Below are 57,671 nucleotides of genomic sequence, written 5' to 3'. Positions count from 1 at the left end.
CGGAATGCGCTCTTTCATCGCTTCTATGTGACTGATAACGCCGATCATCTTGCCGGAGGCGTTGAGGTTGTCCAGCGCATCCAGTGCGATATCCAGGGTTTCGCTGTCCAGGGTGCCGAAGCCTTCATCGAGGAACAGGGAATCGATACTGGTTTTATGACTGACCAGATCAGACAGCGCCAACGCCAGCGCCAGACTGACCAGAAAGCTTTCGCCGCCGGAGAGGGTTTTGGTATCCCGTTCGATATCCCCCTGCCAGGTATCCAGCACACTGAGTTCTAAGCCGGCATCCTGTTTTCGTTTCAGCAGGTAGCGCCCATGTAGTCGCTCCAGTTGCTGGTTGGCCAGGTGCACCAGATTGTCCAGCGTCAGGCCCTGGGCGAATTTACGGAACTTATCCCCTTTCTGCGATCCGATCAGTGAGTGCAGATATTGAATATCATCGTAATGCTCGGTGTAGGCGCTGATCTCATTGAACAGCGCCTGCTGATCCTGGCGACGGGTCTGATCTGAGGTTAGCTCGTTGCTGATCTCGCCAACCCGTTTCGCCAACTGCTCCAGGGTGTGATTCAGCTGGCTGATCTGCGCCTCGACTTCCGCCTTCGGGATTTGCTGGTACTGATTAGCATGGGGATGCTTCCGTACAGCGTTGAGCGCCTGTTCGGCATGGTCCAGCAGTGCTTTGGCCCGTTCAAGCTCACTATCCAGTTGTTGTTTCTGCTCAATCAGCCGCTTACGCTCCGGCTCTGACAGCAGTGCCTGCTGGAATGCGGCTTCGGAACCGAAGGGGCTTTCGGACAATGCGGCTGTCCAGCCAGCCTGCCGCTCTGCCAGACGGTTTTGTAACCCTTTAAGCGCTTGTTGCTGGCTGCTCAGCTCTGCCAGCAGCGCTTTATGGTCACCGGATAACTGGTGACGGGTTTCCTGCGCTGTTTTGTAATCGTTCTCGACCAACAGCAGCCAGGCCTGACTCTCTCTGCGTGCCTCGCTCACCAGCCCGTCGCCAAACAGTTCGTGACGCTGGTATTTCAAAAGCTGCAGTGACTGACTCAACTGCTCTCTTTCCTGCTGCCGCTGGGTCAGCTGTTTTTCAAGCTCTGTCAGTGCCTCCTGGCAATGACTCTGCTCGATGCTAAGACGATTGAGATGGGTGCTGAGTTGCTCTTTTTTAACGCTAAACTCGTCCCACTGTTTTGCATCCTGTCCTTTAGCCTCCAGCCACGCCTGCAGGGCTTGCGCTTCTGGTGGCCGGTAGCCCTGTTCGGTTAACTGTGCCGCAAAGGAGTCCCGCTGAGCGGTGAGTTGCTCTGATCGTGTGTTTTTATCCTGCTGAATCTCAAGCAGACTCTTAGACAGATTCGCTATCGCCTGTTCACTCAACTGCAGTTTATTGCTCAGCTGTTCCGTAGTGCGCTGGGCGTTATCCCACTGCTGGCGGGCATCATCGCGCTGTTTGTTAAGGCTTTTCAGCTGCTGGATGGCATCCGCAAGCTGTTGTCGTTTGATCTGTTCAGCCGTCTGATACCGTTGCAGACTGTCATTATCGGTAACCGGAAAATCAAGCGGCAGAGGGGTGGCAGTTTGCTGCCACTGCTGTGCCAGCGCAGACTGTTCTGTCTGGATCGCACTCAGCCGCTGGGCTAACTCCTGCAGATGACGCTCAACTGAGGCCAGTGCCGCGGCGGTCTCCTGCCCCTGCTCTTTAATGGCATTAAGCTCCTGTTCGGCTATCTCTCTGTCTCTGATGGTCTGGGACTGGTCTGCCGTCTCGCCATGCTGCTGAGAGTCGAGCTTTGGATGTTCATGGGAACCACACAGAGGACACTCCTCTCCCGCCTGAAGTTCAGCGCGGAACTGGGCCAGTTGCTCATCCTGAGTGACCAGTTTACTCAGCGCCTTTAGCAGTTGCTCCTGCTTTTTATACTGTTCCCGCAATTGATCGCGGGTCTGTTTCAGCCTTGTTTGACCGGTCTGTTCACTCTTTTCGCTTACCTGCTTTTCCTGTCGCTCTTTTTCCAGCCGCTGCCAACGGAGGCAGAGCTGTTGCAGCTCGAGTAACAGAGTGTAGTCGGTATTCAACCGTTCCCGTTGCTGTTCTAACGTATCAATATCGCCCTGCTCGCTGGCGGCAACCGATGCATTGTTGGCCTGCTGCCACACCTGCTCCAGCTTAGCCGTATCCGCCAGCGCAGTCTGATACTGTGTCTCGTCTGCGACGTATGTGTTCTGTAGTTCAGTAAGCTGTTGCTGCACACCGGTCTGTTTTTCGATCAGCTGAGTCACAACACCCTCTTGCGCTAACACCTGTTCCGCCTGCACCTGCCACTGGCCCAGATACTGTTTCAGTGACCCGTCGGCTTTATGCTGTTGCAGATAGAGATCAACTGTTTCGAGCTCCTGAGTCTGTTTTTTGAGTTGCTCATTAATCGAGCTTAGCTGCTGTTGGCTCGCTTCCCGCTTCGATACAGTCTCCTTAAGGCTGTGATCTTTATCGTTGAGCCTGGTCTGTTCAGCGCTGATCATCTGATCCAGCGGCACCACCTGCTCGTTGATCAACTGCTCCTGCTGTTCGTGCTGCTGTTTCGCGGTGTTCAGCACAACACTTTGCTGCTCGTAGGTTGCAACAGCAGTCTCCATCCGGGTTTTCAGCGCCTGCTCAGATTGCTGTTTTTCAGTTATTGCCTGCTGACTGTTTTCCAGTTGTTTGCGCGCATCCTGCAGCAGCATATATGGGGTTCGCAACTGTTCTGCCGGTTCACTCTGCTGTAAGCGCAGCAGATCGGGTTGCGCCTGATGGTACTGCTCTCTAACGATCTGCAGCCGTTCAGTATTGGTCGTTTGATCCTGCAATGCCTGCTCATACTGCTGCCACCAGTGCAGATGGGCACTGCTGGCTGCCAGCGTGACTTTCAGTTCACTCTGTTGCTGCTGCAGCCGGGTTAACTCATCCTGCAGTGACTGCGTTTGTTCCTCTGTGAGCAGCTGCACCCCTTTCGCCTGAGAGTTTAATTCTGCCAGTTTTTGTTTCGCCTCGGCAAAGTGCAGGTGCACCCGTTCTGAGATCTGCCCATAGATCTCGGTGCCGGTTAACTCCTCTAACAGTTCTGCCCGTTCCGCTTCTTTGGCATTGAGAAAGGCGGCAAACTCCCCCTGGGAGAGCAGCATCGATTTAGTAAAACGGGCAAAATCGAGACCGGTGATCTGTTCAATGGTGTCGCTTTTCTGCTTTATCTGGGTGGCCAGCACTGCGCCCGTCGCCACCTCGGCCAGTTCGACATCCGCCTGTTGCAGATTGCCATCGGCCTTGCCTCTGGAGCGGCGCATACTCCAGTGGGCACGGTAAGCTTTACCTTTGACTTCAAACTGCACTTCAGCAGAGCTCTCGGCGGTGCCCCGGGTCATAATCTCATTGGTAGACGTGGTGATCAGACCTAAACGGGGGGTCTGATGGTAGAGCGCCAGGCAGATTGCATCGAGCAGCGTCGTTTTACCCGCGCCGGTGGGCCCGGTAATAGCAAACAGGCCGTTATCGACAAAGGGGGACTGGGTGAAGTCGATCTTCCACTCCCCTTTCAGCGAGTTCAGGTTTTTAAACTGAAGGCTGAGAATCTTCATGAGTTCGCCTCCGGGTTCTGCTCAGGATTTTCAACCTCAGAGACGATCTGACGAAACTGCTGCCTGATTCTGCCTAAGCGTGCCTGTTCGGCGTCACCTTCAAAGCTTTCCAGCTCCAGTCGCTTGGCAAACACATCCTCGGGGGTTAACTCCGCCAGGGTTTCACGTTCGATCTGATTGAGTGTTTGCCGGGCCGTATTGCGTGAACGTCGCAGCTGTAATACCTCAACGGGCAGACCTTCAGTGAGGGCCTGAATCCGTTGCGGCAGATCCGCCAGATAATCCTGGGTTTCAACCTCAATAGACAACCAGGCCGACTGACCAGAGGGCAGCGTTTCAAACGTTTTCAAACGGGCCTCAATGCTGCTGAGATCCCCTTTGATCACCGCCATGGCCTGAAACAGCGGCACCTCAAGCGGGGTAATTGCCTCTGTTTCAGCAGCATTAAACGACACCAGCACTACCTGTTTAGTGGTTTTCAGTTCATCAAAACTTAAGGGGATCGGCGAGCCGCTATAACGAATATGCTCCGATTTGGCGACCATCTGCGGCCTGTGAATATGTCCCAGGGCGATATAGTCCGCCGGGGGAAAACCATCTGCGGCAAAACCATCCAGCGTGCCGATATAGATATCGCGCACCGAGTCCGACTGACTCACCCCTAACGCGGTCAGATGACCGGTAGCAACAATAGGCACCTCCAGTTGCTTCTCATCCCGCAGCGTCAGCGCGGCCTGGTACAGCTGATGATAGTGCTGCTTTATCGCCTCGCCCAGTGCCTGACGCTTCTCCAGACCGGACTCGCCGGCACGGCTCTGAATCACATCACGGGGGCGGATAAAGGGGATGGCACAGAGAATGGCGCCGGTTTCGCCTGCGCTGTTTTTTAACTCAATAATCTGATTATCGGATTGCTGATCGTCTGCATTGTCACTTGCACCCTCATTCGCAGCCACATTAGCAACTACATGGGTATTCAGGCGGGCCACCAGCTGTTTCGATTCATTCAGGGTGGAGACTGAATCATGATTCCCCCCCAATACAACCAGGGTACAGTTCAGTTGGCTGATCGCCACGATAAAGCGGTTATACATCTCCCGGGCATAACTGGGCGGTGTGCCGGTATCGAATATATCCCCGGCAACAACCACCGCATCGACCTTATAAGCTGCAACCTGCTGCAGCAACCAGTTAAGAAAGGCCTGATGTTCAGCTTTACGGCTTTTGGTAAAAAAACTCTGACCCAGGTGCCAGTCAGAGGTATGCAGGAGCTTCATGCAGATCGTCCTTAACCATCAAAAATAGAGCCATAGACTATCACACTGATCGCACTCACCGGATCGATTTCTTTAATAAAAACAACCCGCTGTTAGATGATATAATCAGCTAAATTGAGACCATAAGTTATAGATTCAGGGAACAGTATAATGCCATTCGATATTACCGCTGTTGTCAATATCATGGGATTGTCCGCGGTAGCCGTGTTTGCCGTGTCAGGCGCGCTGGATGCCGCCCGCCAAAAGATGGATATCCTCGGCTTTATGCTGATCGGCACGGCAACGGGGCTGGGCGGCGGCACCCTGCGCGACGTATTGCTTGGCAATCTGCCAGTGCTGTGGATTCGCGAGCCAATCTGGATCATCGTCTGTCTGATGGCATCCGCTGTCACCTACTTTATCGCCCCTAAACTGGTGTCGCTGTCACGGGCGCTGATCTGGATGGATGCTATCGGTATCGCGCTTTTTGGCGTAGTAGGAACTAAGATCGGACTCGATGTCGGCACCTCACCGCTGATTGCCGTGTGCATGGGGGTGATGACCGGCAGTTTTGGTGGTATCGCCCGGGATCTGCTCTGTGGCAGCAACCTGACCCTGATGAATGAAGAACTTTATATCAGTACCATGCTGGCAGGGTCGGTTACCTACCTGACCCTTAATTCGTTGAACCTGCCCTACAACTACGATCTGGTGGGTGGTTTTCTGATGGCTTTTGTTCTACGGGCACTGGCTATTCTGTTTAGCCTTAAACTGCCCAATATTTATCGGAACAACTGAGCCTGCTTAAAACGTGCTACAAAAATGGCGAACACAGTGTTCGCCATTTTCATCACTTCCTTATGTCACCGTTTACCACCATTCAACACCGCCCCGGGGAAGTGCTCCCGGAGTATGCGGTTCTGAAACTGGTCATTAAAGCGACAGTTAATAATGATGATAAACCGCTCGAATGGCTGTTCGTTATCCAGCGGCTTAACACCGCTGACACTGTGGTAGATCTGATCATCGCGGATATGCAGAATCTCCCCCGGTGCCAGATCAGCGGAGATAATCTCCTGCTCTCCCTGTTTATCGAATGACAGCAGACTGGTTCCGCCACTGACATTTTCCCGGTTGATCACCAACACACTGAGAAACTGGCTGCCATCCTTGTGAATACCCTGCCCCTGCAGCGGGTCAGTTAACGCATTCCCCCGCACGCCGTTTATCTGCATCAGAATCGGCTCACCGGGCTGAATATCCCAAAGCCCGGCCCAGCCTTTGATAAACGCTGAGACATCTGCTCTCTGAATAAAGGCATCTTCCAGCGGTGCGTAATGGCGTACCTTATCCGCCATGGTTACAGCATCGTTAAATGCACCGGCCTGCGCCATTGGACAATCCGGCACCACCACAGGTTCTCCGGCCTGGTTGAGATAAAACCAGGACATCCGCTTCCAGCGGCTATCCACATATGGGTCCCGGGGCAGCTGTTTCAGATAGGGCAACCAGCCCTGCAGATCAATCCGGTTGTGCACATCCGTTCTGCTCCAGTTTCCCGAACGGACCTCTTCATATACCCGATCCTCCCAGTACCTCCCCGAATAGGGTATGGCTGGGTGAACAGGCGGTGGTGCAATATAAGGTTGAGGAAAAACCCTGACTGGGTTATCTGAGACTGATGTTTCCATAGTATTTTCACTCCTGTGAGATAGAAACAGCTGCACAATGCAGCAGGAAAAAACCAAAGGCTCGACCCGCACGGAACCTTCGGTTTCTATTTGTAGCAACTTAAACAGACGTTTAAAAATAACGGACGCATATTTGTGAACAACGATATGGATAGTATTGAAACCCGGAATCCCCAATTTACGCTCAGAGTGGGAACCGCGGATGACGCCACGCAGGTTGTCAGCTATATGAAGAAACTCGGTGAATACCAGAAGATGCTGGATAAGATCACCGCCACCGAAGCAGACATTCGTCGGTTACTCAGTGAGAAAAGGGGAGAGGTTATCTTCGGGGAATATGCTGGCGAGACGGTTGGCTTTATCTATTTCTATCAAAACTCATCGGCGTTCACCGGCCAGACCGGACTCTACATCGATGGCTTTTTTATCGATCAACCGTTTCAGTCCCAGGGGCTGGGTAAGATTATGCTCGCCTATCTCTCTAAACTGGCACTCAAACGGGGTTGCAAGCGATTGGAGTGGGGCTGCCTCGACTGGAACGCCCCGGCTATCCATTTCTATCGTCAGATGGGAGCCAACAGCATCGATGAGATGACGATCTATCGCTTTGGCCCACAGCAGCTGGAGCATAGTGCAGCGCAATTCTGATCTTATTTTCATAACCTGTTTCAAGCTGAACCCTGACGAACCTTTATCATACAGATGAGCTCTTCCCCACCAATACGCCAGGAATTCTCCGTGCAAAACCGCTTTTCGGAGCAGCTTTTGTATAGCAATCCCATGTTTCAAGACACAACTGCTAAACGCTGAGTTATGCAGTTTGTCCAGGCGGCCTGGCCTTTTTTACTCGTGACATACAATAGTGCACATACACTCACCATGAGATTAAATCAGCTCTAGAATTATACAAAATCAAATAATAATCACATTATTATCATTATTATCATTATTATCATTATTATCATTATTATCATTATTATCATTATTATCATTATTTGATAATAATGTATTTCTTGTTGTTTAGGTTATGTTCCTAAATAGATAACCCGGATGATAAAAAGACCAAATCCAAGGCATCTTCATCATCCGGAAACGCCTAACTCCTACTGAAAACGATAATTAGAAGCCTGAGGTAAAACATGAAACGCACAGTTGCAAAGATACTTGTCGGATTATCTGTGATCGCCTTCAGCCAGAGTGTATTTGCTGAAACCCGGCTGACACTCTCCTCCTGGATGCCGAGCCAGCATCCCATGGCAGCTGAGATGATCTTCCCATGGGCCAAAGAGGTGGCCGAAGGCAGGGTAACGGTTGATATTCTGGCTAAAGCGCTGGGCCATCCAAAGATTCATTATGATATTGCCCGTGATGGCCTGGCGGCTATCAACAGACAAAGCCCCTTACGGGGCTTTAAAGTCTTTGTCAAATTACCGAGATCCATGCTAAGAGCCCCCAAACTCTCTCCCTTGCGTTTCATTCGTTAAGCCTACTTGAGGCGCTATCGTATTACGCAAAGATCTAGTCGTCAGGATAACGGCTGGATCACTACACCGATGGGCAGGTATTCAGGGTGTCTGAAAAAATGGATTGAAGGACTACCATCCGCATGCAAATAATAGTGCTATCAATTGAATTACGCTTTAATGCATCATCCAAACCGGCAATCTTGCGTGGCCGACCATATGCTGGGTGACACCACCAAATATCTGTTCATGCACACGGCGATGGGTATAAGCCCCCATTATCAGCAGTTCTGATTTGATCGAATCAGCCAAAGTAAGAATTGCTTCTCCGGTGGATCGGCGTCCAGCATCGAAGTACTTTGATTCCGCTTTGATACCATGACGCCCAAGATATCTGATCAGCTCTTCAGTGTCAGGTTTACATTGAGCTGAGCTGTCGCTGGTGGCGATAATGATCTCTTTTGCTTGCTGTAAAATAGGTATCGCATGAGTAATCGCGCGGCTACCTTCTGTGCTACCGTTCCAGGCGATTAACACACGTTCAGCACTAAACGTCGTCATCGTTCTGGGGACTAATAAAATGGGCTTACCACTGCGCATTAAGGCGGCCTGGAAAGTGGCCGTTGGCTTGCCACTTCTTGGTTGAGGCAGAATGATAAGGTCACTAACCTTACCGCACTCTCCTACAAGCTCGCTGCGCAGGCCGTTAACCTCGCGCCAGAAGGCGCTTGGCTGACCTGTTACTGAGTCATCACTGTGAACAATATCGTTTTGTTCACAAAGCTTTACGAACATAGATTTGAGTTCGCTCGATTCAGTATTGGAATATTTGTCGGCTAACACTTCTAACTCATTTAAGAGTTTCTGGGGCATTGTTCGAGCCACCGCATCGACAGGAATAAATTGTCGTGGGCTGACTTGTGCATGCAATACCTCCAGGTGAGCGCCAAAGAACGCTGTGACTGATAAGGCACCCAGCAGTCTTTCCTGCACCTCACCACTGCTGGAAAGCGGCATCAGTATAGATTTTACTGATAACATGATTCTTCTCCTTATATACCTAATTAATCAGTTCAGAGGCCAAGGCATTTGTACTGCTTCTTGCAAAAACCCGCTTGGAAGATCCAGTACCATCACATGCGCCAGTGTTGCCATAAATACAACAGCTGAACTGGTCAGTACGACAGTGCGGAGTATCGATGCCCGCGCTTTAACTAACAGGAATGCAATGAAGAAAACGGCAATAGATATTAAGAATCCGACAAAGTAACAGCTGACAATGAGTCCGGCTATCCAATAAACATAGTGTAAAAGGCTTGCGATGCTCTGGTCACCCTGATAACCGGCAGCAACTTCGTTATCAAAGTTAACAGCATCATCAACCTGGTTGGTTACAAGCTTGAACAATACGATACCGCTAAGAATAAGCATTACACCACAGACTCCGCCGGTAAAAACGCCTCCTAGCATCGATTGCTGTAATGCATCATAAAGGCCATAAGCAAATGCCAGAAAGATAGCACCGGCAAATAGCTTTTGCGGTCCTAAGTTAGTTGGACGCAGCGGTTTTGCCTGAGTACTGGAGTCAGTGCTGGTTTCAGTACAGGAATCATCTTTACCACTGTTTGTTGCATGACGTGCAGCAAAGTAGATAGAGATAGCAGTAATGGCACCAATGATTAAAACACCCGGTTTCAGCAGGAATCCCAGGCCATCAAACTGAAGCGCCTGATATAAGTATGTTTCCATTCCGCTGGCCAGCACAAATCCGATCAGAAAAGCAGGGCGTGGCCAGTCAAAGCGTTTCATGAGCACACCTAACACGCCAATTCCCAACAGTGTCACAAGATCACTCAGATCACGGGTTGCCTGATAAGCAGCGAAACAGATCACGGTGATCATGAACGGCGCCATCAACGCATAGGGAATCGTCGTTAATTTTGCGACCCATTTTGATAAAAACAAACAGGCAGCAGCGCCCACAACATTGGCAATCGCTAGTGACCAGACGATGGTATAGGTTACGTCCAGGTTAGACGTAACCATCGATGGTCCGGGCTCGATACCAATTAATACCATACCGCCCAGAAATACCGCCATGCTGCCTGACCCCGGAATGCCAAACAAAAGTGTCGGGATAAGTGCCCCACCTTCTTTAGCATTATTAGAGGATTCAGGTGCTATGACACCACGTACATCACCGTTGCCAAAACCATCTTTATCTTTTGTGGTTTGTACTGCATGGCCATAGGCGATCCAGTCCACCACACTCCCACCGAGACCTGGCAGGGCGCCAACTATACAGCCAATAACGGCACATCGCAGGGCCAGCCAACGGTTTTTAATCAGATCTCTGATACCGTTTACCCACCCACGGCCCAGCTCTGCTGCTTCTGAAATAGCGCTGTTCTGGCGAAGCAGATCGATAATTTCCGGAAGTGCAAAAATACCCAGACCGACAACAACCAGCGGAATACCATCCATAAGATAGAAGTTTCCGAAGGTCATTCGGTATTCACCCGTCGCAGGTGCACCACCAACGCTCCCCAGCAGCAGGCCTACACCACAAGCACTCAGGCCTTTTACCAGACTATTACCGCCTAATACACCGACCATGCTCAACCCGAGCAGAGTCAGCATAAAGAGCTCTGCCGACCCGAATGCCAGAATGACTGGACGGGCGATCAGGACGAAACCGGTCAGTACAACAGCACCAAACAGGCCGCCAAATAAAGAGGAGGCAAACGCAGCTGAGAGTGCGCGAGCGGCCTCCCCTCGTTTAGCCATGGGGAATCCGTCCAACACGGTGGCCTGCGAGCCACTGGATCCTGGAATGCCCATCAACACCGATGTAAAGGTATCGGAGGTTGGGATAACAGCAACTAAACCAATCAGCATCGCCAGTGCGGTGGTTGGTTCCATGCCGTATAGAAAAGGAAGTAATAAAGAAAGCCCGGCGATACCGCCAAGACCCGGAAAAATGCCGATAGCAAGTCCCAGCAATACACCACCCGCTAAATAGAGCAGATGGGTACCAGTCATGACAGTCTGTAGGGCGGTTAGGAATGCGTCTAACATGGTTCCTTACCTCATAAAAAGTGAACGACGGGCTCGGATGAGCCCGTGTCAGGGATAGTCAACAGGAATAGTGTTTACCTGATGGATTGACGTGATAAAGGAAACAACTAGCTTATAGTTGCACGTTGTATCGGCTGGTCAGCCAGTCACGAACCCACTGTCGGTCAGCATCTGAGATATCAAGCGCTGCTTTAAATGCTTTAACTGCTTTACCTTTTACGGCCTGAGGGTAGTCACCAAGAACCAGCTCAGAGCGACTCTTGAAGTCATCGGCCTTAACGGTTTTTTCTACTGCATCTCCCCAGGCATCGATGACGTCCTGTGGGGTTCCTTTAGGCAAGAAAATACCTTTTTGTGCGGCAAAGCCTGCCGCGAAGAACGCTTTCCACACTTTAAATGCAGTTCCTTCTGGTTTTTTGCCATGGATCATCTCATAGACTTCAGCAAAGTGAGGAAGATCCGGGAAGTTTGGATCGCGTTGCAGGTTGCCATCCTCATCCAATACGCCCCAGGACATGATAGGCACGACTTTGCCTTCATCTATCAGCGGTACAACTTTTTTCAGGTAGGCTGACGATGTTTGGTAATCAACGTTAACTTCGCCACGCTCAAAAGCCAGACGACCCGCGCCACGGCCTTTCATGCCGAAAATAGCCTGTACATCAATATCCAGAATATCCATCGCTAACAGAGGCACTAAGTCGAGGGAGGTTGCACCCTGACTGGCGTATTTAAGCTCTTTACCGCGTAGTGATGCCAGTTCTGCTGCCGATTTGATGCCGAGTTCAGGGCTGACATAAAAAACCCCACCTGTAGGTGATGCCAGTACTGGCGTCCAGTTCTTGTAATCATAGTTGACGCGTGTATCGCCTAACAGATACGGAAACTGAGTGGAGCCGGAAGTACCTATAATATTTAAACCATTATCTTTGGCTTTTCGCTGAAACTGATTAGCCCCTTTGGTTGAACCGCCTCCCGGAATATTTTTCACCACGATAGCCGGTTTTCCCGGTAGATTTTCAGAGATCAGTGGGGCAAAAAAACGAGCCCAGGTATCTGAACCGCCGCCTTCTTTAAATGGAATGATCCACTCCACGCGTTCGCCATCAAAGTCGACCGCATGTACGGGATTAGCGACTGTCAGACTCGCGATGCAGGCTGCGCTGGCAGCCAGGGCTTTGATTAATTTACCCGCACTTCGCTTATTATTTCTCATAGTGTTCATTCAGGACTCCAGTCATACTTTTTATAATTAGAATAGAGATGACCATTAGAATATTTTTTTTGGTCTTCCCATTGTTTCTACTTCAAGTTACTGCTCAAAACTGTCAGCAACCTGTCATGCAATATTTATTTTGATGTTAAGTGTTTTCTTCAGGATGCTTTTGCTTGCGCGTAAGACCAGATGCGGCTGGGTATATACAGTTCCCCCCGGAAAAGTTTCCGGGCAGTGCGGATAAGCCCGGCCCGATGGACCTGTAAACCTTTATCAGTTTCTTCCAGGTCAAGCACAATATCGATTCTCCCGCTGGGGTGCTCTACACCGATCATCATGGGTTCACCAACGGGACGATCAGCTAAGTCGTAGGCGATTGTCCCGGGCATCATCGCTGCCGTGCTAACGCAGATAGCGCCAGTGACTGCATGAGCGGCGTGACAATCGGTTGGGACAAAGTAGCGAGAACTGATAGTGCCGCCATGCTGAGGCGGTGCCATTAATGACACTTTAGGCAAGACTTTACCTGCGGCATCACCCAGCCCCATCTTTAAAGAAGCCTGTCGCCGGATAGATTCGATGCGGGTCAGAAGTTCGCGATCACTATCTAACTCGGCCTTGCTTTCCCAGCCACTTTTGCCGAGAGAGCTGGCAGGAATAAGCACCATGGGCATTGCAGCATCAACGCAGCTGACCTCAACGCCATCAAAAACGTCACGTAAATTACCGGTTGGGAGCAGATGTCCCGTTTTTGTCCCAGCGACATCAAGAAAGTTAAGCACCACAGGCGCCGCTGTACCTTCAACACCGTTTATGCTGGTATCCCCGTCATACTCAACCTTGCCATTTGGCGTTTGTACGACGACTTCGATAAATGAATCAGTATTGATGTTGTGGACACGGACCAGGGTTTCGCCCTCTTCTGCAGTGACCAGCCCTGACTCAATAGCGAAAGGAGCCACACCCGCCAGCATGTTGCCACAGGAAGGCGAGCAATCTACGATTCGTTCAGTGACGGATACCTGCGCAAACAGGTAGTCAACATCCGCATCGGGGTGCCGGGATACCGAGACGATAGCCACCTTACTGGAGAGGGTGGTTCCGCCACCGATACCGTCAATTTGCTGGGCGTTACCTGATCCCATCGCGGTCAGGAGTACTTCGTCACGTAATACTGGGTCACGTGGGAGGTCATTGGCTAAGAAGTATGGACCCCGTGATGTTCCACCTCGCATCATTGTACAGGGAATGGCTGTTTGTGCTGCCATGATTGGACTCCTCTTATGGTCGGTTGCAGGCCTGCTGCGGAATCTGTTATTAGTTTTGAGAGATAAAAATTAGTTATTGCTAAGCACTGCAACGGTCTCAATATCATCCTCACAACCCGCGGCATCGCCTGCGTCAGGCTGCTTGCCAGCACCTGCGGGTATTGAGTTATCGATCACTAATTTCAAAATTGGATGAATAGATCTCTTTATTATTCTTTGTGTCAGCATCGGTCTTCTCTTAATCTGAACAGGCATCTCTTAATACTTGATAGATCAGCTATCAGGCGCGCTTCAGACGTAAAAATGTGGTATTCAGATGGCAACTCTAACGAGTCAAGCTGTCAGCAACCTGTCATCGATTGCGTGGTGGCTAAAATAGTGCGGTGGCTAAAATAGTGCGGTGGCTAAAATAGTGCGGTGATTAAAATAGTGCGGTGATTAAAATAAGTACCGCTAGCACTCAGTCAGAGTTGATGCTTGAGAAGCGGGAAATACTGGTATTAAAAAGCAGTCGCGGGTGCGACTGCTTTTTCAGGTATCAATTAAAAATTGAAGGCGTGTGTATTAAAGATTAAAGGCGTAAGTATAATCCAGATACAGACGAACATCGGTTTCATCGGCTTTAACACCATCCACCCGACCGACTTCGTTTGAGTTGTAGTCGTGAATAACGCCGGTGAATTTCAATCCTTTTATTGCAGGAACTTTATAGCTGACTGCAAGTTCTTTCCAGTATTCATCAGCTGAACCTAACGAAGGATTGGCGGAGTTTTCTGCATCCCAGCCTTTTGCTGCAGCAATACTGGTCACCAGGCCTGGAGCGTAATCTTTCCAGTCGTACTGCACTGCCAGTTTCAAGACAGTTTCATTCGCATTGGTCATATCGGGACCAACACGAGACCGTGTCGGAAAGGGGTTAGTGCCGTGATCGCCAGCAAAGTTGTCTTCTATCCAGATGTCATCGGTTTTCGATACGGCTGCAGTCAGTTGCGTATTGCCTTTGCTCCATTTCGCTTCAAGGAAGGCCCCCAGACCATCGTTACTGCTTTTAGTGACACCGGCAATGCTGCCTGCAACATCTTCATCGTCCAGCTCCCCGCTTTCTGAACCAGTGACGAACAGATCACCGTTGTCAGATGAGCTGAACACCCCGGCGGTGAACTTCAGGCTGGAATCTTCAAACCGGGTCACATAACTTCCCCGCAAGCCAAGCTTACTGATGTAATCCTTAGCATTGAGGTATTCAGCGTCGACTGTGAAATCATCTTTCTTATATTGAATGCCCATCAAGGACACATACTTGAGATCACCTTCGCCTGATTTGTCAGTTTTAAATCCGATGAAATTATTATCGGCACGCGGTGACCACTTATTGTACACAGCGCCATACAGGTTCAGCCCTTTTACGGGGATATACATGGCGCTGATGCCCTGAAAACTATTAGGAACTGCGCGGCTACCAGAGCTACTCAGGAACATAGACTTATGAGTCTGGCGGCCAATTTTAGCGCTGAAGCCTTCAAGCGGGGTCAGATTTATAAATGCCTGCCCCAGCAAAGCGTAACCCTGAGCCTCACCATCTTTAACGGTCAGTACGTCTGTGGTGATTTTTCCGTCTGAATCAATATCCTGAACAAAATAGGGAGAGATGCCGACACCCAACACCCCTCCATATTGAGGCGTGCTCCAGTCTGCAGTAATGGCAAGCGCTGACTGGGTTCGATCATTCGCTGGGTCTTCATACTCCCGGTCAAAATAAACCAACCGGGTTTTGGTGTTCAGTTTATAGCTGCTGTCGCTTTTATCGGCTGCGATCGCATGTCCGCTGAGTATGGCGGATGCGACGGCGACAGTGAGTACTTTTGTTGTTGTTATTTTTTTCATGAATCTACTTCCCTTCAAGGCGAGTGGTCTTAACCGTTGATAGATAAGCCTGCCGGGGTAAACACTCGTAATGAGCGGTTATCCCGGTTAGCTCATGTACCATAACGGGCTAACCTGTCATAAACCTGTCACAACCTTCTGCGGTTGCCGGAACGGGGAGTTGAGAACAGGAATCAGGCGTTACCCTCAGGCTGTCGGTTGATTGGATAACTCGCCGGTAAGGATTCGGATTCTGGCCTGCTGGGCCTGACGAATATGGTCGCGGGCGGCTTGTTCTGCAGCAACAGAATCGCCCTTTTCTATCGCTTCAAGAATTCGCTGATGTTCGGCCAGGGCCGTTTCACTACGCGAAGGCAGTGTATACGTCGTGGAGCCAAGGAGCGCCATCGCATCACGCAGGCTACTCAGGGATTTCAGTAGATAGCGGTTATGCGCAGCATGATAGATCGCGTTATGAAAAGCACGGTTTATTTCCGCTTGTATCGCGACATTGCCGCTCTGTTGTTTCTCCTGATTAAAAATCTCCCGGAGACTGAAAATCTCTGGCTCAGAGGCGTGTTTCGCGGCGAGGCTGGCTGCAGCAGCTTCCAGTACTTCCCGCATCTGATAGAGTTCTATTACCGCCTGGTAGTCCAGCTCGGCGACGGCCATCCCTTTATGGCCAACAAGACAGATGAGCCCCTCAGACTCCAGTCGCCGAACCGCCTCACGTACCGGCGTACGACTAATTTTCAGCCATTCGGCCAGTTCTACTTCCCGTATCCGGCTGCCAGGCTTTAACTCACCACTGAGAATTGCATTCAGAAGTTGCTGATAGGCGTGTTCAGCCCTGGAGGATTGCGATTTTTTTGAGGACTGTGTAGCCATGGAGAACCTCGGAATCAAATTGAAAAGAGAGCGTTAAATGCCACAGGGGTTTATCAGAAAACCCCTGTGGATCAATGGTCAGCTGGATCGCGACTTTTACTGCAGTTGCTGTTCGCGTAACAGTGCCGCTAACCGATAGAAACCATGTACCATTTTAGAGAACGGCATTAACACAAAGAACGCTAATACTGAGCCAAGATGAAACGCTAACAGTTCGGGTAGCCAGGGGCTGGCAGCCAAAACATAAAGCGCTAATCCTGAAGTGCTGACCAAAAATAGCAAAATGATAAAGCCCATTTCACCACCCCAGACACGGCGATCAGCTAAGTCCCGGTCGGCTTGTAACTTTAAGACCCCGAGTCCCAGCGTTCCGATGCTGAGCAGTACCCCACCCGAAACGCCTAGCATTTTGGGAAGAGAGAAGAGGGGATACGGTGCCTGCATATCAAACAGGTAGTGCATCAGTGTGCCTGCGGAGGTTGCAGCAAAGCAGAGCAAAAAGCCAATCATTGTCGCCTGATGATACCAGCGACGCGCATTGGAGAAGCGGTCTTCATCTTCGAAATTACACCCCTCCCCGCTACCCCCTGCAAGGTTACGCATCTTCGCAACACTCGCTAACGCTGCCTTGATATGACTCAGCTGCAACTGAGTGCCGCCAACGCTGCGCCAGTATCGCCGCACGCTGATAGCAATAGCTAACACCGGGAGTAAAAAAGCAGGGATAAAAATAGCAATCATGGCGTTATGAGAAAGCTGGCTATAAAAGCCTTCACCCAAGTTTGCGTTCATACTTTGAGGCAGCTGATTGATCAGCCATAGCAGCAGCGCAAACCCTATCACAACGGCAACAGCGAGAGCTGCACCACTACGGTGAAATGCGCCGGCCATAAACGCAGGCATAGCATTGTCTTGCCAGCTGTTCTGACGAACTTCGGCCAGCACTTTAGGTATGTTAATACCGAACTCATGCGGTGCCGTATACTGGCAGGCGTAGTAGCAACCCCGGCAGTTGTGGCAGAGATTAGCCAGCTGGGTAATCGTCGCCTCCGAGAAGGTCCGCTCGCGATTTACAGCAGGAAATACCGAGCAGAAGCTCTCACAGTAACGACAGGCGTTACAGACTTCCAGTTGTCGCCGGGCTTCAGTCATAGAACCATCAGTGGTTTGTAGAGCTTCATTCGGGTCGATATTGACGACATTAATGCTTTGCATAATTTGCTGCCTCCTTTCCGGCAATACGACCAAAAACCGTACCGATAGTCATTCCAAAGCCCGCCAGATACCCCTGACCCAGTATTGAGCCAGCCATAGTCTCTCCAGCAGCCCAAAGGTTTTCGATGGGGCCTTCGGCGCTCTGCACCTGGGCGGTTTCATCCACCTTTAAACCTAAATAAGTGAAAGTTACACCGGTACGCAGGCTGTAGCCGTAATATGGTGGCGTATCAATAGGTCTGGCCCAGTTAGTTTTAGCCGGTGAGATGCCATCAGTGGCAAGACCATCAAGTTCCGTTGGGTGGAACTGACCAGGGCGACAAGCGGCATTGAACTCCTCAATGGTGTTCTGTAATGCCTCTGGGGGTAAGGTGAGCTTTTCTGCCAGTTCTTCAATACTGTCAGCCTTGATCGGCGGGAATACCGATGGCATGAACAGTTCCAGCGACTTTGCATCGATGATGACATAGCCAACCTGTTCAGGCTGGGCTGCGACTAAGCGGCCCCAGATGGCATAACGCTTTGGCCATACATCCTCGCCTTCATCATAAAAGCGCTGAGCCGCATTATTAACGACCACCGAAAAGGGAACACAGTCCAGACGGGTAACGATGCCACCGTCAAACTTTGGCGCACGGCCATCGATGGCAACGGCATGGCACTGGGTTGGATCACCAACGGATTCAGCGCCCTGATCCAACAAGTCACGTAACACAGCACCTTTATTGTATGGCGTTCCGCGAATCAGAAAGTTTTTCGCCGCCGGACCCCACGCACTGGCTAACCAGTCGAGGTCTGCCTGAAAACCGCCGGATGCAACGATAATCGCCTTAGGCGTTAATCGATGTGACCGCTCCTGGTGGGTGAACTCCACGGCCTCGATACGGTTGCCACAACGCTCAAGATGAGTCACCTGAGCTTCGTACATAACCTCAACACCCAGTTTAAAAGCGGTGCGATAATAGGCGTTGACCAGGGCTTTACCACCGCCCATGAAAAAGGCATTTGTGCGGGAAAGGGACAAGGTGCCAGAGAGTGAGGGCTGAAAGCGTACACCGTGCGCCTCCATCCAGGCGTAACTCTCTTCAGTGCCACGGATAGCGACTCTGGCCAGCTTTTCATCTGTCTTACCTTTGGTCACTTTAAGAAGATCTTCAAAGTACTCCTCTTCTGTATAGCGGTCCGTCAATACAGCTAACGGTTCCTGATGCATACAACGAAAATTACGCGTATGACGAGAGTTGCCGCCACGGTAAGGTTTGGGGGCTCCCTCTAATATTAAGACCGTACTGCCATGTTCCGCAGCAGTAATGGCAGCACATAATGCGGCGTTTCCACCGCCAATGACTACCAGATCATAGGTTTTAGCTTGCTGGATCATTATTTTGCCTGCTCTTAATTGCATACAAATGAATACATTTGGGTACATCTTAGAGCGCCAAGCTGTCACCAACCTGTCACGATGACTTAGTGAAGTGATATGGATCGTGAGAGCGACAAAATGAAAAATTATTCCTTCATTTTTCGTGGGTCAGACTGATAGGATGAAACGAAAATACTAATAAAAAAGATCACAAACTGATGTTTGTGACGTTTTTCTCTGGCAAAAAATATGCGAATTCTAATAGTTGAAGACGATGAGATTCTTGGTGAAGCCATTAGTCAGCGGGCGACGAAGCAAGGCCATGGTGCTGACCTGGTTACGACAGGTACAAAAGCCAATGAGATTCTCAAACATCAGTCTTATGACCTGGTTATTCTGGATCTCAACCTGCCTGGACTGAACGGTGACCAGGTACTGGAAAAGTTACGTAGTCGCCATTCAAAAACCCCCGTGCTCATCCTGACCGCCCGGGATCAGATCGAAGATCGAATTCAGTTACTGGATCTCGGTGCAGATGATTATCTGGCGAAACCTTTTGACTTTGGTGAGCTTGAAGCTCGTTGCAGAGCGATACTTCGACGCCATCAGGGTCAGTCTCTGGACACTATTAACTATGGAAATCTTGAGCTGGATCGACGTGCCTGTACAGTGAAAATTGACGCTGAGCTGGTCGAGATGAAGCAGCGGGAATTTCGTTTACTGGAGATTTTTCTTAGTCACACAGGACGTGTATTAAGCAAAGAGGAGTTACTTGATCACCTCTACGGTTTCGACGAATCTCCCAGCCCCAACGCGATTGAAACCTATGTGGCGCGCCTGCGCAAAAAGCTACAGAGTAGCTCCGTCGATATTCGGACGCTGCGCGGTCTGGGATATCTGCTGGACCGGGAAAATGGTTAGATATCCCTCCCAGTCTATTCGCAGTCAGCTAACCCTGATGACCGTCTGTTTACTGCTTGTATTGGCAGCACTGAGTTACTGGTCGGCTCATCTGTATGGCAACAGAGCAGCCAGACTTTCCTATGACCGGTTGATGGCCGGAGCGGCTCTGCAGGTGGCAGAAAGCATTGGTATTCAGGATGGAGAGGTGATTTCTGATTTGCCACAGTCAGCCTTCGAAACCCTGTCTCTGGCACCTGATGACCGGGTCTTTTACGCTATCACTACCGCTGATGGCGACCATATTACTGGCTATGAAGGATTACCCCAACTCAACCCAAGCTCTGGAAAAGTCAGGCGATTGGATGGACGGAGCGAGCTATCCCCACAATTCTTTGATGCTTATTACAGTAATGAACCGGTACGCTTTGTTGTTGTTAAGCGGGTACTGAATGATGTGGGTATTACGCTGGAAGTACAGATACAGATTGGTCAGACGCAGAGAGCGAGCAATGCGTTATCGGCAGATATCAGTTGGCGCGTATTGCAGTTTGTCGCGTTCTTTTCCGTGCTCGCATTGGTGCTGATTTTATTTGGTATCTGGATGCTGTTAAGGCCACTGAATCAGTTAAACATCGCGCTCAGTGAACGCTCCCATGTGGATCTTAGTCCTTTGGATCTTCAGGTACCGCAAGAAGTAGAACCGTTATTAAAGACGATTAATCACTTCATGGAGCAATTAGCCACAACGCTGGACCGTTTGAAGCGCTTTACCGGTGAAGCGGCCCACCAGATCAGAACACCGCTCGCAGGCCTGAAGTCGCAGGCACAAAATGCCCTGGAAGAACATGATCCACAACTACGCGAGCTACAATTAAAACGTGTCGTCGAATGCAGTGATCTGCTCTCCGGAACGGTCAGGCAGATGTTGAATCAGGCAAAATTAACCTACCGGTTTCAGAGCGAACTGTTCAATTCAGTACGTCTGGATAGCCTGATTAAAGAGGTTTGTCGTGACGTGGCGGTGGCGGCTTTGCGCAGCGATGTCGAGGTTGTTTACCTCAGTGCTGTGGAGATTTGTGTTGATGGTGATGAGTTTGCATTAAAGCAGATGATACAAAATATCTTAGAAAACGCGATTAAATATAGTCCAAGCGGGGGTGTAGTCGAGGTGGATCTGGTTGCCACTGCCGCACCTAAAGGAAAGGTCAGCGCTGTGCTTCAGGTGAGCGATAGCGGGCCGGGTATCCCGGAAGATGAGCGGTCACATGTTTTCAAACAGTTTTATCGTAGCCCGAATAATAAGCGCCCGGGTAGTGGTTTGGGGCTTTCTATTGCCCGGGAAGTCGCTGAACATCACCGCGCAATATTAGAGCTGAAAGACAACCAGCCGCATGGTCTGATGGTAGAGATCTGCTTTGAAGGGAGACTGGTGAAATGATACGGCAAGCGATGCTGGCATTAGTGCTAATGATCTGCAATGTTCCGCTTCAGGCTGAAACACTCTATGATCTTCCAGCGTCTGAGCAGCCCGCATCCCAACTCAGAATCTACGGAGCTGCGGATTATCCCGCCATTGCAGCGGTGTTGCAGCAGTTTCAAAAAAAATATCCCCGTATCTCTGTTCACTATACCGAATTTAATACCCGGGTATTGTATCAGCGTTTTCTTGAGGAGCAGCCGCACAGTGTCGATCTGGTGCTGAGTTCCGCGATGGATCTACAAATTAAATTAGTTAACGACGGCTATGCTCAGCCTCATCTGTCTTTGGAAACAGAACGGCTACCTCGTTGGGCAAACTGGCGTAATGAGATTTTTGGTTTTACCTATGAACCGGCGGTGATTGCTATCAATAGTGACGTTATAAAAGGTGAGGATCTGCCCCGTAGCCGTTCAGAATTGCTGAGCTTAATCCGGCGCAAGAGCGATCTGGTCAAAGGCAGGATCGGCACATTTGATATCGAGCGGGTTGGCGTTGGTTACCTGACCTGGGCTAATGATCGCAAACAATCAGGCAGCTACGGGCGGCTGCTAGAGTCCTTTGGCACCCACCAGGCAAGGCGTTTTCCGAGTAGTTCGTCGATGCTCAAGGCGCTTGCCAGCGGTGAAATTGTCATCGCTTACAATCTGATGGGCTCTTATGCGCTTGCCGCAGCCAAGAAAAATCCCGTGATTAAGGTCATCATGCCCGAAGATTACACGGCGCTGGTAATGCGCAGTGCTTTTATTCCCAGGAAGGCCCAAAACTTACATAACGCGCGTCTGTTTCTCAACTATCTGCTCTCGCTTGAGGGGCAGCAACTGCTGGCTGATCGCGCCAGTTTGTTTCCCATTCGTGATGATGTCACTGGCATGCAAACCGCCCATACCCTGCTCAGTTCATCTCAAGGTCGGTTTCAGCCGATTCCACTGGGACTCGCGCTATTGGTACATACCGATCAGGCAAAGCGTCGCCTGATTCTGGATGAGTGGGACGCGGCCATGAAATCGGTCGATTAGGCTCACTTATCGCTCTTTGCTAGCAATCATCTCGTCCCAGAAATGGCTGGCCAGTTCACTCAGGGGATGTTGCTGCAACCGGATCAGGTAGATAGGCACTTCGCTACACGAGGCGAAATTCTCTACCTGTAGCGGAATGAGTGCCCCGCCTGCCAGTTCTGCTTCAATCATATGCAAAGGAATACGCGCCCACCCCATATCAGCCAGCAGTAGTGCTTTCTTAACCTGATAATCTTTGACATACCAACGCCGTCCACCTGAGATGATATTGATATTATCGATCGGTGACTGAGAGCCGGTGTCTGCCACTAATATATGCGGAACGTGGCGAAGCACCTGCTGCGCAATAACCCCTGAGGTGTTGCTCCTATTGGCTTTCAGCAGACAAGCGTTAATACAAGAGGGGGTGGCGACAGTAATCATCGATACCTTTCCTATATCCACAAATTCAAAACGATCATCCAATCCGGTATGCGGGCCAATAGCCACATCCGCCTTATCCAGATGCAGTTGTTCGAGAATACCCGAGAGATGCTCAGTGCTGATACTCAGTTGTAAATCCGGATGCCTGTCGCAGAATTGTTTGATCGTGTTAAGGCCCGGGGGTATAGCACACATGGCACTCAAAGAGATCGACAGACGGGGGGCAGCGCCTTTGGACAATTGATGCCCGAGGGATTCCAGTTCCGCCACATGATTCAGTAGTCGTTTCGCTTCCTTATAGAATGATTTTCCTTCAGCGGTCAGGGTAGGTCTGTAGGCATCCCGGCTTAATAAACTGATCCCAAATTGCGCTTCCAGTGCCTTCACCGCCGCACTGATGGTGGGCTGGGTTTTGAACAGGTGAGAGGCCGCCGCGCGAAAGCTGCCCTGCTCTACCACGCTGACAAAGGCTCGTAGTTGATCACTTTTCATGAACGTAAAAACCTATCATTATGATAACAATATGTAGTTATCATGTTTTCGTCTTTAGCGCTACGCTAGTCGCTCATTTACGATTGAATACCCCTCCATTTTTTGAACGCGTAAGGAGCAAATTGTTGGACAGTGCCACTCTCGTTTTATTGGGCGCAGGATTAATTACCGGTTTTTCTAAATTTTCAGTTGGCGGTATGGGTATGCTGATCCTGCCGCTACTGATGATCACACACTCCGGTCCCGAAGCACTGGGAATAATGGTGCCAATGTACATTGTGACGGATCTGGTCGTCATCTCGCTATATAGCAAGCAGGTGAACTGGGGTGTGCTGTTACGATTGCTCCCCCTGCAGCTGCTGGGCATGATCATGGGTAGCTGGTTGTTAGCCGATATGAGCGCCTCGGTGTTTTCCTGGCTTATTGGCAGCATCATTATCGGCATGGTGTCCTTAAGCTGGTGGCTGGAACATCATGATGCTGCATTTATGCGTCAGCCCGCGATGGCTTCCTGCGTTGGTCTGGTGACCGGCGTCATCAGTATGACTGCCAGTGCGGCTGGGCCTTTAATGAGTCTTTATATGTTGGAGCAGAAACTCACAAGAACAGCCTACATCAGTACCCGTGCATTTTTCTTTCTGATAATTGATCTGGCAAAAATTCCCATGTTGCTGAGCTTAGGGTATCTGAACATGGAAACCACCCTGACGGGTATAAAGGCTTTACCGGCAGTTGCTATCGGTGCTTTTATCGGGTTCTTGCTGTTACGTTCGTTAAAGTTAACGCAGTTTAAATGGATCATCAGGGGAATGGCTGCAGTCGCAGCAATCAAGCTGTTTATGTTCAGTTAACGATCCTCTGTGTTCAGTGGATAAGTTTCGCTAAATAAGAAGGAGAGCTTCATGAAAATTGCCGTTTTAGATGATTATCAGGATGTTGTTAAAACCCTGAAGTGTTTCAAAATTCTCAATGGACATGAGGTTCACGTGTTTAATGAAACCTGGACGGATGCTGAAGCGTTAGCTCAGAAACTATTTGATTTTGAAGTCCTGGTGTTAATTCGGGAGCGCACTCAAATTACCGAAGAGTTGTTGTCAAAGCTGCCAAATCTCAGGCTTATCAGTCAAACCGGTAAAGTCAGTAATCACCTGGATCCAGCTTTGTGCCACCAATATGGTGTCTCTGTCGTTGAAGGGATTGGCTCTCCTGTCGCGCCATCTGAACTTTGCTGGGCGCTGATCATGGCGGCTTCGCGCAATATCCCTGAATATGTTGAAAACCTGTCACATTCTCAGTGGCAGGACTCAGGAGTACTCGGGTTAGGCCGGACATTAAATGGCTTAACGATAGGCATTTGGGGGTATGGGAAAATTGGCAAACGCATCGCCCAATACGCAAAAGTATTTGGTATGTCTGTGCTTGTCTGGGGCAGTGAGGCATCCAGAAAGCTGGCTGAAGAAGATGGCTTTGCGGCTGCCTCCAGCAAACTGGATTTTTTTAGTCGTGCTGACATTGTATCTCTTCATTTAAGGTTAAATGAGGCGACAAAACACTGTGTAACCAAAGCTGATCTGGCTTGCATGAAGTCAGACTCACTCTTTGTTAATACCAGCCGGGCTGAGTTAGTTGAGCCCGGTGCGCTGTATAGCGAAATGAAAGAGAAACAAACAAAACGCGCTGCATTAGATGTGTTTTTGGTTGAGCCCGCCAATCAAAACACTGAAGCACTGCTGTCATTGCCAAATGTGCTTTGCTCTCCCCATCTTGGTTATGTAGAAAAAGGGAGTTACGAACTTTATTTTAGAGCAGCGTTTGAAAACGTCGTGGCTTTTTCGCAAGAAAACGGTACGGGCCTGATAACACCGGGCACTTAAATATCAGACGAAAAACGGTCAGTTATTCATCTGCGGCAGCGGAAGCAGGGTTTGGTATTTAACCATAACAGAGGATCACAATATACCGGCACCGAGCGTGCTGGTATATTGTGACCCTTAGACCATATTAAGTAAGTACTGAACAACATACCGAATAAGTTGGCTATATAACCCGAAATAGCATCTGGTCTTATGCCGCTGAAACTCATTTACTCTCTTTAACTTTACTGCTGATATACACCACGATTGAGAGGATGGTGATGCTCAGCAACACCAGGCTGATCGGCCGAGTAATGAAAATCGTCAGATCACCTTCTGATATTCCCATGGACTGTCTGAATCGCGTCAGGAAGACTGGCCCCAGAACCATGCCCGGAATAATAGGAATAACTGGGATATCATTCTTTATCAGCACATAGCCAACACCTGTAAAAAACAGCGCAATCAGTGCATCGCTCACCTGATAGTTCTGACTGTAGCTGCCAATAAACCCAGCACCAGAATAAAGGCACCAATAAACCGCCCTCTGATACGGGTCACACTGATTATTACCTCTTCCGATGGTAACTACGTCACTGATGTTGATAACAATCGACTGCTGGATGGCGTTGGTGGCCTGTGGAACGTCAATATTGGCCACAATCGAGTCGAAGTCAAAGCCGCTATTAATAAGCAGATGGATGAGCTGGCGTATTACCAGATGTTCGATGGCATCGCTCACCCCCGGGTATACGATCTGGCGGATTAGCTGATCGAAATGTTCCAGCCGGAGGATATGTCCCGGGGGTTGTTCAGCAGCGGTGGTTCCGATGCGGTTGAGACCGCCCTGAAGCTGTCCCGTCAATACTGGATTGCAGCGGGTGAGCCAAAGCGCACCAAGTTTATCTCCCTGCGTAATGCGTACCACGGTGTACACATGGGCGGTACCTCTGTTGGCGGTAATAACGTCTACCATATGAACCACGGCCCTCTGCTGGCGGGTTGCGTTCAGGTGGATACGCCCTGGTTATATCGCAATCCCTGGGACTGTGAAGACCCCGAGCAACTGACGGCACACTGCATTCGTCAGTTGGAAGAGCAGATCCAGTTCCATGGTCCTGACAGCTTTGCTGCGTTTATTGCTGAACCGGTTCAGGGGGCTGGCGGTGTTATTGTGCCACCCGATAGCTATTGGCCTGCAGTACGTAAGCTGCTGAACAAGTACAACATTCTGCTGATCGCCGATGAAGTTGTCACCGGTTTCGGTCGTTCTGGTTGCATGCCGGGTTCCCGGGGATGGGGCGTTATGCCTGATATTCTCTGTCTGGCAAAAGGGATCTCTGCCGGTTATATCCCGTTGGGTGCAACTGTTTTCAATAAGCGTATTACCGATGCTATCGAAAACAGCCAGGACTTCAGCGGCATGATCATGCACGGTTACACCTATTCCGGGCACCCAACCGCCTGTGCTGCAGCACTGGCTGTGCCCGACATTGTCGAGAAAGAGGATCTGCCAGGTAATGCGAAAAAAATCGGTGCGCATCTGAAAGAAGCGTTACTGCCGTTGGTTGAAAAGTTTGCGCATCTGGGTGAAGTTCGTGGTAAAGGCCTGATGCTGGCGCTTGATCTGGTGGTTGATAAAGCGACTCGTCAGCCGGTAAATCCGATGGAGGGCTACGCTAACCGCATCGCTGAAGCGGCCAAACAGAACGGGGGGTTGGTGCGCCCGGTGGGCACCAAGATTATCCTTTCTCCTCCTCTGACCCTGACCATTGAGGAAGCCGATAAGATAGCTGCGGCACTGGATATTGCCTTCAGTACCGTTAAATAAACGCATACCGGATGCGAAGCAACAGTTGATCTCCTACTGGCAAACCCACCAGTAATTTCAGGCTAACCCGATCATCGGGTTAGCCTTTTTTCTTCTGCTAATTGAAGCCTTTAAGCAACCGTTTCTGCAGCTGTTGCTTTATCAGACTCTGACGAAACAATCCTGGCCGCAATGCAATTCGCCGCACTTTTTACCAGCTCAATCACCGCTTCATGGCGGAGTAACTGAAAACTGGATGTTCCCCCCACGGCGGCAATACTACCGAGAATATCCTCTGTCCCCGGCTTGATAATCGGCGCGGCAATACCGGTGAGTCCGGAGTTCAGTTCATCATGGGTAATGCAGTAGCCATCCTGACGAATTGAACGGGTTACCTGAGAAAAACTCTTCCAGGTAAAGTCATACTCAGCGTTGTTTTCGATCGCTTCATGGAACAACTTCTTCAGCTTGCGGCCCTTTTGATAGGACACCAGCACTTTGGACTGAGCGCCTTTAAAGAGCGGCAGTGGCTGACCCCGGCCAAATGAAAAGCCGGCTTCTGTGTCAGGCGAATTGATATAGGTGTTAATAATGTGTCCATCGTAAAAAACACTGATATAAACATTCAGTCCTGTCGTTTTGCACAGCTCAGAAATAATGTCCCGGCCGTTTGAGAGCAACGGATCATAGCGACGCATCATCCAGTCCAGCTCGATGATCCTTGGCCCCAGTGTATACTGCCCATCCACCCGGCTCAGCAATCCTGATTCGCACAACTCTTTTACATAGCGATAGGCCGTCGCCCGTGAAAGCCCCATGCCATCGGCGATTGAATCAACATCTAACAGCAGTGAATCCGGCCCAAACATATTCAGTACATTCAGCATCTTGCTAAGGCTTGTCATCTTGCCTCCTTTCAGTAACGTGCGTTGCCGTTGCAAATGTAAAACAGCACACTCAGCGTTGTAATAATCTATCTACCCTATGGAGGGCTCCAATAAACGCAATATTCTCACAATAGAAGAATAACTTCATAAAATAAAGATAAAACAACACCATTTCAGCTTCTTTTTGATAATACAGTGCAGAAAATAGAGCTACATCATGGTAGCAGATCATAAAATCAGACTGTCTGATAATCGCTCTGCGAGAAATGCTATCCGCACCGGGTCGATAAACGGTATCCTTAGAATTGACAGGCTTATTATCCATTTACGTCTTTGAGCTATTTGTGATCAGATGAACAACGGCAACGACCAACAGCATAAGCACCCGCAGATCAACAGCAAGCAGTCATCCACTGTCGTCGGGGGCTGGTCGGTCGCGGTCGGTCGCGCCCTGGATTCTCTTGGCTATAATGGCGATGAACTTCTACGCGCGGCGGGCGTGGACATATCCCGGCTGAGTGATACCGATGTGCGCTTCAGCGCTGACCATACCCGTGCACTCTGGGCGCTGGCGTTAACAGAAACCGGCCAGGAGGATATCGGTTTACAGGTAGCCCGCTATGTCTGCCCCACCACCTTTCATGCCCTGGGCTTCTCATTGTGGGCCAGTAACAGTTTACTCGATGCACTCAAGCGCATGGTGCGCTTTGAAGTATTGCTCAATGATGGCTGCAACCTCTCTCTGGATAAAGCCGATCCGCTAAGTTTCCACTTCAGCATGCAGGTGCGTCAGTCTGATAACCGGCCGCTGGTTGCCGCCGAAGGGGTCGACTATTTTCTCGGCGCAGTGGTGAAAATGTTCCGCGATATGTCGGATCAGCGTTTCGCCCCCCAATCGGTAAGCTTCACCCGTGAGACACCGGTTAACCCGGCATTATGGGAAAGCTACTTTGAGTGCCCTGTCTGTTTTGGTGCGTCTGAAAACCGCTTAGTGCTATGTGCAGACACCCTGAATAAAGAGCTGCCAACGGGCAATACTCTGCTGGCTGAGCAGAACGATAAGCTGGTTGAAGATTATCTGCAGCGTTTACAGATGGCTGATCTTTGCGGCCGGGTGCGCATCGCACTGATCGATCTGATGCCACTCGGGCTGACCACCCTGGAAGCGGTGGCAACCGAGTTAAATATGGTTCCCCGAACGCTGCAGTACAAACTTACCCAGTCCGGCACCACCATCCAGGCACTGCGGGATCAGATCCGCGAAGAGCTGGCGCGTAAATATTTGCAGTATTCCCGCCAGAGTATTACCCAGATCGCCTACTCACTGGGATTCTCTGACCCGGCTCACCTGAACCGGGCCTTCAAACGCTGGACCGGAGAAACCCCGACCGCCTTCCGCACCCGGTATACTCAAAAAGATAGTTAACCACAGAGGACACCGAGATAAATATTTAAAATCCTCTTAACCGCTTTTCTCAGTGAGCTCTGTGCCCTTAGCATGCCTTTGGGTACTGTGGTAAAAATGCTCGATGCTCTTCCTGACACCGGACAAGCTTGTGGGAGCAACGCTGGCATGCCCTCTGGCTACCCGTCACGATAAGCTTTCAGGTAGTGTCAATCTAACTCATCGCCGCGGGGGGGCGCCTCCTACTACAGGTAGCTAATTAAATCTTTTCCCTCTGTGTTTTCTGTGTTCTCTGTGGTAGAAATGCTCGATGCCCTTTCTGACACCGGACAAGCTTGTGAGAGCAACGCTGGCATGACCTCTGGGTACCCGTCACGATAAGCTTTCAGGTAGTGTCAATCTAACTCATCGCCGCGGGGGCGCGCCTCCGACTACAGGTAGCTAATTAAATCTTTTCCCTCTGTGTTCTCGGCGTTCTCTGTAGTAAAAATGCGCTATACAGATCCACCCTGTCTTAAATGGTAAAAGCTTTGCTTTAAATGGCAAAGGCGGTTCAGGAATCCACCCTATACTGGCTCCCATGGAAATAACTTCCGTTAATAAAATCCAATAACAACAGTATTGAGGTGAGTTATGGGCGAACTGGTTCTGGCAGCAAAAGTGACACATGTGCCTTCAATGTTTATCTCTGAGCAGGAGGGGCCACTGCACGGCATCCGTGAATCGGCAATTCAGGGACTACGCCGTATCGGCGACATGTGCCGCGAGCTTAAGGTGGATACCATCGTAATATCGGACACACACTGGCTGGTGAATGCCGGTTTTCATATCAATGCGAAACCGGAGATGTCCGGGGTGTTTACCAGCACTGAGTTTCCTCACTTCCTCAATAATATGGAATACAGCCACACCGGCGACCCAGAACTGGGGCAGCAGATTGCTGAGATTGCCACAGCCAATGGCGTCACCACTCTCTGCCACCATGAGGTTGAAACCCTGCAGCTGCAATATGGCACCCTGGTCCCCCTGCGCTACCTCGGCGTTGGCAACGATATGAAAGTGGTTTCGATTGCCGGCTGGATGTATGACGCAGATCTGGAGGAATCGAAACAGGTCGGCGAAGCAATTCTTGAGGCGATCAACAAATCTGATAAGCGGGTGGCGTTCCTCGCCAGCGGCTCGCTGTCACACCGGATTCCACCGAATAAAGTGGTGGGTGACTATATGTTCAAGATCAGCGAGCCATTGAATCAGGAGATCGACCTGATGGTGATGGATATGTGGAAAAAGGGTCAAACCAAAGCGTTTCTTGACCTGCTGCCGAAATATGCTCAGGACTGTTCCGGAGAAGGCGGTATGCACGACACAGCGATGCTGTTCGGCCTGCTGGGCTGGGACAAATATGAAGGTTGTGCCGAAGTCATGACCGAATACTTCCCAAGCTCTGGCACCGGTCAGTGCAATGTGGTCTTCCCGGTCTGATCCGGATACAGATCTCATATTGAAAAAGCCGTTCTGAGAACGGCTTTTTGCTTTAGTCCGCAACGCAGAGAGACTCATTACCATCCTGCTGAACAGGGAGCCCCTTCTCAGGCAGGAGAATCTGACTCCCCGGCTGCCTCATCGATAAAGAGATTATATTTTTTAATCTTACGGTGTAATGTTGAACGGCTGATACCCAGTGCCCTGGCCGCCCGGGTAACTACCCAGCGGTTTTGTTCAAGCACCTGTTCCAGCTCCTCTTTTTCAGATAGCGGCGGCTGTTCTACTCCGGCCTCTGTCAGGCCAGCCATTGATACCATACGGGATGGCGGGGCATAAGATCGTGCGCCTGCCTCAGAGCTCATTGCGGCAGGTTCAGCAAACACCTCATCCGGCAGATCATCGCTCTGAATCAGATCGCCTTCACGCATACACATTGCGTATTGAAGGACATTTTTCAGTTGGCGGATATTACCTGGCCACTGATACTGACAGAGTACATTCAAAGCCTCCGGGGCGACCTGGACGTTTTCAGCATTCTCTTCATCCCTACACAGGGCGCGCAAAACGTTCTCAATAATAACAGGCTTATCCTGCCGCTCGCGCAGGCTTGGCAACGCTACCTGGAAACCACTGATACGGTAAAACAGATCTTCGCGGAAATCACCACGGCTGACCAGTTCTTTCAGGTCACGGTGGGTCGCACAGATTACATTCAGGCTGACCTTAACAGGATTCACTTCGCCCAGCGGGATGATCTCATTTTCAGCAAGTACTCTGAGCAAACTGGCCTGCAGTTCAATGGGCATATCGCCAATCTCATCAAGAAACAGGGTGCCGCCATGACTGGCCTGAATTTTACCCACCTTGCCGGACTTCAGTCCCCCGGTAAATGTACCCGCACCATAGCCAAACAACTCACTCTCAATCAGCGATTCGGGAATAGCAGCACAGTTAAGGGTTATGAAAGGTTTGTCTGCGCGATCGCTGCTCTCGTGCAGCGCCCGGGCCCAGACCTCTTTACCTGTGCCGGTTTCTCCCTGTAACAGGATACTGATACCTTTGTTCACTATACGCTGACAACGACTGGCCTGTTTCAAGAGGAGCGGCTCTTTTCCCGCAGCGCTGAACAGCGGAGTATCGCTAGCCTGAGCCTCCGCGCTGTGAGTCTGCAAGCCGGACGCTGAGGGTTTCGACGCAGCACTATCAGCGGCTTTCATACGTCGTTCAACAGCAGAGTTATGCAGCAGAGTGGCATAGAGTTTGTGAGGTTTACCCTTAAGCTGAATCAGCATCTCCAGAACAACGGATGATTCCAGTTGCCCGGGATTATCGCTGAATGCCTCCTGAAACTTGCGCCCGACTAACTCATAGCGGTCCCGGCACCCCAATGCCAACAGCAGGGGGGTAGTCGCAGCGATAATGGTATCGCTATCGTTCACCGCGATAAGAGCGTTTGTCTCAGGCCGATGGGGAGAGAATGATAAACTGATCACACGTTGATTAGCGTAGGCATTTTTAAAAACAATCGCCTCTATCTCGTCGGCGGTCTCACATACAAGATTGAGTGCTAAAGCCTGATAAAGCCTGTTTCCGGAGGCATAGGTAGAGATATCCAGCGCGCCAAACGGCGTACCATCCGGAGAGATTAGCGGCGCTGCGGAGCAACTGAAATTATGCAGGTTGAAACCGTAATGTTCTTCAGCAAACACGGTGACCGGCCTGCACTCGGTTAAACAGGTTCCCAGGCCATTCGTGCCGACAATCTTTTCTGACCACAGGGTTCCCTGGCGCAACCCTTTTTGTTCAAGGTCATGGCTGATATTGGAGTCGGCATAGGACTTAACAACCACACCTTCGGTATTCGTTATCAGAACCGCATAGCCACTCTGTTTGGAAACCGTTCTGATCTTATCAAAAACCTCTTCGGAATCACTCAGAAGTTTTTCCATGGGTTCCCGACGCTGTCTGACTTCAGACTCTGAAAGCGAGACCAGCTCAACATTGCTGTCGGGGGACATCTTGTACTGATCACGGCATCTCTGCCAGGAGCTCTGAATATACTTATCGGTATCCTTCTCGCCTGACGGCCGTATTTTTACAGACTTCGCATTCTTATCAGAATAACCTGTATTCGAAGACATCAATTCACCTGCTCACTCCCGCCCTTCGCAATCCAGCGTCCGACAAGGATCATTTTTATATTTATTTTGTGTCAAGTTTGTACCAGCCTGCTGTAACGCTACGCCTTTCTCCTCATAATAAAACTATACTTTGGCACAAAAAACAGCTTGTTAAAATATAGCATACTTCACTGGAACTCAGTATCGCGCCCTGACAACAGGGTTGCCTCCAGCCTCCTTTGATGAGGATTCTGAATGCAAAAAAGGAGCGCGAAAAACGCGCTCCCAACACGGCTTTAAGTACGCGGTTGCGGAGTCAGGATCTGGCTGAAACCAGGTTATTTGACACCATAGCGATTGAATATCTCCAGGAGTGAACCATCACTCTTCATCTCAGCCAGCAGCCGGTTAAAACCATTCCGTGAGTCTTCATCTGACATCCTCAACCCCAGCGCATAGTCATAATTCAGCCTGGTGCCGAGAATATTTTCCGCATCAATCACCTGTAGTCTGTCATGATTTTCCTGATACCATCCGGCAGAAACATTGGTCACCACAGCAGCATCAATCAACCCATCCGCCAGTGCCTGCAAACGACTGGCTTCATCCTGAAAACGGACCGCGATACGGATATGGTTTTTAGTTAAGGCATGGGATGCGATGCTGCCCGGTGAAACCCCGACAACCATCGGTTTAAGGTCATTGATACCGTTGATAACTGCACCATTAGCAAGGGTTACCAGTTTAAACTCCAGATGCAGATAGGGATCAGTGATCAGCAGATATCTGGAGTCGCGATCTTTAAATCGGGCAACTCCGGCATAAAAGTCACACCCCACCTTCTTCGCCTGACGCTTAGAAAAGATCCAGGACACATTCAGGGCAACATCTAACTTTTCAGCAATCGCTCTGGCGATATCGATCTGAAACCCTTCCGCGCTATCTGCCCGCTGAGAAAACGGCATCTGTTCAGGGTTTGCACACAGATTAATCGCCCCCCTGGCTTTTATCTCACTCAGTGCCTGCGCCTGTGTAAGCGGGCTGATGACACAGCAGGCAAGGGTCATCACGCTGATAATGGCGGCATTAAACCACATGGAAAATCGGATGCTCAGCCGTCCTGTTTTTAAGCACATCTCTGACACCTCTGTTTATTGTTTTTACTTTTCTTCACTCAGGGAAAGAATGTAGGTGACCAGCTCCCAACGTTCTTCAGGGGTGAAGGTCCTTTTCCAGGGCGGCATCACCAGTGAACCACGCTTTTTCCCTTTGGTAATGGTTTTGAACAGGTAGTCCGCATCAAAATCACGCCCCTGCAACATCTTTGCTTTACCACCGGAGCCTTTATAGCCATGGCAGTACACGCAGGTCTGGTTGAAACGATGCTCACCATTAGCTACCGATATCGCCTCTTTACTGAACACTTTCGCCTTCATTTCGGCAACATATTCAGGGTCTTCCTGGTTTTTTTTGTCTGCTCTTTTCTCTCCCCCGGTCACCGGCGGCGCCACCGCATAGGTGACGCCACTGAGCAGCGCGATAGCAAACACGCTATACCGGACCGGTCTGAATGGTTTTACTGACATAAAGTGTCTCCCTCTTAATCGTCTGAAAAAGGGGGGGCAGCGATGCCACCCCCAATGCGGAACTGACTAGTCTTCCAGCGTGAACGCAACCAATGCTGCACCACCGGGCAACCCGCCGACTTCAGGGAAAGCACTGGCCATAAATCCAGGAGCGTGAGAACCAAAACCGGTGGCAGCCAGAATGTACTGTTTGCCATTGACGGAATAACTGACAATACCGCCGCGAAGGCCGGAACCAGCATTGAAGTTCCAGATCTCTTTACCATTCTCGGCGTTATAACCGTGGATCACGCCGTAGGGATCACCATTGAAGACCAGATTACCGCCGGTAGTCAGAACACTCCCCAGCCCCGGCAGCGGATAATCTACAGACCATTTCAACCTGCCGGTAATAGGGTCGCGGGCATCCAGTCGGGCAGAGGCTTTTTTACCCGGAGGCGGAACCGCCACCAGCTTACTGACCCCCAGATAGAGTCCGGCGATACCGACATTCTCATGTTCCTGAGGGGCCGGAACAACTATGTTGCACACCTCCATTGCGTTGGTGTACCAGAGACCTGTATCAGGATTGTAGGCGCCATGATTCCAGCTGCGGGCCCCCAAAAGATAGGGACAGATGGTGGTTTCTTTGCCTTCAGGCATATCAACCCGGCCGATCAGCTCGCCGGTTTTCGGATCGATCCCTTTCACGAAATTGATGTTTTCTGCCAGCGGCCAGACATTCTCAACCTTACCGGTATCCTTCTCCAGAACAAACACATAACCACTTTTATTAAGATGCACTAAAACATCTTTGCCGTTAACGTTCAGGCTCAGTGCTTCATAGGCAGAATCGTAATCCCACACATCGTGAGGAATCTCCTGGTAGGCCCACTTCAACTTACCCGTTTTCGGTTCTATCGCCAGCAAGCTGGCACTGTATTTGTTGTCGCCTTCACGCTCGGCACCATAAAAATCTGGCGCCGCATTGGAAGTACCGATAAAGATGGTGTCAGTTTTCTCATCATAGGTACCCGGTAGCCAGGCACCGCTACCGCCCACCTCACCGGAATCACCCGGCCAGCTTTGCGGATCATCCTTTTTGAGGATATCGAAGGTCCACATCCTTTCACCGGTAATCGCATTAACGGCAAAGATTTTACCCTGGGTGGGCTGATCCCCCCCGGTGGTTCCGCCAAACAGAACATCGCCTGCCAACTGCGGCGGAGAGGAGAACAGGCAACCGTAGCACTTCTCCTGATCGGTGATCTGGGTTGACCATTTCTCCTTGCCGGTTTTCTGATCCAGCGCGATAAATCGCCCATCAAGAGAGCCGATGTAGACATTGCCATGACCCACGGTGACGCCACGACTTGCAGCCACATAGAACACCTCATCAACAATCGCATCCAGATCGGCCTGGTAGTGCCAGATCTGCTTTCCAGTGGCCGCTTCAAGGGCAAACACGTTATTGTTTGGCCCAATATAGTAGGCTACACCATCAACCACGATCGGCGTTGCCTGCAGGCCCATCTGAATATCACCGGGCTGATGAATCCAGGCCACTTTAAGCCTGTTAATATTATCGGAGTTGATCTGATCCAGTGGACTGTATCGCCATGCATCGGAGGTTCGGTGGTATTGCGGCCAGTCATTCGGACTCTCTGAGGATGCATTCACTGCTGTCACGCCCAACAATGCAATCGTTGACGTAATACCTATGGATCGCGCTAATTTTTTTATTTTAATCACTTCTCGATCTCCATCTATCAATATCATGCAAACCCACCCAGCAGGTTCGCCACTACACAGTCAGACAGAAACGCAACATGCAGGCCAACCTCAGAAGTCTTTACTGATAAAGTTCTCAAGAAATTGATATATAAGTATTTTTTATTGATAAGTTAAAAAACATCTGGATTTACTCAACGTTTCTTTTACGCGTAAATCCTGCATCACAATACAAACCGTGTCAGGGGATGACACAGTCTGTGCTACCCAACAGAGTGTGCTGGCGACCGATGACCGGGTCGCCACTGTCGGTAACGCCCGCCCAAGACTAACGCAGAGATATTCAGCGGGACCCGTTGCACTCATATCCTGGCGGGTATGATCTTTGCTACACAACGGTGTGACATTAAAGTCACGTTATACATTCATACATAGATGAGGAAAATAAAATGACCTGGACAACACCCGCTTATGAAGATCTGAGAATCGGATTCGAAGTGACGATGTACTTCGCCAACCGCTAGCCCCTTAATAAGTACCGCTTCAACATACGTGCCCCGCCCCCGCTTCATTGCGGGGGTTCTATATCAGGTAACAGCAGAGGTCAAAAGATCTGAACCCGATCATTGCACCAATCCCGTCCCGCCTGCTGCAACACACTGACCCGCTTCCTGATACACACTGACTCAAAAATGCCTGCCGCCATTGTTATACGAATAGCAAACTCCAGCGTAATAACAGGCGTGTGGCAAAAAAGTTTAACTGGCACGGGAAATGCGTTTATGAGTATTCACTGTTCATAAACTATGGAGATCAATATGAAAAAAATAAAAATATTCACTGCTTCGCTATTTTTATTTTCCCTTTTTAGCCAACAAACGCAGGCAGGGATGCCCGGAATGCGAGGGACTCAGCATCTGGGGATTACCGTCCCGAATGTGAAAGAAGCCGTCGCTTTCTTTACCGATGTTATCGGCTGCGAATCCTTCTATTCAATCGGTCCCTTCGGCCCGTTCGATAATGACTGGATGACCGAGAACCTTAATGTCGACAAAAAAGCAGTGATAAAAACCGCTCACCTGATGCGTTGCGGTAATGGCCCGGCACTGGAGATCTTTGAATATACGGCCCCAGATCAAAAGCAACAGCCACCGCGCAACAGCGATATTGGCGGTCATCACCTGGCCTTTTATGTCGATGATATGGCACCTGCAGTAAAGTTCCTGGAAGAGAAAGGGATTAAAGTGCTGGGCAAACCCCACACCTTTACCGATACCGGAATGGCCGGCCTGACCTGGGTGTACTTCATGGCGCCATGGGGGATGCAGCTGGAGATCGTCAGCTACCCATTCGGGCAGGGATATGAGAAAGAGACTGGCCGCAGAATGTGGGATCCACGCTACTAAGCCCCTCCCCCGAATAATTCACAAGGTTACCGATAGCATTACCTTCGGGTAATGCTATTAAACAACAGGGTACCGATTATGAAGACACTATTCTCACTGTTCCTCATGCTGACCGGCTCACTATTCAGTACCACAGTGCTGGCTCACTTTACCCATTTTGAACCCAGAATCATCCATCTCTATCAGGATAACCGGGACACCATTATTCTGATGCGCATGCCGCTGCCCCTGGTTCTTTTAGATAACAGCTGGCAAGGAGTCGACAGCCAGCAGGCGATCCCGTTTACTCGCAGAGTCCCCGCCGCAGAGAGAACTGAATATCTGCTCAATCATAACGAGATCAAAGCCAGTCTGGAACGATTAAAACAATTAATCTCATCAGGCTACCGCATAAAAAAAGAGGGACAGAGTCAGATTTATCGTATTGAGGCTATCAATATATTCAACTCCGACAGCCGCAAACCATTCAGCACGCTGCAGGCAGCTCAAAGCAACTTTAACGGCGTTATTACGATCAGCGAGGATGCCCGTTCGCTATTCGACGCAGGGCTGGATATCCGGCTACGGCTAGCCGATACCTCATTAAACACCGATGAAATCAACATCAGCAGTATTCTGGGGGACAGGTTCAATGCCATTAACCGTCTGGCGAATATCGTCAACCTCCACCGGGAGGATGAAACAACATCTGCCACCACCGTTGGGATTCTCGATTATTCAACGACCCGCCTGCCCACGTTAACCAGCAAACTGATCAATGGGTTTAACAGTGGTTTCAGCCATATACTGATTGGCACTGATCATATACTGTTTATCCTGTTACTGTTTTTCAGTGCCACCGGCTTTCTCAGGCTGCTGTCACTGGCCACTGCGTTCACTCTGGGCCACTCATTCAGCCTGCTGTTCGGTCATAACCTGGCGATCTCATCTGCTGCGTTCACGCCGGGTATTGAACTGCTCATCGCACTCACCATCTGCGTCACGGCAATACTTTTACTGTGTCAGAAAGCACAGCATATCAGCACCACCCCGATACTGATTATCGGTGTCATCCATGGTTTCGGCTTCTCCTTTGTCTTTAACGAACTGGCAAACGAGGGTTCACAAACCAGCATCACTAACCTGCTATCATTCAATATCGGTATCGAAGCGGGTCAGCTGTTTATCTATGGTCTGGCGTTTGTACTGACCGCAATGTGCAAAAAATATCTGACCTTTAAAAGACCGTTGCATATCTATGTCTCAGTCGTCACTCTGATGGTATCGGCCTATTGGATAGTGACCCGTTCGATCCCGTTGCTGGAAACGATACAGGCCTGACAGGTGCCCGAAGCCAGGCTGAAAAAAGGGCGTATAAACGCCCTGGTTGAGAACCCGCAGCACAATCGTTTATAAATCGACAAAGCGGCTCAGACGACTCTGCAGATAGCGATTCTGTTCGCGCAACTGCTCGACCTCATTCAGCAACTCTATTGCCAGGGCGATGCCCGCCCAGTTGACATCAAGATCACGATGCAGGCGCACAGCTTTCTTCGTCAGAACCAGCATCGCAGGACTAAACAGCCACTCACCGGGTGTATCGCCGACCGGCTCAACAATACCCTGCTCGATAATCTCAACCACAATACTTTCGGCCACACCGGTTTGCAGACAGAGTTCGGAAAAACTCAGGTAGGTTGCTTGCTGATCGCTCATGATGCATCACTCCACTCGGCACGGGGATTGAAAGGTGCAAGTTCCGCCAGCTGTTGCCAATGGCTCTTAACAGACTCACTGCCTGACGGAGGCATCACCACTTTCAACACCGCATAGAGATCCCCCTGATGCTGGCGCCCCGGCAACCCTTTACCCTTCACACGCAAACGCTGACCACTCTGACTGTTGGCTGGAATGGTCAGTTTAATCTCGCCCGACAGAGTCGGCATCGTTACCTTACAACCCAGCGCCGCCTCCCAGGGAGCCACCGGCACCGTAATAATCAGGTTGTGCCCCTCCACATCAAACAGCGGATGAGGCACCAGTCGAATACGCAGATAGAGATCACCATAGGCGCCGTTGCCAACACCCGGTGCGCCCTGTCCCTTCAGTCGAATACGCTCGCCATCGACCACTCCGGGAGGGATTTTAACATTGAGGGTTTTCTTAACCTCGCTGACACGCCCCTCATTATCATAATGGGGCAGATGGTAGGAGATCGTTTTAGAGCCTTTTGACAGAGTTTCCTCGAGAAAAACCGGCAGATCGGTTTCAATATCCTGACCTCGCTGACTAAATGGCTGGCGATGTTCAAAGCCTCGAGCCCCCGCACGCTCTTCCGTGCCAAAAATAGAGGAAAAAAAGTCAGAGAAATCCCGTTGCTGATATCCATCCCCGTCGCTTCTGGCTGATGATTGCCAGCCTGGCGGTGGGCGAAACTCCTGCTGCGCGCCTCCGTATAAACGCAGTTCATCATATTCAGCCCGTTTGGTTTTATCCTTCAGCACCTCGTAGGCTTCGCTAACCTCCTTGAACTGATTTTCCGCATCATGATGACTGCTGACATCCGGATGATACTTTCGCGCCAGTTTTCGATAGGCAACCTTGATCGCCTTACTATCCGCATCAGGATCAACGCCCAGAATTTTGTAATAGTCTTTGAATTCCATAATCTATCCGGTATCCCTTCAGGGTTATTAAGATAAGCGGAATTGGAACGCCTGTGCGATTACTATAGACCAAAACAAAGTTTGTTATGGACAAGGCCGGAGGAAATTGAAGAGAGCAGATGATTCAGGACACCTTTTAAGGTGATAAAGGACCGCCCCGGCTGAAACAGGTCAGCACCCAACCACAGGGCGCCGAAGGAGTGCTGCTGCGTTACCTGAAACCTCTGTTCATCATACGGCTGTACACCGGCAAACAGAATAACAATACCCAGAATCCAGACCTCCGCCTGGTTTATTTTCCCCCGGAGACTGACTTCAGCCCGGGACCCGAAAGAACCCCTTCTAACAAACCGGAATAGTCGCAGAGCAGATCGGTTTTCCAGCGCTGCAGTCTGCTATCGTCAGGTAAACGGGGGCGTGCTATAGCCACTGGCTGGTCGAGAATCACCATCCCCGGCGCGGCAGAGAGAAACAGAATCCGGTCCGCCAGCTGAATCGCTTCATTCAGATCGTGGGTTACAAAGATAACGGTGGGTTTCTGTTCCACCCATAGCTCGCTTAGCAGTGAACGCAGGTTATCCGCATTGGGGGCGTCCAGTGATACAAAGGGTTCATCCAGCAGCAACAGATCCGGTTCGGTCAGAAAAGCCCGGGCAATACTGACTCTGCGCTGCATCCCCCCCGACAGATGTTTCGGATAGAGAAGGGATTTTCCCTCCAGCCCAACCTTAGCCAATATCGCCCCAATGTCAGACTCATGTATGTCAGGCTTCACCAGACGCAGGTTGTCAGCCACCGTTAACCAGGGCATCAGTCTCGGCTGCTGAAAGATATAGCCAATCTTACAGCCGGGCTTACCCATCAGAGGCCTGCCGTTAAACTTAATCTCACCGGGAGCACTGCTTTGCAATGCCGCAATCATATTCAGCAGGGTTGTCTTACCCGCGCCCGAAGGCCCCACCAGGGCGACAAATTCACCCGCAGAGACGCTAAAGGACAGCGGCCCAAGCACTTTATCAGGACTGTTGGCATAAAACTTACTCTGGAGGGCAATATCAAGACTGACCATGGTATCCCCCCCGGGCGATGAAGCGATCCAGCGGACGCATAATCAGCCCCTCGATCACAAGGATAATGGCAGCAAATGCCAGGGTATAAGCCAGAATGCTGGAAATATCAAAGAACTGGAAATAGGTCCCCAGCTGAAAACCCACACCATCACTGCGCCCCAACAGTTCAACCACCAGCACTATTTTCCAGATCAGCGACAGACCCGAACGGGCTGAGGCCATGATGAAGGGGTAAAGCTGAGGCAGGTACACTTTAAAGAAATAACGCAGTGGAGAGACCTGAAAAACCTTCGCCACGTCCAGCAGATCCTGGTCAACCACCCGTGCTCCCTCGCGCACCATCACCACAACGGTGGGGATTTTATTAATCGCCACCGCCGCAATAGCCGCCGCTTCCACCAGACCAAACCAGACATAGCAGAGCATAATAGTAACCAGGGCCGGCACATTGAGGGCGATGACCAGAAGGGAATCGCCCGCTTGATTGAGACGGGGAAATGCCCCCATCATGATACCGATCAGCACCCCAAGCAGCATCGCAATGGTAAAACTGAGCAACACCCTCAGCAGGGTCACCAGCAGGTGATGCAACATATCCCCTGCAAACAGATGGGTGTGCAGACTGACAAACACTTGCTGCACACTGGGGAAATTACTGCTATCCAGCAGCAAAGCGGCCCCCTGCCAAACGAGTAACAGCGTTACGAGGGGCACCGCACCAAGCAGCAGACGCTTGATACCGGAAACGATCACGGTCCCTCCCTGTCATCCACCTGCTTCACCCCTGCGTCAGCAGTGGTTATCCAGAATAGTGCGCGATCCAGCTTATCGGCTCCCCCCGTCAACTCTGTCCCACCCTCGCGCAGCATAAAATCATAGAGATCTTCCAGCGCATCCAGCTCAGCTTTACCGAAATTCAACTGCACGCCTGAACGGTAGCCCTTTTTCAGGGCCATAAAAATCTGATCATCTTCCGCCCGGGTCAAATCACGTATACGCAGCCATTCATCATCGGACGTCAACAGGATATCCCTGGCTTCCCTCGACGCTTTTAAAAAGTTCCCCAGCAGCTCACTATGTTGCTGACGCCAGGGCTCTTCGAAAACCCAACCGAGCATGGGCACCTGATGACCGATACCTAACCCTCTGATCATCTCGTCAACTGAGATGACTGGCTTAAATCCCCGGGCTTCAAGTCTGGCGCAGTAGTGCCAGAAATTAAGACTCAATGGCAGCTTACCGTCATACATCAGCTTATTCAGCAAAGGCGGCGCAGCAAATACCGGCTCCACCACCTCTGACAGATTCTTTCCCAGCACCTGTTTGCTATAGGCCTGCAGCAGCAACCAGCTCTTATCAACCGAGCCTCCGGCAACCCCCAGGCGAACACCCTCAATATCCTTAACGGATGAAATAGGGCTCTGCGGCTGAGCATACAGTCCCCCGGTTGCGGCTGAGACAGGCGAAAAACCGAACATCCGCTGATTAAATCGCTGACGGTTCACCCATACCCAGTCGCTGTATATCAGATCAACCGCACCACTTTGCAATGCCACCGCACTGGCGTTTTTACCCGCCACAGGCGTCACGTCAAGGGAAAAATGGTACTTCTTATCGAGGCCATGGTGGCGTATAACATCCATCTCCCAGTTAACCGTGCCAAATTGCAACACAGCAACCCGAACCGATGGCAGGGCTTCCGCCAAAGCACCGGCGCAAGGCAGCAGGCCTGCAACAATCAGAGACAAAGCCACACCAACGGCTTTGCCCTTGTTAATCAATGCATCTCTGAGCAACACATTTTTGATTTGAGAAAATAAGCTCACTGAAGAAACAACAGAGATCACGATCTTCATAACAGCATTCCCTAATAACAGATCAAAGGGGCTCACTTTATTCACTGTGCCTCCCCCCTCACCATCAGTCACCCCGTGAGATAGAAAAGCCCGGCATATCGTTCAAAGCACCCTGAAGGAGAGGGGGTAAGGAGATATCAGTTACGCTATATCGGGCAATAACTTACTGAATAACAATACGTAAGCCACATATTCCACACAATTTACAGTCGTAAGTTCAGCAATAACAGTACCAAAATCATAAATTACTGATAATTGTACGAAATAACTAATTTAAAGCATCATTAGCGTTATTCAGGGTTATTTGTTGCATCAAACGGTTTCGGTTATATGCAACAGTTCATGTTTAAAAGCCAATACCCGGTAAGAATAGAATCAAAAACGCTCTCTCAAACAACCATTAAAACCTGATATATGATCTTCATATTCACCATGCCACACTATGACCCATAACCGTGAAACAGACTGTGGCACAATTTATACCCTCCCCCTGAATATTCCCGGATGAAAAATATACGCTTCGTTACCTGACATGCACACACACAGAACAACAGACATAACCCACTGAATTCAATAACATATTTATAAAACGAAGAGACACAACTGAGATTGGCATACTCCCTGCTGATTTACCTTCGGGCCAATGTTAAACCATTGTTTACTTTCTCCTTTTATCAGAAGAAAAAGTAAAAGCCCCGTTAATAAATCTAACAATAAATTCCGTTGGGGAGTAATTATATGAGCTTCAGAATACCATCCCGAAAAAAGACAGCGATAAGCAGCTCTGCTAAATCACTGACTGCCATGATTCTTCTTTCAGGCGCAGCAACACAGGCATCAGCCGATGTTCTGATTGGTGAAACCAGTCATACACAACTATCTATGTACGGCCTGCTGGATGCGGGCATTCTCTATCAGAATAAAGTCTCTGCGGACGGTGAAGAAAAAGTCGGACTGGAATCAAGCGGCCTGACCCCCACTATTCTGGGCTTTAAAGGATCCCGCGCTCTGGATAACGGGATGGATGCTTTTTTCAATCTTGAGGCACATTTCGATCTGGATACCGGTATGTTCCATAGTACCGGCGATGCATCGAAGGATAGTGATGATGGTAGTGGTACTGTTCTTTTCCGCCGACAAGCTAATCTGGGGGTCAGTGGCGACTGGGGGACTGTTATTATTGGTCGTCAGTATGGCCCGGGGCTGCTTGCCCACCTGGGTACAGAGCCCCGCGTATTCAAGGAGCAGTTCTCTAATGTATACGCCTGGGCCTATAGTCAATATTTCTCAAGCATAAATGCCTCCACCACCACCGATGGCCGTAATGCCAATAACGATGTTGGCATCTTCTTTAAAAACGCAGTGCAGTATCGCAACAGCATGAACGGTCTTGATTTTGGGGTTATGTACTCTTTCGGCGGTCAGGAGGGTTCACAAAAAGAGGGCGATGTGATTGCCATCGGTGCGGCCTTTAACACCGGGCCGGTAACACTGTCCGCTTCTTATCAGAATATGCGGGACCAGCAAACCGCCGAAGATATTATTAGCAGTTGGGGAATCGGCGCGGCCTATAACGCAGGTGATCTGGACTTTAAAACACATTACTTAACAACCGAAAACAATGATGCAAACGGCGCTCAGGTACTGGATCTTGAGTCGGTGAGCGCGGGGGTCGACTGGCAGTGGAATGAGAAAAACAGTGCAACCGTCGCTTATTACATCAATAAGGATAAAGCGCCAGGCAAGAGTGTAGAGACTAAATCACTGGTGCTGAGTAATGAATACACCATTGGTGAATCAACGATTGTTTACGCTCAGCTGGCCCATGTCGATGCAGATGAGATGGGAGTGATTTCACAGTATGCAACCTCAATCGTTGCCAGCCCGGCCCCTGCAGGCGAGACAACCACACTGGTTAACATTGGTTTTAACTTTGCTTTCTGATTAACCCTTCCCCTGAAAGCCCCTCGGAAGCAACGTCCCTGGGGCTTTTTTAATGTCAATAAAGCTTAACATCCCCACCACCAGCCATGCTGCCGTTTGGCGCCTTTTCTCTTTGTCCTCTTTGTCAGCGGTTTGTGCGACGCCAAGTAACCGGGCCAGATCTTAAGCCTGATACTCCCCCTCCCTAATCATTGATCACAACATCGCAAGCAGTCCCAGCATAACGAGTGCATCACACTGAGGGGGAGCATAACTGAGAGCCGCCATGCGTCTGAGTGCCGGGAATGAACGATACAAAACCGCATCAGCCCCGCCACAAACAAAAAAGGCACGCTCGAAAGCGTGCCAAAGAGTTACACCGAGTGAAACAGGTTAAAGCGGTCAGATCGCCTTTTTCTTCATCTGGTCAGCAATATAATCGGCCTGACGAATCGCCAGAGCCACAATCGTCAGAGTGGGGTTCTCAGTACCACTGGTGGTGAACTGACTACCATCAGAGACAAACAGGTTATCAATATCGTGCGCCTGCCCCCAGCGGTTAACCACACCATCTCTGGCATGTTCACTCATGCGGTTGGTGCCCATATTATGACTGGCAGGATAAGGTGGCAGATTATTAACCTTCAGCGCACCCACCGCATCGAACAGCTCTTTAGATCGGTCATAGGCATGGTTACGCATATGAGTGTCGTTGATATGGTCGGTTTTATAGACCACCGGCACCGGCAGACCGTACTGATCTTTCTCTGTCGGATGCAGGGTAATGTTGTTGGATTCAACAGGCATATCCTCACCACAGATCCAGAATCCCGCCATTTTGTCATAGTTAGCCAGAGAGTCCGCCAGCTCACGCCCCCAGCCACCTTTACCAGGATTGAGGAAGGCTGACATGAAGGGCAGCCCCAGATGCAGAATTTCCAGTTCATAACCCGCAACATGTCCGCGACTCGGATCATTATTCTTCCACTCGTGAACAATACCCGGCACCACCGTACTCTTATACATATGCACAGGCTTTTCGAACTCGGCATAGACGCCACCAGTAGTATGGGTCATATAGTTCTGACCTACCTGACCCGAAGAGTTCGCCAGACCATCCGGGAACATCGATGAAGCGGAGTTCAGCAACATCCGTGGAGATTCGATGGAGTTACCCGCGACAGCAACCACACGCGCTTTTTGCAGATGCTGATTGCCATCTTTATCCGCATAAAGGACACCGGTTACCTTGCCGGTTTTATCATGCTCGATCCGCAGTACCATGGATTGCGGACGCACCTCAGTTTTACCCGTAGCTTCCGCTTTAGGAATCTCAGTGTACATGGTTGACCACTTAGCACCGATGCGACAACCCTGCATACAGAAACCATTCACCTGGCAGGATGGACGCCCATCACGGGTCTCGGTATTAATGGCCAGGGTCGCCTGCTCGCACTTCGCACCGATACGGTTGGCTCCCTCTTTGACCACCTTATAGTGACTACTCTCGCCATGAAACGGCATGCCGGTGGCTTTGGTGCCACAGACCCCCATCTTCTTTTCCGCCTTTTCGTAGTAAGGCTCCATCTCTTTCAGCGTCACCGGCCAGTCAAGCACATTCGCGCCAGGCACGGTGCCGTTGGTGGTTTTCATCTTGAACTCATGTTCCTGAAAACGCATCGCAACACCCGCCCAGTGCATCGTCGCCCCCCCCACACCTTTTACAATCCAGGCAGGCAGGTTGGGGAAATCTTTTGCAATCCGGGCGGGGCCAACAACATAGCGTTTATCCAGCCAGGAGATCTTGCCGAACATTTTCCATTCATCGTTTTCAATATCGTCCATCTTGAAGCGTTTGCCCGCCTCTAGTACAACAGATCTGATACCTTTTTGTGCCAGTTCATTCGCCAATGTACCGCCACCCGCACCGGAACCAATAATGACCACCAGGCTGTCATCGTTTAAATCAAATTTAGTAGACATAGCTATTCCTCTCTTCAGATCCAGTCAATATCGTTGTAACCACGGTTGATGTAGCCGCCCTTTTCCCAGGCGGATCCACCATAACCAAAACGAGGCCATAGATCGGGGTTGTTATAGATGCCCATCATCAGGGCGCCTTTAATGTTCTGAAAGAAAGGAGACGACTCGATCTGTTTCAGCACAGATACCCGGTCTTTTTCAGATTTGATATCGATATAACTGACACCAAACTGCTGTGAAGCGATCTGGTCCAGAGATTTAGCACCGTCGGCCAGTTCCGATAATTTTTTATCATCGGTGGCAGCGGCCTGAATCATTGGCGTTAACACCTGAGTGTAATATTTATCTTCCAGGGTATCGTGAGGATAAATATCCCGCGCCATTTTCAACAGTGTAGTATTCGCTTTTTCACCAATTTTCTTAGCTGCGTAAGAGTCAGGTGCGAACAAGCCTCCGCCAAGAACAACAGCCGAAGCGGCGACAGCATAGGTACCCGTTTTAGACAGAAAGCGTCGGCGATTCATGCAAACTTCATCTGCCTTGCCTTTTTTGGCACTCGCAGACTGCAGTAAATCTTTTTTATTTTTATTCATAATAATCTCCAGGATTAATATTATTTTTTAAACTGAATAGTGACCAGACTAAACAGCTAAAAACGCCACGTTCGATTAACTTAAATATATTTATCGATATAACTATTAAGATATGCATCAAGCCCATCAAGGGATTTTAAAACAAAGCTTTCACCCGATTTATGCATTATCTGGGCAAGCGATATATGCTTACCTTCAACAATAAAGGGATTCAGTCGACACTTTTCATAAAACCGGTTGGAAATATTCCACATCGCGGGCAGATCGCCATCACATAAAATAACCGCGTGCATCAGCAGCGCCATATCCCGGTCATCGGTACGGGCCAAAGGGTTGGTGATCTTCTTCCAGCGCTGAGCGGTACCGGCGAGTTTCTGCCCGCCAACGACCACATTAAAATCACCATCACAGAAGGCTCCCTCGATAGAGGCGCACTCTCCCTGAATATCGTTGTCGGATAGCCACCCCAGAATCGCATTGCAGATCACCCGATAACTGTCACGAATGCTCATCTGACCTTTTTTGCACTTGATTGCCATCGTCAGATTGATGAAGCCCTCACTCTGCGGCGTCAGCTCTCCTCCGGTACTGCGAATCACCACCGGCCAGCCCTGCTCAGCACAATAGTCGCTGGCTGCCTGAAAATTACTACGATTAGTAGCACTTTTAGGCACAACCAGCGCCTGCTTACTGCGCCACAGGGCATAACCGCACTGCACCCGACCACTCAGCACCTGATCCAGAAGCGTCTGTTCAAGCTCAAGGCCTGCGGAAATTTCAACCGGCGTATTGCGTTTTATCTTAGCGATACGGCTGCGCCCGTTGATGGTCAGACTATTCACTTTCGATCTCCCGACAGAGATCAGTGAGAAAATCAGCCGCCGGACCGCCATCAACCCCGCGATGATCAAATGTCAGGGACAGGCCCATCATCCGTCTGGTTACAAACTGACCATCCTCGACAGCCACCTCCGTATAGGTTTCGCCTATCCCTAAAATGGCCAGTTGTGGCAGGTTGATAAGGGGCGTAAAAAACCGCACCCGGCTGCGACCGATATTGGTCAGGGTAAAGGTACCGCCCTTCATCTCCGAGACTGTTAACTGCCCATCTTTAGCCCGGTTAAGCAGCTCACGACGGGCAGTTGCACGCTCCTGAATATCTTTCTGATCAGCGGCAAATAACGCTGGCGCCATCAACTTGCCACCGGGTAAGCCGATGGCATAGCACAGATCGATATTGCGATAGATAGAGATCTCATTGTTTTCAATACGCCCGTTCAGCACCGGGTGCTTCGCCAGGACGTTGACAACGTAGTCAGCGAGCAGGTCTTCAACCGAGATGTTCATCCCCTGCTCTGCCATTTTCTCCTTACGCCGCCACATAGTATCGACGCAGCAAACGGCATGGTGAGTCAGCTGAGCAGCCTCATCAAGGCTGCGTCGCATATTGTTGGCAATCATGCCCCTCAAACCTTTGAGAGGCGTTACCCTGAGTGTATCTGAGGCGGTCATCTGTCTCTCCCGGTCTGCTAGCCGATAGTTGCCACGGTCTGGCCCTTTTCGACAATGTCATCCACATCATTGATGATCTTTAAGATTCCGGAAGCGGTTGCTTCCAGCTCATATTGAATCTTTTCAACCATCAGTTCTGCGATCACATCACCCTCGGCAACCTCACCGCCATCACTGGCCAGCCAGGAGGTGATAACCCCCTCAGAGTCTTCTTCCCACATATCGACGGGTACAATTACATCAGTTGTCATCTCTTAGTCTTCCTTCATTTTGTTAAAAGCTGCGATAATTTTTTCCGGGCTTGGTAGCGCCCACTGCTCCATAGGACGGGCAAACGGAATCGGAATGTCGGGATACGCCACTCGCTGAGGTGCCGCTTTCAAAGGAACGCCGGCCTCGACTACACTGGCGATAATCTCTGCGGTCATGCCGTAGCTGTGATAATCCTCATCCACTACAATCAGACGGCCGGTCTTCTTAACCGACTCAATCACCGTGTCACGGTCCAGCGGTGCCAGCGAACGCAGGTCAACCACTTCCGCACTGACACCCTGCTCTTCCAGAATCCGCGCAGCCTTCAGACCGAAGTGCACTCCGGAGGTGATCCCCACAATCGTGACATCAGTGCCTGGACGGGTGACCACGGCCTTCCCCAGTTCAACCTCATAGGCGGCTTCCGGCACATGCACGATGGCCTCTTTTTCAGTCCCCAGCCACCCCATTCCCTGCAGGGCCTTATGGAACATGAACACCACCGGGTTAGGATCACGAATCGCGGCAATCATCATCCCTTTGGCATCATAGGCATTGGAGGGCGCAACCACTTTCATACCCGGCAGATGGGCAAAGGTGGCATGGACACACTGAGAGTGCTGCCCACCATCGGAGTAACCACCACCGGTGGAGGTCATCAGCACCATCGGCACCGTGACATTACCGCCTGAAAAATAGGTATTCTTCGCCATCATGTTGTAGATTGCGTCGAAGCAAACACCGAAGAAGTCGACAAACATCAGCTCGACAACCGGCTTCATACCATCGGATGCAGCACCCACAGCAGCACCGATAAAAGCGGTTTCAGAGATCGGCGTATCGCGCACACGCTCACCGCCAAACTCTTCGTGCAGCCCCCGGGTATTGCCGAATACTCCACCTAACTCACCGATGTCTTCACCCATCACAAACACTTTGTCATCGGTGCGCATCTCCTGCGCAATCGCTTCTGCCATCGCCCGGGCGATCGTCAACTTGCGTTCTTTTTCTTTTACCTGAGTCATTTTTATATCTCCTGAATCCTGACCTGATTTCGCATTACCGGTTAGACAAATACTTTTTCCATCGCCTCTTCAGGCGCGGCGTATTCACTGTCACGGGCAAACTGTATCGCTGCGTCTACCGCTGCATGCGCTTCCTCGATCAGCGCAGCATCTGTGGCATCGGTCAGAATTCCCTCGTCCAGCAGACGTTGCTTCATAACCGGAATGGGATCGATCTTCTGCAGTGCCTCCTTTTCGCCAGCCGGACGATAGGTTTCACCATCCCCCATAAAGTGACCCGCCAGACGCGAGGTTTCGATCTCGATAAGCGTGGGGCCTTCTCCATTGCGGGCACGGGCAATCGCTTCACCGACTACATCAAAGATGGCAACCGGATCGTTCCCTGCGATAAATTCACCGGGCATACCATAGGCAACCGCCCGATCCGAGTTCCGATCAATCGCGGTACTGGCCCGCTTGGAAACAGAGATCCCCCAGGAGTTATCTTCGATAATAAAGATGACCGGCAACTTCCAGACACCTGCCATATTCAGCGCTTCGTGAAACGCGCCCTGGTTAGCAGCCCCCTCACCCAGATAGGCCACCGCGATTCCACTTTTCTTCTGCATGACCCGGGATAACGCAGCACCGACGGCTGGGCCAACACTCTGACCAATAATTCCTGAACAGGAGAAATTCACCTTGGGATCAAAAATATGCATATGCCCGCCACGGCCGCCGCTAAGGCCGGTCCTCTTACCGAAAATTTCAGCAGCCATCGCTTTAAGATCCACCCCTTTGGCAATCGCAACGTGATGGGGGCGGTGAGTAGAAGTGACCACATCTTCCGCGGTCAGATGCGCGCACACACCGACAGCGCAGGGTTCCTGACCATTAGACAGATGCATCTCACCGGGAATGGGGCCGTTGGCCATATTGAAGGCGGGGCTTTTACCCTCCATGTAGATCTTTTCAATCACCTCTTCAAAGAAGCGACTCACAAGCATGTGTTTGTACATCCATACCTGTTGTTCCTGACTCGGTTTCATATCATGCTCCACAGTATCAGTTGTTATATTTTTCTATATCACTGTCTGAGCAATGCCTGTGCCATAAAGACAACCACATGATTTATATACTGTTTTCCAATATAAACGGATTCTATGATTCACCACTGAACAATTATGTAGATCAGGGTGACGCACCCCGTGCGACACTCTGTTCCACCCTTTAAATTGAATAATGAGCGACCGGACAGTCCCATCAGTTTGTCTGCGACTATCAGAGCAGAGTCGCGATTAGAGAGCCCAGGGCATGAGTACCGAAGGGATACAGGACACAGATCTCAGGGTTGAGCGACACAACAGGCATAAAAAAGCCCGGCAGAATGGCCGGGCCTGATAAACGAGTCGCGGTAAACCGGGAGGTAACTACTGCTTTTTGACCAGTGCCAGTTGCTCTGCCATCAGGGACTTCAGCTCAGCGACCTGATGCTTGAAAGCATTACGCTTTTTACTGGCGATGGTCTGCACCACGGGGATCGGAGCGGTCATCGCATTCACCGGGCGACCATTCACACGCAGTTCGTAGTGCAGATGCGCCCCGGTCGAGCGGCCAGAATTACCAGATGCCGCGATCTTCTGTCCCCGGGAGACTTTCTGCCCTTTACGCACATAAGCCTTACTCAGATGCAAATAGCGGGTTGTATATTTCCGGTTGTGCTGAATCTCAATATACAGCCCCGCATAACGATGCTTAATCACCCGGGTGACCACGCCATCTCCGGCCGCCAGCACTGGCGTGCCGATCGGGACAGAAAAGTCAGTGCCGTTATGGGGCCGGATCAACCCGGTAATGGGGTGTTTGCGCTTAGGATTAAAGCCGGAGGAGATGCGATATCTGCGCTTCAGAGGGATCCGCTGAAACGCTTTTTCCAGACTTTCGCCATCGGCATCGAAATAGTTATCATCAAACAGAAAAGCCGATTGCTGTCGAATAGCACCATTGTAAACAAAGCCTTCGATGATACTGTTACCGGTATACTCACCATTCACATACTGGCGCGAAACCGCCAGTTGAAACCGGTCTCCTGCACGCAGATGACTTCTGAAATTCATCCGCTCTTTCAGCAGACTGGTCACCTGATACGCCTCAGCGATGCGCACTCCTGCGCGCTGCATCGAACGGGGCAGATCGCCCTGCACTTCGCCCGCAAAGACCTCCCGGCGATAGCCTCCTTTTTCGATAAACTCCTTATACTCGAACTCTCCCTTCTCCCCGCGATTAAACACTACCTTGTAGGTCAGCCCGGAACGGAAGATAAACTGCTTCAGGTCACCCTCAGTATCGAAATTAAACCCCAGTTGATGGCCGGGCTGAATAGTATCCAGCGCCAGCACGTTAAGGTCAGCTTCCATCAGCTTATACAGGGTTGTCTGAGAGATATGCAGCAGATCAAAAATCGTGCTCAGGGTATCCCCCTTCTGCACCACATAACTGACTTCGGGCTCAGGGTCTTTCACCTGAGCAGTGCTTTCGACTGATGCTTCGGCGTTATCTTCGGCATCGCTCTCCCCGAGATCAAGAGCGAGATTGCTTCTGAACTGGCCCGGAGCGACCGGCACCGCAGAGGTGTTATCCGCGACCATCAGTGAAACGATGAGAATCAGAGACGCGCACCCCAGTACAATCCGGTGTGGGGTTGGCAGATGACTCAGCAAAGTAATGGCTGTAGTAAAAAACGACCGGAGCCGTAAAGTGATATTCCCGATTTTCAAACGCTGCCACTCTGCCTAAATACTGATCAACTCTGATTCTTGCCCCCATGGCTGATGCTGTGACCACCGGCGGGGACGATTGTTCAGTGGATTATGCCTGAAGTGGGACAGAATTTCCTGTCTAAGCAGCTGGGGCAGGCTGTGATTTTCACACACGCGTTTCCCGGGCATAAGCCCGGCTGCCCCAGAGTGAGTCAAAAAACCGATGTCAGCCGATCTTTTTCAGCGCTGTTTTATACCGTGCCGCTTTATCGATATAGGTCTGCGTATTGGCACGAATACCGGTACACGCCTCATCAGACAGTGTTCTCACAACTTTCGCCGGGACCCCAAGAATCAGCGAATTATCCGGAAAAATTGCCGCCTCAGTGACCAGCGCACCCGCCCCCACCAGACAGTTTTTACCAATAACGGCACCATTGAGCACAACCGCCTGAATGCCGATAAGAGAGCCCTCTCCGACGCTGCAACCATGCAGCATCGCCTGATGGCCGATAGTGACATGCTCAGCCACCGTCAGTGGAAACCCGGGGTCGGTATGCAGTACAGCGCCGTCCTGAACATTACTACCGGCACCAATAGTGATCGGTTCACTGTCCCCCCGTAATACCGCTTGTGGCCATACAGAGGTGTTCTCCCTGAGAATGACCTCACCAATCAGTGTCGCCTCATCAGCAACGAAACAACTGTCATCGATCAGCGGGGTTTTACTCCCCAGTGCATAAACGGCCATATAGCTATCCTTTGTTATGGTTAATTCTGATTGCATCATCACAGAGCACGCCATCGGGGGGCTCTGTGATTTACAGCTGAGCACTTATTCCGGTTTTTCGATAACGCCCCGGTTCAGCTGATCCCGCTCAATCGACTCGAACAGGGCTTTAAAGTTACCTTCACCAAAACCATCATCCTTTTTACGCTGAATAAACTCAAAGAACACCGGCCCCAACTGACAGGTTGAAAAGATCTGCAACAGCAAACGGGGGCCATCATCGGTAGTACCATCCAGCAGAATCCCCCGGGACTTCAGCTCATCCACAGGTTCACCATGGCCCGGCAGACGCTCTTCCAGCATCTGATAATAAGTTTCAGGCGGCGCCGTCATCAGTTCGAGACCACCGGCACGTAACTGATCAACACTCTCCAGCAGATTGTCGGTGCGTAGCGCTATATGCTGAATGCCCTCACCGTTAAATGCCATCAGAAACTCTTCAATCTGTCCGCCACCTTTGGAGGCCTCCTCATTCAGCGGGATGCGGATCTTACCATCCGGGGCGGTCATCGCTTTCGAGGTCAGCCCGGTATATTCGCCTTTAATGTCGAAGTAGCGAATCTCCCGAAAATTAAACAGGGTTTCATAAAAATGGGCCCAGTGATTCATCCGGCCTTTATAAACATTGTGGGTCAGATGGTCGATCTCATAAAAGCCGTACCCCGGAGGATGACGATCAACGCCGTCGATAAAGTTAAAATCGATATCATAGATAGAGCTTCCATCTTCATAGCGGTCGATCAGATAGATCGGGGCACCGCCGATACCTTTAATCGCTGGCAAGCGCAGTTCCATCGGCCCGGTGGGAATCTCAATCGGTTGCGCACCTTTGTCCAGCACATACTGATAGGCCTGATGCGCGTTTTCCACCCGAAAGCCCATGCCCGCCGCCGAGTTGCCATGTTCCTGACCAAAATAAAACGCTTCACTGTGCGGTTCACGGTTAAGAATAAAATTGATCCCGCCCTGACGGTACAGCTCTACATTTTTAGAGCGATGGTGGGCCACCAGAGTAAACCCAAGCAACTCAAACACACGGGCGATGGCATCGGGCTGAGGCCCGGAAAACTCACAAAACTCAAAGCCTTTCAGGCCAACAGGATTTTCAAAAAGATCGGTCATTATTATTCTCCTGGCAGAGCAGCGCATACAGCAGTGCACGCAAAAGTGCTCTGAAATCAGTATTCAGTTGTTACAGACGGACCGGACGGTCCTTAACCTGATTCAATTCTGAGAAAAAGCAGGAGGCGGTATAGCGATACCACGGGTCGACCGGGACCAGTGCTGACCAATAAACAGCTGCCAGACCAGTGTGGGAACAAAGGCTTTACTGTCCACCGGTAACGACCTTACGACACAGCAATAGCGGGGCAGATGAACCGTTGTTAATAACCGGCGGACATATCCTCAGGGGCAAGGCAATCATGCACAGCAGCAAACTCACCACAACCATCTTCCCCATTCCAGCCAATTGAAATCCATCGACACATTTGCCGACAGCCTGATAGATATAGTTATAGCGTTAAGGCAAGCCCCTGTCGACCTCGGGCAGATAACAGAGAGGAAGTCAGGCTCGCTTAATTCAGCATAGTTCTGACAAACTAATGCCCGCTATTCAACATTTAAGCCCATAAGACCTCCCAACTGCTGACCTGACACGCCTTTTATTAAACCCGGGAGTTTGAAAACAGGCCCTTTCTGCCACAATGCGCCACGGATAAGCCTGTCAGCGGTAAATGTTAGGTTGGCCTGGTTCCCCCTGTACAGACCTGCGCAAGGGTCAGGTCAGGTCAGGTCAGGTCAGGTCAGGTAAAACAGATTGTGGGTGGCTGTCTGCAATACACAACGTAATCACCCATAATCCAGCGCGTTTATTCAGTTATTGATTGGCAATAATGATTTCCACCATATTGCTCTGTTGCTGTGCCAACCGGGCGGTCATGTTGTTCAACTGCAAGGTTTCCTGGGCCTGTTCTGCAGCGTCTGTCGCCGCATTACTGATCATATGGATCTGCTTATTCACCTCCTGGGTCGCAGTATTTTGTTGTTCGCTGGCGCTGGCGATCTGAATCGTCATACTGTTGATCAATTCGACAGCCTCAATAATGGATGTCAGGTTAGCCCCCCCTTCTTCAATCCGAATCACCGTCGTATTCGCCATCGACTGTACTTCCTGCATTGTTTTCGAAGTACCGCGGGTCGCTTCCTGCAACTCCTGAATAATAGTGCTGATCTCACTGGTGGATATCCGGGTGCGCTGTGCCAATGACCGGACCTCATCGGCGACCACCGCAAACCCCCGGCCATTTTCACCGGCACGGGCGGCTTCGATGGCGGCATTCAATGCCAGCAGGTTGGTCTTATCGGCTATATCGTGAATCACATCAACCACGGTATCGATCTGAGTGCTGCGTTGCTCAAGGCCCTTGAGGTTTTCACTAATCCGGTCGATCGCCTGATTCAGGGATTTAATCGCGGTAACCGCATTAATGATAATATCTTTGCCCTGACGGGCATTCTGCTGTGCCTGCTCTGACTGATCCCGGGCCCTGACCGTATTATTCGCAACATCACTGGTGGTGGCCGTCATCTGTTCGACAGCCGCGGCAATATGGACCAGCGCGGTCTGCTGCGACTGAATACTGCCACAGGTTGATGCCATCACCCGGGCGGAGCTTTGTGAGCTTTTTTCCACCTCGCCCGATGCATTCTGGATACGTCGCAGGATGGCATCCAGCTGGGAGAGCAGCATGCACTGCACTAACTCCAGCTGGCCAATATCATCGGTGGTGCCGGTATAGATCAGCTGTTTGACCGGGTGGCTGACAATCTGACGGCTGTTATGCACAAGCGTTTTAAACCGGCGGGTCAACCATTTACAACCGATAATGGCCAACAGAGCACTCGCACCGGCGGCAAGCACCGACGCCGCTGAAAGTGTGTGCCATAGCATCCAGCCCACGCTGGGCAGCAGACTGATCAGCATCACAAGGCAGAGACGATTATCCAGCTCTGGTTGTTTGCGCCTCAGGGCCTTGGGCATTTTCCCCTGCCGGCGCTGTTCATAAACATCTGCAGCGCGGGCAACAGTCTCTGCTACGGGCTTACGATAGATGCACTGATATTCGGTGATCTCACCCTTTTCAATGGTTGGAATAATGTAGGTGTCGAACCAGAGGTCCTGATCGTTGCGGCTGCGGTTGAGGATCATCCCCATCCACGGCATACCCTCCTGTATGGTTTCCCACAGCTGTTTAAACGGCCCGGCAGGCATCTCCGGGTGGCGCAGGATATTGATATTCTGCCCTATCAGTTCTGCCTTCGAATAACCGGTGACCCGGCAGAGATCATCGCTGACATAGCTGATAACCGCTGTCGGATCGGTCATCAGAACCAGTACATCATCCTGCTGAAACGCGTTGCTTCTCGTGTTGCTATTCATTGATATCCCATCACTGTCATCATTATTTTTATACCTCAGCCGGGCTTAAGAAGCAGAAAACGGGCCAGCTTGCGACAAGTGGTGAGCGGTGTACAAAGATAAACTCAAAGCCCCGTGGCGCGGGCACTGCCGCGGCCCAACGAAAACTGAACAGGAGCGTTGCTGATAACGACTTTGATTATTTGCTCAATAAGGGACTGATCAAAACATTAACTTCATGATTTATTAAACCGGTGGAAGTTTACATCTGATATAATGTACCCATGATTACAGATGCACGCAAGCTCAGCACAGAGCAACAAGAACTTTTACGCCAGCAAGCCATTAAACTCCGTGAGAAGGGCAAAACC

The 57,671-nt window shown here is 50.5% G+C and carries 47 protein-coding genes and 1 pseudogene (1 of these 48 running past the window's edge); 15 read left to right on the top strand and 33 right to left on the bottom strand.

Features of this window, described 5'->3' with window-relative positions; translation table 11 throughout:
• Positions 1-3,615, bottom strand: partial view of an AAA family ATPase gene (locus tag JW499_RS02855; protein ID WP_205209167.1) — the 5' portion only. Its footprint begins 72 nt before the window's first position; the window shows 3,615 of its 3,687 coding nt (coding positions 1-3,615); its start codon is at positions 3,613-3,615; its stop codon lies beyond the left edge, outside the window.
• Entirely contained in the window at positions 3,612-4,892 is a 1,281-nt protein-coding gene (gene sbcD, locus JW499_RS02850) for an exonuclease subunit SbcD (protein WP_205209166.1), read from the bottom strand. The genes JW499_RS02855 and sbcD overlap by 4 nt, the downstream gene beginning before the upstream one ends.
• Positions 4,893-5,042: 150 nt before the next feature.
• Between sbcD and JW499_RS02845 the strand changes: the two genes are divergently transcribed.
• Positions 5,043-5,669: a trimeric intracellular cation channel family protein gene (locus JW499_RS02845; protein ID WP_205209165.1), complete on the top strand. Its 627-nt coding sequence runs from the start codon at positions 5,043-5,045 to the stop codon at positions 5,667-5,669.
• Between the two features lie 65 nt (positions 5,670-5,734).
• Here JW499_RS02845 and JW499_RS02840 read toward each other — a convergent pair whose 3' ends face one another.
• The gene (locus tag JW499_RS02840) at positions 5,735-6,562 is read right to left on the bottom strand and encodes a 2OG-Fe dioxygenase family protein (protein ID WP_205209164.1); all 828 of its coding nucleotides are present in this window, start codon (positions 6,560-6,562) and stop codon (positions 5,735-5,737) included.
• A gap of 147 nt (positions 6,563-6,709) precedes the next feature.
• On the opposite strand from JW499_RS02840, the gene JW499_RS02835 reads away from it, so the two are divergent.
• Together JW499_RS02835 and JW499_RS02830 are read left to right on the top strand one after the other, a co-directional pair.
• Positions 6,710-7,210 (top strand): GNAT family N-acetyltransferase, encoded by a 501-nt coding sequence (locus JW499_RS02835; RefSeq protein WP_205209163.1) that lies wholly within the window; start codon positions 6,710-6,712, stop codon positions 7,208-7,210.
• A gap of 491 nt (positions 7,211-7,701) precedes the next feature.
• Positions 7,702-8,046: a hypothetical protein gene (locus JW499_RS02830; protein WP_205209162.1), complete on the top strand. Its 345-nt coding sequence runs from the start codon at positions 7,702-7,704 to the stop codon at positions 8,044-8,046.
• A gap of 156 nt (positions 8,047-8,202) precedes the next feature.
• On the opposite strand, the gene JW499_RS02825 is transcribed toward JW499_RS02830, so the two are convergent.
• From JW499_RS02825 to tcuA, 8 genes are all read right to left on the bottom strand, one after another.
• Positions 8,203-9,066: a universal stress protein gene (locus JW499_RS02825; RefSeq protein WP_205209161.1), complete on the bottom strand. Its 864-nt coding sequence runs from the start codon at positions 9,064-9,066 to the stop codon at positions 8,203-8,205.
• Between the two features lie 27 nt (positions 9,067-9,093).
• On the bottom strand, positions 9,094-11,103 hold the full coding sequence (locus tag JW499_RS02820; RefSeq protein WP_205209160.1) for a tripartite tricarboxylate transporter permease: 2,010 nt from the start codon (positions 11,101-11,103) through the stop codon (positions 9,094-9,096).
• A 112-nt stretch (positions 11,104-11,215) separates the two neighbouring features.
• Positions 11,216-12,328 (bottom strand): Bug family tripartite tricarboxylate transporter substrate binding protein, encoded by a 1,113-nt coding sequence (locus tag JW499_RS02815; protein WP_232846204.1) that lies wholly within the window; start codon positions 12,326-12,328, stop codon positions 11,216-11,218.
• 149 nt (positions 12,329-12,477) lie between these two features.
• On the bottom strand, positions 12,478-13,587 hold the full coding sequence (locus JW499_RS02810) for a 4-oxalomesaconate tautomerase (protein WP_205209159.1): 1,110 nt from the start codon (positions 13,585-13,587) through the stop codon (positions 12,478-12,480).
• A gap of 564 nt (positions 13,588-14,151) precedes the next feature.
• A complete protein-coding gene (locus JW499_RS02805; protein ID WP_205209158.1) occupies positions 14,152-15,471 on the bottom strand; it encodes an OprD family outer membrane porin in 1,320 nt (439 codons plus the stop codon).
• A 186-nt stretch (positions 15,472-15,657) separates the two neighbouring features.
• Entirely contained in the window at positions 15,658-16,338 is a 681-nt protein-coding gene (locus tag JW499_RS02800; protein WP_205209157.1) for a GntR family transcriptional regulator, read from the bottom strand.
• A 96-nt stretch (positions 16,339-16,434) separates the two neighbouring features.
• Complete coding sequence (tcuB, locus tag JW499_RS02795) at positions 16,435-17,553, bottom strand: tricarballylate utilization 4Fe-4S protein TcuB (protein WP_205209156.1); 1,119 nt, start codon at positions 17,551-17,553, stop codon at positions 16,435-16,437.
• A complete protein-coding gene (gene tcuA / locus JW499_RS02790; protein ID WP_205209155.1) occupies positions 17,540-18,934 on the bottom strand; it encodes an FAD-dependent tricarballylate dehydrogenase TcuA in 1,395 nt (464 codons plus the stop codon). Before tcuA ends, tcuB begins: the two co-directional genes overlap by 14 nt.
• A 231-nt stretch (positions 18,935-19,165) precedes the next feature.
• On the opposite strand from tcuA, the gene JW499_RS02785 reads away from it, so the two are divergent.
• The 3 genes from JW499_RS02785 to JW499_RS02775 are packed head-to-tail and all read left to right on the top strand — an operon-like array spanning position 19,166 to position 22,315.
• Positions 19,166-19,837, top strand: a complete 672-nt coding sequence (locus JW499_RS02785; RefSeq protein WP_091355272.1) for a response regulator transcription factor — start codon at positions 19,166-19,168, stop codon at positions 19,835-19,837.
• Complete coding sequence (locus tag JW499_RS02780) at positions 19,830-21,257, top strand: sensor histidine kinase (protein WP_205209154.1); 1,428 nt, start codon at positions 19,830-19,832, stop codon at positions 21,255-21,257. The genes JW499_RS02785 and JW499_RS02780 overlap by 8 nt, the downstream gene beginning before the upstream one ends.
• Positions 21,254-22,315: an ABC transporter substrate-binding protein gene (locus tag JW499_RS02775; protein WP_205209153.1), complete on the top strand. Its 1,062-nt coding sequence runs from the start codon at positions 21,254-21,256 to the stop codon at positions 22,313-22,315. The genes JW499_RS02780 and JW499_RS02775 overlap by 4 nt, the downstream gene beginning before the upstream one ends.
• Positions 22,316-22,321: 6 nt before the next feature.
• Here the strand turns inward: JW499_RS02775 and JW499_RS02770 are convergent, their stop codons facing one another.
• Positions 22,322-23,230, bottom strand: a complete 909-nt coding sequence (locus JW499_RS02770) for a LysR family transcriptional regulator (protein WP_205209152.1) — start codon at positions 23,228-23,230, stop codon at positions 22,322-22,324.
• A gap of 125 nt (positions 23,231-23,355) precedes the next feature.
• On the opposite strand from JW499_RS02770, the gene JW499_RS02765 reads away from it, so the two are divergent.
• From JW499_RS02765 to JW499_RS02750, 3 genes and pseudogenes are all read left to right on the top strand, one after another.
• On the top strand, positions 23,356-24,081 hold the full coding sequence (locus tag JW499_RS02765) for a sulfite exporter TauE/SafE family protein (protein ID WP_232846203.1): 726 nt from the start codon (positions 23,356-23,358) through the stop codon (positions 24,079-24,081).
• A 51-nt stretch (positions 24,082-24,132) separates the two neighbouring features.
• Positions 24,133-25,104: a D-2-hydroxyacid dehydrogenase family protein gene (locus JW499_RS02760; protein WP_205209150.1), complete on the top strand. Its 972-nt coding sequence runs from the start codon at positions 24,133-24,135 to the stop codon at positions 25,102-25,104.
• Positions 25,105-25,435: 331 nt separating this feature from the next.
• Positions 25,436-26,914: pseudogene (locus JW499_RS02750) on the top strand (aminotransferase class III-fold pyridoxal phosphate-dependent enzyme).
• 110 nt (positions 26,915-27,024) lie between these two features.
• Here the strand turns inward: JW499_RS02750 and JW499_RS02745 are convergent.
• A complete protein-coding gene (locus JW499_RS02745) occupies positions 27,025-27,798 on the bottom strand; it encodes an IclR family transcriptional regulator (protein WP_205209148.1) in 774 nt (257 codons plus the stop codon).
• Positions 27,799-28,132: 334 nt separating this feature from the next.
• On the opposite strand from JW499_RS02745, the gene JW499_RS02740 reads away from it, so the two are divergent.
• Both JW499_RS02740 and hpaD read left to right on the top strand, forming a co-directional pair.
• Positions 28,133-29,206, top strand: coding sequence for an AraC family transcriptional regulator (locus JW499_RS02740; protein WP_205209147.1), 1,074 nt, complete (start codon positions 28,133-28,135; stop codon positions 29,204-29,206).
• Positions 29,207-29,818: 612 nt separating this feature from the next.
• Positions 29,819-30,667: a 3,4-dihydroxyphenylacetate 2,3-dioxygenase gene (gene hpaD / locus JW499_RS02735; RefSeq protein ID WP_205209146.1), complete on the top strand. Its 849-nt coding sequence runs from the start codon at positions 29,819-29,821 to the stop codon at positions 30,665-30,667.
• A 107-nt stretch (positions 30,668-30,774) separates the two neighbouring features.
• On the opposite strand, the gene JW499_RS02730 is transcribed toward hpaD, so the two are convergent.
• From JW499_RS02730 to JW499_RS02715, 4 genes are all read right to left on the bottom strand, one after another.
• The gene (locus JW499_RS02730) at positions 30,775-32,811 is read right to left on the bottom strand and encodes a sigma-54-dependent Fis family transcriptional regulator (RefSeq protein ID WP_205209145.1); all 2,037 of its coding nucleotides are present in this window, start codon (positions 32,809-32,811) and stop codon (positions 30,775-30,777) included.
• Positions 32,812-33,128: 317 nt separating this feature from the next.
• Positions 33,129-33,926, bottom strand: a complete 798-nt coding sequence (locus JW499_RS02725; protein ID WP_205209144.1) for a substrate-binding periplasmic protein — start codon at positions 33,924-33,926, stop codon at positions 33,129-33,131.
• A gap of 24 nt (positions 33,927-33,950) precedes the next feature.
• Positions 33,951-34,376, bottom strand: coding sequence for a c-type cytochrome (locus tag JW499_RS02720; protein ID WP_205209143.1), 426 nt, complete (start codon positions 34,374-34,376; stop codon positions 33,951-33,953).
• Between the two features lie 66 nt (positions 34,377-34,442).
• Positions 34,443-36,035, bottom strand: coding sequence for a pyrroloquinoline quinone-dependent dehydrogenase (locus tag JW499_RS02715; protein WP_332874407.1), 1,593 nt, complete (start codon positions 36,033-36,035; stop codon positions 34,443-34,445).
• A 500-nt stretch (positions 36,036-36,535) separates the two neighbouring features.
• Between JW499_RS02715 and pqqA the strand changes: the two genes are divergently transcribed.
• From pqqA to JW499_RS02700, 3 genes are all read left to right on the top strand, one after another.
• Entirely contained in the window at positions 36,536-36,610 is a 75-nt protein-coding gene (pqqA, locus tag JW499_RS02710; protein WP_205209259.1) for a pyrroloquinoline quinone precursor peptide PqqA, read from the top strand.
• 375 nt (positions 36,611-36,985) lie between these two features.
• On the top strand, positions 36,986-37,492 hold the full coding sequence (locus JW499_RS02705) for a VOC family protein (protein ID WP_205209141.1): 507 nt from the start codon (positions 36,986-36,988) through the stop codon (positions 37,490-37,492).
• Between the two features lie 78 nt (positions 37,493-37,570).
• Positions 37,571-38,812 carry a HupE/UreJ family protein gene (locus tag JW499_RS02700; RefSeq protein ID WP_205209140.1) on the top strand — a complete coding sequence of 414 codons (1,242 nt, stop codon included), beginning with the start codon at positions 37,571-37,573 and terminating at the stop codon, positions 38,810-38,812.
• A 69-nt stretch (positions 38,813-38,881) separates the two neighbouring features.
• Here JW499_RS02700 and JW499_RS02695 read toward each other — a convergent pair whose 3' ends face one another.
• The 5 genes from JW499_RS02695 to JW499_RS02675 all read right to left on the bottom strand — a co-directional run bounded on the left by JW499_RS02695 (position 38,882) and on the right by JW499_RS02675 (position 43,108).
• On the bottom strand, positions 38,882-39,187 hold the full coding sequence (locus JW499_RS02695; protein ID WP_205209139.1) for a chaperone modulator CbpM: 306 nt from the start codon (positions 39,185-39,187) through the stop codon (positions 38,882-38,884).
• Entirely contained in the window at positions 39,184-40,137 is a 954-nt protein-coding gene (gene cbpA, locus JW499_RS02690; RefSeq protein ID WP_205209138.1) for a curved DNA-binding protein, read from the bottom strand. Before cbpA ends, JW499_RS02695 begins: the two co-directional genes overlap by 4 nt.
• Positions 40,138-40,429: 292 nt before the next feature.
• Positions 40,430-41,206, bottom strand: a complete 777-nt coding sequence (locus JW499_RS02685; protein WP_205209137.1) for an ABC transporter ATP-binding protein — start codon at positions 41,204-41,206, stop codon at positions 40,430-40,432.
• Positions 41,193-41,960, bottom strand: a complete 768-nt coding sequence (locus tag JW499_RS02680; RefSeq protein WP_205209136.1) for an ABC transporter permease — start codon at positions 41,958-41,960, stop codon at positions 41,193-41,195. The genes JW499_RS02685 and JW499_RS02680 overlap by 14 nt, the downstream gene beginning before the upstream one ends.
• Positions 41,957-43,108, bottom strand: coding sequence for an ABC transporter substrate-binding protein (locus JW499_RS02675; RefSeq protein ID WP_205209135.1), 1,152 nt, complete (start codon positions 43,106-43,108; stop codon positions 41,957-41,959). The genes JW499_RS02680 and JW499_RS02675 overlap by 4 nt, the downstream gene beginning before the upstream one ends.
• A 693-nt stretch (positions 43,109-43,801) precedes the next feature.
• Between JW499_RS02675 and JW499_RS02670 the strand changes: the two genes are divergently transcribed.
• On the top strand, positions 43,802-45,007 hold the full coding sequence (locus tag JW499_RS02670; RefSeq protein WP_205209134.1) for a porin: 1,206 nt from the start codon (positions 43,802-43,804) through the stop codon (positions 45,005-45,007).
• A 381-nt stretch (positions 45,008-45,388) separates the two neighbouring features.
• Here JW499_RS02670 and JW499_RS02665 read toward each other — a convergent pair whose 3' ends face one another.
• The 11 genes from JW499_RS02665 to JW499_RS02615 all read right to left on the bottom strand — a co-directional run bounded on the left by JW499_RS02665 (position 45,389) and on the right by JW499_RS02615 (position 57,321).
• Positions 45,389-46,969 (bottom strand): GMC family oxidoreductase, encoded by a 1,581-nt coding sequence (locus JW499_RS02665; protein WP_205209133.1) that lies wholly within the window; start codon positions 46,967-46,969, stop codon positions 45,389-45,391.
• A gap of 14 nt (positions 46,970-46,983) precedes the next feature.
• Entirely contained in the window at positions 46,984-47,562 is a 579-nt protein-coding gene (locus tag JW499_RS02660) for a gluconate 2-dehydrogenase subunit 3 family protein (RefSeq protein WP_232846202.1), read from the bottom strand.
• Between the two features lie 80 nt (positions 47,563-47,642).
• Positions 47,643-48,404, bottom strand: coding sequence for a lipoate--protein ligase family protein (locus JW499_RS02655; RefSeq protein ID WP_205209132.1), 762 nt, complete (start codon positions 48,402-48,404; stop codon positions 47,643-47,645).
• Positions 48,397-49,074, bottom strand: a complete 678-nt coding sequence (locus JW499_RS02650) for a 2-oxo acid dehydrogenase subunit E2 (RefSeq protein WP_205209131.1) — start codon at positions 49,072-49,074, stop codon at positions 48,397-48,399. The genes JW499_RS02655 and JW499_RS02650 overlap by 8 nt, the downstream gene beginning before the upstream one ends.
• Positions 49,075-49,091: 17 nt before the next feature.
• Positions 49,092-49,325: a biotin/lipoyl-containing protein gene (locus JW499_RS02645; protein WP_205209130.1), complete on the bottom strand. Its 234-nt coding sequence runs from the start codon at positions 49,323-49,325 to the stop codon at positions 49,092-49,094.
• A 3-nt stretch (positions 49,326-49,328) separates the two neighbouring features.
• Positions 49,329-50,351, bottom strand: a complete 1,023-nt coding sequence (locus tag JW499_RS02640) for an alpha-ketoacid dehydrogenase subunit beta (RefSeq protein ID WP_205209129.1) — start codon at positions 50,349-50,351, stop codon at positions 49,329-49,331.
• A 41-nt stretch (positions 50,352-50,392) separates the two neighbouring features.
• Positions 50,393-51,379 carry a thiamine pyrophosphate-dependent dehydrogenase E1 component subunit alpha gene (locus JW499_RS02635; RefSeq protein WP_205209128.1) on the bottom strand — a complete coding sequence of 329 codons (987 nt, stop codon included), beginning with the start codon at positions 51,377-51,379 and terminating at the stop codon, positions 50,393-50,395.
• Positions 51,380-51,760: 381 nt separating this feature from the next.
• Entirely contained in the window at positions 51,761-53,107 is a 1,347-nt protein-coding gene (locus JW499_RS02630; RefSeq protein WP_232846201.1) for a peptidoglycan DD-metalloendopeptidase family protein, read from the bottom strand.
• Between the two features lie 208 nt (positions 53,108-53,315).
• Positions 53,316-53,840, bottom strand: coding sequence for a gamma carbonic anhydrase family protein (locus JW499_RS02625; RefSeq protein WP_205209127.1), 525 nt, complete (start codon positions 53,838-53,840; stop codon positions 53,316-53,318).
• Between the two features lie 84 nt (positions 53,841-53,924).
• Complete coding sequence (gene hppD / locus JW499_RS02620; RefSeq protein ID WP_205209126.1) at positions 53,925-55,001, bottom strand: 4-hydroxyphenylpyruvate dioxygenase; 1,077 nt, start codon at positions 54,999-55,001, stop codon at positions 53,925-53,927.
• 757 nt (positions 55,002-55,758) lie between these two features.
• Positions 55,759-57,321, bottom strand: a complete 1,563-nt coding sequence (locus tag JW499_RS02615) for a methyl-accepting chemotaxis protein (RefSeq protein WP_205209125.1) — start codon at positions 57,319-57,321, stop codon at positions 55,759-55,761.
• Positions 57,322-57,671: the final 350 nt, after the last annotated feature.

It is taken from the genome of Amphritea pacifica (genome assembly GCF_016924145.1).
In the GTDB taxonomy this organism is placed as follows: Bacteria; Pseudomonadota; Gammaproteobacteria; order Pseudomonadales; family Balneatricaceae; genus Amphritea; species Amphritea pacifica.
Note: the sequence above shows the minus strand (reverse complement) of the source record. Positions and strands in the feature narration are given on the sequence as shown.

Bases quoted from the DNA above. Each gene is read 5' to 3' on its own strand.
- sbcD (WP_205209166.1), bottom strand. From the start codon at position 4,892: ATGAAGCTCCTGCATACCTCTGACTGGCACCTGGGTCAGAGTTTTTTT.
- JW499_RS02845 (WP_205209165.1), top strand. From the start codon at position 5,043: ATGCCATTCGATATTACCGCTGTTGTCAATATCATGGGATTGTCCGCG.
- JW499_RS02840 (WP_205209164.1), bottom strand. From the start codon at position 6,562: ATGGAAACATCAGTCTCAGATAACCCAGTCAGGGTTTTTCCTCAACCT.
- JW499_RS02835 (WP_205209163.1), top strand. From the start codon at position 6,710: ATGGATAGTATTGAAACCCGGAATCCCCAATTTACGCTCAGAGTGGGA.
- JW499_RS02830 (WP_205209162.1), top strand. From the start codon at position 7,702: ATGAAACGCACAGTTGCAAAGATACTTGTCGGATTATCTGTGATCGCC.
- JW499_RS02825 (WP_205209161.1), bottom strand. From the start codon at position 9,066: ATGTTATCAGTAAAATCTATACTGATGCCGCTTTCCAGCAGTGGTGAG.
- JW499_RS02820 (WP_205209160.1), bottom strand. From the start codon at position 11,103: ATGTTAGACGCATTCCTAACCGCCCTACAGACTGTCATGACTGGTACC.
- JW499_RS02815 (WP_232846204.1), bottom strand. From the start codon at position 12,328: ATGAACACTATGAGAAATAATAAGCGAAGTGCGGGTAAATTAATCAAA.
- JW499_RS02810 (WP_205209159.1), bottom strand. From the start codon at position 13,587: ATGGCAGCACAAACAGCCATTCCCTGTACAATGATGCGAGGTGGAACA.
- JW499_RS02805 (WP_205209158.1), bottom strand. From the start codon at position 15,471: ATGAAAAAAATAACAACAACAAAAGTACTCACTGTCGCCGTCGCATCC.
- JW499_RS02800 (WP_205209157.1), bottom strand. From the start codon at position 16,338: ATGGCTACACAGTCCTCAAAAAAATCGCAATCCTCCAGGGCTGAACAC.
- tcuB (WP_205209156.1), bottom strand. From the start codon at position 17,553: ATGCAAAGCATTAATGTCGTCAATATCGACCCGAATGAAGCTCTACAA.
- tcuA (WP_205209155.1), bottom strand. From the start codon at position 18,934: ATGATCCAGCAAGCTAAAACCTATGATCTGGTAGTCATTGGCGGTGGA.
- JW499_RS02785 (WP_091355272.1), top strand. From the start codon at position 19,166: ATGCGAATTCTAATAGTTGAAGACGATGAGATTCTTGGTGAAGCCATT.
- JW499_RS02780 (WP_205209154.1), top strand. From the start codon at position 19,830: ATGGTTAGATATCCCTCCCAGTCTATTCGCAGTCAGCTAACCCTGATG.
- JW499_RS02775 (WP_205209153.1), top strand. From the start codon at position 21,254: ATGATACGGCAAGCGATGCTGGCATTAGTGCTAATGATCTGCAATGTT.
- JW499_RS02770 (WP_205209152.1), bottom strand. From the start codon at position 23,230: ATGAAAAGTGATCAACTACGAGCCTTTGTCAGCGTGGTAGAGCAGGGC.
- JW499_RS02760 (WP_205209150.1), top strand. From the start codon at position 24,133: ATGAAAATTGCCGTTTTAGATGATTATCAGGATGTTGTTAAAACCCTG.
- JW499_RS02745 (WP_205209148.1), bottom strand. From the start codon at position 27,798: ATGACAAGCCTTAGCAAGATGCTGAATGTACTGAATATGTTTGGGCCG.
- JW499_RS02740 (WP_205209147.1), top strand. From the start codon at position 28,133: ATGAACAACGGCAACGACCAACAGCATAAGCACCCGCAGATCAACAGC.
- hpaD (WP_205209146.1), top strand. From the start codon at position 29,819: ATGGGCGAACTGGTTCTGGCAGCAAAAGTGACACATGTGCCTTCAATG.
- JW499_RS02730 (WP_205209145.1), bottom strand. From the start codon at position 32,811: ATGTCTTCGAATACAGGTTATTCTGATAAGAATGCGAAGTCTGTAAAA.
- JW499_RS02725 (WP_205209144.1), bottom strand. From the start codon at position 33,926: ATGTGCTTAAAAACAGGACGGCTGAGCATCCGATTTTCCATGTGGTTT.
- JW499_RS02720 (WP_205209143.1), bottom strand. From the start codon at position 34,376: ATGTCAGTAAAACCATTCAGACCGGTCCGGTATAGCGTGTTTGCTATC.
- JW499_RS02705 (WP_205209141.1), top strand. From the start codon at position 36,986: ATGCGAGGGACTCAGCATCTGGGGATTACCGTCCCGAATGTGAAAGAA.
- JW499_RS02700 (WP_205209140.1), top strand. From the start codon at position 37,571: ATGAAGACACTATTCTCACTGTTCCTCATGCTGACCGGCTCACTATTC.
- JW499_RS02695 (WP_205209139.1), bottom strand. From the start codon at position 39,187: ATGAGCGATCAGCAAGCAACCTACCTGAGTTTTTCCGAACTCTGTCTG.
- cbpA (WP_205209138.1), bottom strand. From the start codon at position 40,137: ATGGAATTCAAAGACTATTACAAAATTCTGGGCGTTGATCCTGATGCG.
- JW499_RS02685 (WP_205209137.1), bottom strand. From the start codon at position 41,206: ATGGTCAGTCTTGATATTGCCCTCCAGAGTAAGTTTTATGCCAACAGT.
- JW499_RS02670 (WP_205209134.1), top strand. From the start codon at position 43,802: ATGAGCTTCAGAATACCATCCCGAAAAAAGACAGCGATAAGCAGCTCT.
- JW499_RS02665 (WP_205209133.1), bottom strand. From the start codon at position 46,969: ATGTCTACTAAATTTGATTTAAACGATGACAGCCTGGTGGTCATTATT.
- JW499_RS02660 (WP_232846202.1), bottom strand. From the start codon at position 47,562: ATGAATAAAAATAAAAAAGATTTACTGCAGTCTGCGAGTGCCAAAAAA.
- JW499_RS02650 (WP_205209131.1), bottom strand. From the start codon at position 49,074: ATGACCGCCTCAGATACACTCAGGGTAACGCCTCTCAAAGGTTTGAGG.
- JW499_RS02645 (WP_205209130.1), bottom strand. From the start codon at position 49,325: ATGACAACTGATGTAATTGTACCCGTCGATATGTGGGAAGAAGACTCT.
- JW499_RS02640 (WP_205209129.1), bottom strand. From the start codon at position 50,351: ATGACTCAGGTAAAAGAAAAAGAACGCAAGTTGACGATCGCCCGGGCG.
- JW499_RS02635 (WP_205209128.1), bottom strand. From the start codon at position 51,379: ATGAAACCGAGTCAGGAACAACAGGTATGGATGTACAAACACATGCTT.
- JW499_RS02625 (WP_205209127.1), bottom strand. From the start codon at position 53,840: ATGGCCGTTTATGCACTGGGGAGTAAAACCCCGCTGATCGATGACAGT.
- hppD (WP_205209126.1), bottom strand. From the start codon at position 55,001: ATGACCGATCTTTTTGAAAATCCTGTTGGCCTGAAAGGCTTTGAGTTT.
- JW499_RS02615 (WP_205209125.1), bottom strand. From the start codon at position 57,321: ATGAATAGCAACACGAGAAGCAACGCGTTTCAGCAGGATGATGTACTG.